General features: G+C 58.5%; 54 protein-coding genes, 1 other RNA gene and 1 riboswitch (1 of these 56 cut by a window edge). Of the genes, 34 read left to right on the forward strand and 21 right to left on the reverse strand.

Translation table 11 applies throughout. The annotated features are described in order from the left end of the window. Positions 1-237 precede the first annotated feature (237 nt). Positions 238-1,698: a MocR-like pyridoxine biosynthesis transcription factor PdxR gene (gene pdxR, locus ACR0NW_RS23250; RefSeq protein WP_170657220.1), complete on the reverse strand. Its 1,461-nt coding sequence runs from the start codon at positions 1,696-1,698 to the stop codon at positions 238-240. 138 nt (positions 1,699-1,836) lie between these two features. On the opposite strand from pdxR, the gene ACR0NW_RS23255 reads away from it, so the two are divergent. Continuing rightward, positions 1,837-2,145 carry an ArsR/SmtB family transcription factor gene (locus ACR0NW_RS23255; RefSeq protein WP_480453134.1) on the forward strand — a complete coding sequence of 103 codons (309 nt, stop codon included), beginning with the start codon at positions 1,837-1,839 and terminating at the stop codon, positions 2,143-2,145. Further along, entirely contained in the window at positions 2,138-3,169 is a 1,032-nt protein-coding gene (locus tag ACR0NW_RS23260) for a permease (protein ID WP_480453136.1), read from the forward strand. Before ACR0NW_RS23255 ends, ACR0NW_RS23260 begins: the two co-directional genes overlap by 8 nt. 60 nt (positions 3,170-3,229) lie before the next feature. On the opposite strand, the gene ACR0NW_RS23265 is transcribed toward ACR0NW_RS23260, so the two are convergent. Both ACR0NW_RS23265 and ACR0NW_RS23270 read right to left on the reverse strand, forming a co-directional pair. Continuing rightward, positions 3,230-3,619, reverse strand: coding sequence for a hypothetical protein (locus ACR0NW_RS23265; RefSeq protein ID WP_480453138.1), 390 nt, complete (start codon positions 3,617-3,619; stop codon positions 3,230-3,232). Between the two features lie 54 nt (positions 3,620-3,673). Then, entirely contained in the window at positions 3,674-4,438 is a 765-nt protein-coding gene (locus tag ACR0NW_RS23270) for a DUF1013 domain-containing protein (protein WP_480453140.1), read from the reverse strand. Positions 4,439-4,568: 130 nt separating this feature from the next. Between ACR0NW_RS23270 and ACR0NW_RS23275 the strand changes: the two genes are divergently transcribed. Next, the gene (locus ACR0NW_RS23275; protein ID WP_480453141.1) at positions 4,569-5,210 is read left to right on the forward strand and encodes a ribonuclease T2 family protein; all 642 of its coding nucleotides are present in this window, start codon (positions 4,569-4,571) and stop codon (positions 5,208-5,210) included. Here the strand turns inward: ACR0NW_RS23275 and ACR0NW_RS23280 are convergent. From ACR0NW_RS23280 to ACR0NW_RS23305, 6 genes are all read right to left on the reverse strand, one after another. Continuing rightward, the gene (locus ACR0NW_RS23280) at positions 5,207-5,695 is read right to left on the reverse strand and encodes a hypothetical protein (protein ID WP_170657208.1); all 489 of its coding nucleotides are present in this window, start codon (positions 5,693-5,695) and stop codon (positions 5,207-5,209) included. The two genes, ACR0NW_RS23275 and ACR0NW_RS23280, sit on opposite strands and share 4 nt — an antisense overlap. A gap of 127 nt (positions 5,696-5,822) precedes the next feature. Next, positions 5,823-6,386, reverse strand: a complete 564-nt coding sequence (locus tag ACR0NW_RS23285) for a histidine phosphatase family protein (protein WP_480453143.1) — start codon at positions 6,384-6,386, stop codon at positions 5,823-5,825. A gap of 70 nt (positions 6,387-6,456) precedes the next feature. Further along, positions 6,457-7,050, reverse strand: coding sequence for a recombination mediator RecR (recR, locus tag ACR0NW_RS23290; RefSeq protein ID WP_480453145.1), 594 nt, complete (start codon positions 7,048-7,050; stop codon positions 6,457-6,459). Positions 7,051-7,114: 64 nt separating this feature from the next. Then, a complete protein-coding gene (locus ACR0NW_RS23295; RefSeq protein WP_480453146.1) occupies positions 7,115-7,459 on the reverse strand; it encodes a YbaB/EbfC family nucleoid-associated protein in 345 nt (114 codons plus the stop codon). 72 nt (positions 7,460-7,531) lie between these two features. Continuing rightward, positions 7,532-8,401, reverse strand: coding sequence for a TauD/TfdA dioxygenase family protein (locus ACR0NW_RS23300; protein ID WP_480453148.1), 870 nt, complete (start codon positions 8,399-8,401; stop codon positions 7,532-7,534). Positions 8,402-8,496: 95 nt separating this feature from the next. Beyond that, positions 8,497-10,260 carry a DNA polymerase III subunit gamma/tau gene (locus tag ACR0NW_RS23305; RefSeq protein ID WP_480453149.1) on the reverse strand — a complete coding sequence of 588 codons (1,764 nt, stop codon included), beginning with the start codon at positions 10,258-10,260 and terminating at the stop codon, positions 8,497-8,499. Between the two features lie 167 nt (positions 10,261-10,427). Here ACR0NW_RS23305 and ACR0NW_RS23310 point away from each other — a divergent pair, with 167 nt between their 5' ends. Beyond that, positions 10,428-10,931 (forward strand): protein-tyrosine phosphatase family protein, encoded by a 504-nt coding sequence (locus ACR0NW_RS23310; protein ID WP_480453151.1) that lies wholly within the window; start codon positions 10,428-10,430, stop codon positions 10,929-10,931. Between the two features lie 17 nt (positions 10,932-10,948). Here ACR0NW_RS23310 and ACR0NW_RS23315 read toward each other — a convergent pair whose 3' ends face one another. Both ACR0NW_RS23315 and ACR0NW_RS23320 read right to left on the reverse strand, forming a co-directional pair. Beyond that, positions 10,949-11,356 (reverse strand): hypothetical protein, encoded by a 408-nt coding sequence (locus ACR0NW_RS23315; protein WP_480453153.1) that lies wholly within the window; start codon positions 11,354-11,356, stop codon positions 10,949-10,951. Positions 11,357-11,444: 88 nt separating this feature from the next. Next, positions 11,445-11,650, reverse strand: a riboswitch (cobalamin riboswitch). 17 nt (positions 11,651-11,667) lie between these two features. Continuing rightward, a complete protein-coding gene (locus tag ACR0NW_RS23320; protein WP_480453155.1) occupies positions 11,668-12,231 on the reverse strand; it encodes a TetR/AcrR family transcriptional regulator in 564 nt (187 codons plus the stop codon). Positions 12,232-12,316: 85 nt separating this feature from the next. On the opposite strand from ACR0NW_RS23320, the gene ACR0NW_RS23325 reads away from it, so the two are divergent. Continuing rightward, positions 12,317-13,174: an alpha/beta hydrolase family protein gene (locus tag ACR0NW_RS23325; protein ID WP_480453156.1), complete on the forward strand. Its 858-nt coding sequence runs from the start codon at positions 12,317-12,319 to the stop codon at positions 13,172-13,174. 72 nt (positions 13,175-13,246) lie between these two features. Here ACR0NW_RS23325 and ffs read toward each other — a convergent pair. Beyond that, an RNA gene (gene ffs / locus ACR0NW_RS23330) (signal recognition particle sRNA small type) lies at positions 13,247-13,345 on the reverse strand. Positions 13,346-13,511: 166 nt separating this feature from the next. Here ffs and nudC point away from each other — a divergent pair. Both nudC and ACR0NW_RS23340 read left to right on the forward strand, forming a co-directional pair. Beyond that, entirely contained in the window at positions 13,512-14,495 is a 984-nt protein-coding gene (gene nudC / locus ACR0NW_RS23335; protein ID WP_480453157.1) for an NAD(+) diphosphatase, read from the forward strand. 39 nt (positions 14,496-14,534) lie between these two features. Continuing rightward, positions 14,535-15,002, forward strand: a complete 468-nt coding sequence (locus ACR0NW_RS23340; protein WP_480453159.1) for an SRPBCC family protein — start codon at positions 14,535-14,537, stop codon at positions 15,000-15,002. A 30-nt stretch (positions 15,003-15,032) separates the two neighbouring features. Here ACR0NW_RS23340 and ACR0NW_RS23345 read toward each other — a convergent pair whose 3' ends face one another. Beyond that, complete coding sequence (locus tag ACR0NW_RS23345; RefSeq protein WP_170657183.1) at positions 15,033-15,866, reverse strand: prephenate dehydratase; 834 nt, start codon at positions 15,864-15,866, stop codon at positions 15,033-15,035. Positions 15,867-15,984: 118 nt separating this feature from the next. Between ACR0NW_RS23345 and ACR0NW_RS23350 the strand changes: the two genes are divergently transcribed. Then, entirely contained in the window at positions 15,985-16,494 is a 510-nt protein-coding gene (locus tag ACR0NW_RS23350; protein WP_170657225.1) for a c-type cytochrome, read from the forward strand. Between the two features lie 63 nt (positions 16,495-16,557). On the opposite strand, the gene ACR0NW_RS23355 is transcribed toward ACR0NW_RS23350, so the two are convergent. Then, positions 16,558-17,676, reverse strand: a complete 1,119-nt coding sequence (locus tag ACR0NW_RS23355) for a calcium:cation antiporter (RefSeq protein ID WP_480453160.1) — start codon at positions 17,674-17,676, stop codon at positions 16,558-16,560. 215 nt (positions 17,677-17,891) lie between these two features. Here ACR0NW_RS23355 and ACR0NW_RS23360 point away from each other — a divergent pair, with 215 nt between their 5' ends. Genes ACR0NW_RS23360 through ACR0NW_RS23375 form a run of 4 tightly spaced genes read left to right on the forward strand, consistent with a single transcriptional unit; the run spans position 17,892 to position 23,582 of the window. Next, complete coding sequence (locus ACR0NW_RS23360) at positions 17,892-19,808, forward strand: extracellular solute-binding protein (RefSeq protein ID WP_480453161.1); 1,917 nt, start codon at positions 17,892-17,894, stop codon at positions 19,806-19,808. Between the two features lies 1 nt (position 19,809). After that, entirely contained in the window at positions 19,810-20,901 is a 1,092-nt protein-coding gene (locus ACR0NW_RS23365; protein ID WP_170657177.1) for a microcin C ABC transporter permease YejB, read from the forward strand. Continuing rightward, positions 20,902-22,008: an ABC transporter permease gene (locus ACR0NW_RS23370; protein ID WP_480453162.1), complete on the forward strand. Its 1,107-nt coding sequence runs from the start codon at positions 20,902-20,904 to the stop codon at positions 22,006-22,008. After that, entirely contained in the window at positions 22,005-23,582 is a 1,578-nt protein-coding gene (locus tag ACR0NW_RS23375; RefSeq protein ID WP_480453163.1) for an ABC transporter ATP-binding protein, read from the forward strand. Before ACR0NW_RS23370 ends, ACR0NW_RS23375 begins: the two co-directional genes overlap by 4 nt. Before the next feature lie 130 nt (positions 23,583-23,712). On the opposite strand, the gene ACR0NW_RS23380 is transcribed toward ACR0NW_RS23375, so the two are convergent. Together ACR0NW_RS23380 and hemN are read right to left on the reverse strand one after the other, a co-directional pair. Continuing rightward, positions 23,713-25,641 (reverse strand): elongation factor G, encoded by a 1,929-nt coding sequence (locus ACR0NW_RS23380; protein WP_480453165.1) that lies wholly within the window; start codon positions 25,639-25,641, stop codon positions 23,713-23,715. Positions 25,642-25,854: 213 nt separating this feature from the next. Then, complete coding sequence (gene hemN / locus ACR0NW_RS23385; protein ID WP_480453167.1) at positions 25,855-27,210, reverse strand: oxygen-independent coproporphyrinogen III oxidase; 1,356 nt, start codon at positions 27,208-27,210, stop codon at positions 25,855-25,857. A gap of 61 nt (positions 27,211-27,271) precedes the next feature. Between hemN and fnrL the strand changes: the two genes are divergently transcribed. Further along, positions 27,272-28,015: a transcriptional regulator FnrL gene (gene fnrL, locus ACR0NW_RS23390; protein ID WP_170657167.1), complete on the forward strand. Its 744-nt coding sequence runs from the start codon at positions 27,272-27,274 to the stop codon at positions 28,013-28,015. Here fnrL and ACR0NW_RS23395 read toward each other — a convergent pair. Further along, positions 28,012-28,884, reverse strand: coding sequence for a LysR family transcriptional regulator (locus ACR0NW_RS23395; protein ID WP_480453169.1), 873 nt, complete (start codon positions 28,882-28,884; stop codon positions 28,012-28,014). The two genes, fnrL and ACR0NW_RS23395, sit on opposite strands and share 4 nt — an antisense overlap. A gap of 99 nt (positions 28,885-28,983) precedes the next feature. Here ACR0NW_RS23395 and ACR0NW_RS23400 point away from each other — a divergent pair, with 99 nt between their 5' ends. Both ACR0NW_RS23400 and ACR0NW_RS23405 read left to right on the forward strand, forming a co-directional pair. Continuing rightward, positions 28,984-30,306 carry an aminotransferase class I/II-fold pyridoxal phosphate-dependent enzyme gene (locus ACR0NW_RS23400; RefSeq protein ID WP_480453170.1) on the forward strand — a complete coding sequence of 441 codons (1,323 nt, stop codon included), beginning with the start codon at positions 28,984-28,986 and terminating at the stop codon, positions 30,304-30,306. Between the two features lie 58 nt (positions 30,307-30,364). After that, complete coding sequence (locus ACR0NW_RS23405) at positions 30,365-30,619, forward strand: GlsB/YeaQ/YmgE family stress response membrane protein (protein WP_170657161.1); 255 nt, start codon at positions 30,365-30,367, stop codon at positions 30,617-30,619. A gap of 57 nt (positions 30,620-30,676) precedes the next feature. On the opposite strand, the gene ACR0NW_RS23410 is transcribed toward ACR0NW_RS23405, so the two are convergent. Next, entirely contained in the window at positions 30,677-31,516 is an 840-nt protein-coding gene (locus ACR0NW_RS23410; protein WP_480453172.1) for a universal stress protein, read from the reverse strand. 195 nt (positions 31,517-31,711) lie between these two features. Between ACR0NW_RS23410 and ccoN the strand changes: the two genes are divergently transcribed. From ccoN to ccoP, 4 genes are read left to right on the forward strand one after another with little or no spacing between them, the layout of a single operon-like run. Continuing rightward, on the forward strand, positions 31,712-33,319 hold the full coding sequence (gene ccoN / locus ACR0NW_RS23415) for a cytochrome-c oxidase, cbb3-type subunit I (RefSeq protein WP_170657156.1): 1,608 nt from the start codon (positions 31,712-31,714) through the stop codon (positions 33,317-33,319). 14 nt (positions 33,320-33,333) lie between these two features. Continuing rightward, positions 33,334-34,062 (forward strand): cytochrome-c oxidase, cbb3-type subunit II, encoded by a 729-nt coding sequence (gene ccoO, locus ACR0NW_RS23420; protein WP_170657153.1) that lies wholly within the window; start codon positions 33,334-33,336, stop codon positions 34,060-34,062. 10 nt (positions 34,063-34,072) lie between these two features. Next, positions 34,073-34,258 (forward strand): cbb3-type cytochrome c oxidase subunit 3, encoded by a 186-nt coding sequence (locus ACR0NW_RS23425; RefSeq protein ID WP_170657151.1) that lies wholly within the window; start codon positions 34,073-34,075, stop codon positions 34,256-34,258. Next, positions 34,255-35,124 (forward strand): cytochrome-c oxidase, cbb3-type subunit III, encoded by an 870-nt coding sequence (ccoP, locus tag ACR0NW_RS23430; protein ID WP_170657148.1) that lies wholly within the window; start codon positions 34,255-34,257, stop codon positions 35,122-35,124. The genes ACR0NW_RS23425 and ccoP overlap by 4 nt, the downstream gene beginning before the upstream one ends. A gap of 153 nt (positions 35,125-35,277) precedes the next feature. Here the strand turns inward: ccoP and ACR0NW_RS23435 are convergent, their stop codons facing one another. Then, a complete protein-coding gene (locus ACR0NW_RS23435; protein ID WP_480453175.1) occupies positions 35,278-35,439 on the reverse strand; it encodes a hypothetical protein in 162 nt (53 codons plus the stop codon). Between the two features lie 102 nt (positions 35,440-35,541). On the opposite strand from ACR0NW_RS23435, the gene ACR0NW_RS23440 reads away from it, so the two are divergent. The 10 genes from ACR0NW_RS23440 (at position 35,542) to rplA (ending at position 44,058) form a co-directional block, all read left to right on the forward strand. Continuing rightward, positions 35,542-36,417, forward strand: a complete 876-nt coding sequence (locus tag ACR0NW_RS23440; protein WP_480453176.1) for a LysR family transcriptional regulator — start codon at positions 35,542-35,544, stop codon at positions 36,415-36,417. A gap of 103 nt (positions 36,418-36,520) precedes the next feature. Continuing rightward, positions 36,521-37,948: a cytochrome c oxidase accessory protein CcoG gene (ccoG, locus tag ACR0NW_RS23445; RefSeq protein ID WP_480453178.1), complete on the forward strand. Its 1,428-nt coding sequence runs from the start codon at positions 36,521-36,523 to the stop codon at positions 37,946-37,948. A gap of 2 nt (positions 37,949-37,950) precedes the next feature. Continuing rightward, entirely contained in the window at positions 37,951-38,409 is a 459-nt protein-coding gene (locus ACR0NW_RS23450; RefSeq protein ID WP_480453179.1) for a FixH family protein, read from the forward strand. 4 nt (positions 38,410-38,413) lie between these two features. After that, entirely contained in the window at positions 38,414-40,591 is a 2,178-nt protein-coding gene (locus tag ACR0NW_RS23455) for a heavy metal translocating P-type ATPase (protein WP_480453181.1), read from the forward strand. Positions 40,592-40,595: 4 nt separating this feature from the next. Further along, positions 40,596-40,754: a cbb3-type cytochrome oxidase assembly protein CcoS gene (gene ccoS, locus ACR0NW_RS23460; RefSeq protein ID WP_170657130.1), complete on the forward strand. Its 159-nt coding sequence runs from the start codon at positions 40,596-40,598 to the stop codon at positions 40,752-40,754. A 101-nt stretch (positions 40,755-40,855) separates the two neighbouring features. Continuing rightward, positions 40,856-41,053, forward strand: a complete 198-nt coding sequence (secE, locus tag ACR0NW_RS23465) for a preprotein translocase subunit SecE (protein ID WP_170657127.1) — start codon at positions 40,856-40,858, stop codon at positions 41,051-41,053. 245 nt (positions 41,054-41,298) lie between these two features. Next, positions 41,299-41,832 carry a transcription termination/antitermination protein NusG gene (nusG, locus tag ACR0NW_RS23470; protein ID WP_170657222.1) on the forward strand — a complete coding sequence of 178 codons (534 nt, stop codon included), beginning with the start codon at positions 41,299-41,301 and terminating at the stop codon, positions 41,830-41,832. A 150-nt stretch (positions 41,833-41,982) separates the two neighbouring features. Next, positions 41,983-42,693 (forward strand): hypothetical protein, encoded by a 711-nt coding sequence (locus ACR0NW_RS23475; RefSeq protein WP_480453182.1) that lies wholly within the window; start codon positions 41,983-41,985, stop codon positions 42,691-42,693. 215 nt (positions 42,694-42,908) lie between these two features. Continuing rightward, positions 42,909-43,358, forward strand: a complete 450-nt coding sequence (gene rplK, locus ACR0NW_RS23480; RefSeq protein ID WP_037314971.1) for a 50S ribosomal protein L11 — start codon at positions 42,909-42,911, stop codon at positions 43,356-43,358. Between the two features lies 1 nt (position 43,359). After that, positions 43,360-44,058, forward strand: a complete 699-nt coding sequence (gene rplA / locus ACR0NW_RS23485) for a 50S ribosomal protein L1 (RefSeq protein ID WP_170427361.1) — start codon at positions 43,360-43,362, stop codon at positions 44,056-44,058. Positions 44,059-44,250: 192 nt separating this feature from the next. Here the strand turns inward: rplA and ACR0NW_RS23490 are convergent, their stop codons facing one another. After that, positions 44,251-45,015: a class II aldolase/adducin family protein gene (locus ACR0NW_RS23490; protein WP_480453184.1), complete on the reverse strand. Its 765-nt coding sequence runs from the start codon at positions 45,013-45,015 to the stop codon at positions 44,251-44,253. Between the two features lie 454 nt (positions 45,016-45,469). Here ACR0NW_RS23490 and rplJ point away from each other — a divergent pair, with 454 nt between their 5' ends. From rplJ to rpoC, 4 genes are all read left to right on the forward strand, one after another. Further along, positions 45,470-45,988 carry a 50S ribosomal protein L10 gene (gene rplJ / locus ACR0NW_RS23495; protein WP_170657118.1) on the forward strand — a complete coding sequence of 173 codons (519 nt, stop codon included), beginning with the start codon at positions 45,470-45,472 and terminating at the stop codon, positions 45,986-45,988. A 79-nt stretch (positions 45,989-46,067) separates the two neighbouring features. After that, positions 46,068-46,442: a 50S ribosomal protein L7/L12 gene (gene rplL / locus ACR0NW_RS23500; protein ID WP_170657115.1), complete on the forward strand. Its 375-nt coding sequence runs from the start codon at positions 46,068-46,070 to the stop codon at positions 46,440-46,442. 251 nt (positions 46,443-46,693) lie between these two features. Then, positions 46,694-50,830, forward strand: coding sequence for a DNA-directed RNA polymerase subunit beta (gene rpoB, locus ACR0NW_RS23505; protein ID WP_170657112.1), 4,137 nt, complete (start codon positions 46,694-46,696; stop codon positions 50,828-50,830). Between the two features lie 50 nt (positions 50,831-50,880). After that, positions 50,881-55,122 carry a DNA-directed RNA polymerase subunit beta' gene (gene rpoC, locus ACR0NW_RS23510; RefSeq protein WP_480453186.1) on the forward strand — a complete coding sequence of 1,414 codons (4,242 nt, stop codon included), beginning with the start codon at positions 50,881-50,883 and terminating at the stop codon, positions 55,120-55,122. Between the two features lie 152 nt (positions 55,123-55,274). Here rpoC and ACR0NW_RS23515 read toward each other — a convergent pair whose 3' ends face one another. After that, positions 55,275-55,664 (reverse strand): nuclear transport factor 2 family protein, encoded by a 390-nt coding sequence (locus ACR0NW_RS23515; RefSeq protein WP_480453188.1) that lies wholly within the window; start codon positions 55,662-55,664, stop codon positions 55,275-55,277. A 206-nt stretch (positions 55,665-55,870) separates the two neighbouring features. Here ACR0NW_RS23515 and ACR0NW_RS23520 point away from each other — a divergent pair, with 206 nt between their 5' ends. Then, a protein-coding gene (locus ACR0NW_RS23520) for an alpha/beta hydrolase (RefSeq protein WP_480791957.1) crosses the window boundary here: on the forward strand, positions 55,871-56,341 show its 5' portion. The gene runs 627 nt beyond the window's last position; the window shows 471 of its 1,098 coding nt (coding positions 1-471); the start codon lies at positions 55,871-55,873; the stop codon falls past the right edge of the window.

Below are 56,341 nucleotides of genomic sequence, written 5' to 3' on the forward strand. Positions count from 1 at the left end.
CGGAAACAAATCCGAAATCGGCATCATCGCCGAGCCAATAATCCCAAACGCATGCTCAATACCATGCATCTGCAGTACCTTAACAAAGGCCTCTTCCGTCGTCATCTTCATCGGGGTGTACTCCAAGCAGCAATGATGATTGCCAAGGCGGATGCCCGGGCGTTGAATCTGGAATAGGCGGAAGGGGTGGCAGTAGGTTAGGGCCAGACTGAATGGCCGGGTATGTCCAGTAAAGACCTATGCGGATTGGATTGCCGAAGCGATGAGGTCAATCCCCGGCCGAATCCGATCCGGGGTGATCGAGGAATACCCCAACCGGAAATAGTTTCGCGGACGGTCCGCCCCGTAAAAGAACGGCTCACCGGGTTCGATATGTACGCTCTGTTTCTGCAATGTGCGCGACAGTGTTGTCGTGTTCACATGATCCGGCGCTTTCATCCAGATCGACGACCCGCCGTGAACACCGCGCCCGGCGGCTGTCAGGCCTGCATCCTCAATCGCGTCCTCAATCGCTTTTCGGCGTTCCTGCAGGGCTTTGGACATTCGCCTGATCTGCGCGTCGTAATGCCCGAGAGACAGAAAATAGGCAGCCGTACGCTGCACGTGGCCGGGCGGATGGCGAAGGACCAGAGAGCGCAAGGCCCGCGCTTCGCGGATGAAACGTTCCGATCCGACCATGTATCCGAGGCGCAGACCGGGAAACAGGGATTTCGAAAAACTGCCGACGTAGATGACCCGGCCATCGCGGTCCAGAGACTTGAGCGCCGGGGAAGGTGCGCCAAGAAAAGCCATTTCAAATTCGTAATCATCTTCGACAATCATGGCGTCGATTTCACGGGCGCGTTGCAAAAGCTCGTGCCGACGCTCAAGCGGCATGGTCGCTGTTGTCGGACATTGATGGCTGGGCGTGGTAAAGATCACATCCGTGTCGTCGGGAATGGCTTGCGGTGGCAAACCGTCCATATCGACACGCAGCGGTGCGAGTTTGCATTCCGATCGCAGCAGCAACTCGCGCAGGGCGTAATAGCAGGGATCTTCGATTGCTGCCTTGCGGCTGCGGTTCAGCAACACCCGCGAAGCAAGCCAGAGAGCGTTCTGTGCCCCAAGCGTGATCAGTATTTCTTCGGGTCGGGCAGCGATTCCCCGTCGTGGCAGGGTGTGGCGCGCGATGAACTCGACCAGCAAAGGATCATCCGCATCGACATAATCGCCGGTCAACGAGGCGAAATCCTTGTGCCCCAAGGCGCGCACCGCGCACAGGCGCCAATTGGCATGGTCAAACAGGGTCCGGTCGGCCTGTCCGTAGATGAAGGGATAGCGATAATCGCGCCAGTCCATCGGCTTTGGCAGAACGTCGCCGCCCGAGAATCGCCGCGCCAGCGCCTTGCCCCAATCCACGGTTTCCTCACCGCGCTGCATGGGTGCATAGGTTGGCGGAACAGGCGCGTTTTCAGAAACATAATAGCCGGATCGTCCCCGCGAGACGAGGTAATCATTGGCCAGAAGCTCGGTATAGGCCAGCGTGACGGTGATTCGGCTGACCCCCAGGTGACCGGCCAGTTTCCGGGATGACGGCAGCTTTTCCCCCACATGGAATCGCCCCGACAGGATGCCTTCGGCGATCATCTGCTGGATTTGCGCCTGCAGCGTGCCTTGCCCGTCAGGTTTCAGAAAGAATGTGTCGACTGCGATCCCCATTCGGGCACCTTAACGTGGACCTAAGGTGTGCACAATCTGGACTTACATCCGAAACGATCCCTCAGTTGAAAAAAATTGGTTGACTTTCACACGATTCTAAACCAAATAACTAGAAATCTAGTTTAATGGAGATAAGCAATGTGGGAAACAGCCTCCGCGGGTTTTTCTGCAATGGGATCCGAAGCCCGGCTTCAGGTGCTCAAGACACTGGTCCGCGCCGGTGAGGCCGGTCTGACCGTGGGTGAAATCCAGAACCGGACGGGCATCGCGCCGTCGACACTGGCGCATCACCTCAGGTTTCTGGCGGCCGGTGGAGTGGTTGAGCAGGAAAAGGCCGGACGCACCACGATCAACCGGGCACGGTTTGATGAACTTAAAAAACTTGCGCAATTCATTCTGAGCGAATGTTGCGCCGACGAAGAGAGAAAGGCCGCCAACAATGGCTGAACTGACGCAAAATCCCAGACCAGTTGCCAAAAGCGCGCTGGAATGGGTTAAGACTCCCTGGGCGCTGATTGTTGCCATTCTGGCGGCCGTCGCCGTGCTTGATCCCGGAAACTGGACCACTGTCGTGACCTTTGCGGGCAAGGCGCTGGCCCATACCGGGCAGTATATTCTGTTTGCGGTTCTGTTGCTGGCCTATCTCAAGGCGACAGGTGCCGAGGTGATGGTCGCGCGCGCTTTTGTCGGGCGCGAGACGCGGATGATCTTTCTGGCCGCGCTCTTTGGCGGGCTTGCCCCGTTCTGCTCGTGCGAGGTTATTCCGTTCATTGCCGGTTTGCTGGCCTTGGGCGCCCCGCTGTCTGCGGTGATGGCGTTCTGGCTAAGTTCCCCTCTGATCGACCCGCCGACCCTTTTGATTACGGCAGGGGCACTGGGCTGGCCTTTCGCGATTGGCAAGGCTGTTGCCGCTGTTGCGTTGGGGCTGTTTGGGGGCTTTGCTGTGAAACTGCTGATGAAACAGGGCGCGTTTGCTGAACCGCTGCGGGAATACAAGCCCGCTGGCTGCTGCGGCTGCGGCCCCAGCAAGGAAGAAAAGCCCCATTGGCGGTTCTGGGAAGAGGCCGAGCGCCGCAGCAAGTTCCGCACTGAATTCGTGCATAACGGCCTGTTCCTGCTGAAATGGTTGGCCTTCGCCTATGTTCTGGAGGCCTTGCTGGTCAGCTATGTCCCGGCGGATCTGATCGCGGGAGCAGTCGGGGGTGAAGGTCTTTTCCCCATCATTGTCGCCGCTCTGGTCGGGATGCCTGCCTATCTGAACTCATATGTAGCGCCTCCGCTTCTGGCAGGGCTGATGGAACAGGGCATGACCGCAGGCGCCGCGATGGCCTTTATGGTGGCGGGCGCTGTCAGCTCGATCCCTGCGATGGCGGCTGTCTGGTCTCTGGTTAAGCCGCGCGTATTCGCGACATATCTTGGGCTTGGCATCAGCGGGGCAATTGCGGCGGGCGCATTGTTCCAGCTGATCTGACAAGAGTGCCGTCCGTCAAAAAAGGGGCGGGCGGCATTCAACCTGGCAACGGGTATTCCGTTATCCGGCCTCGCAATATCGCGGAAGTTTGAAACGATATCGCGCGTCACCACTTTCGACAAAAACCCGTTTCTCAATGCAGGCAGTTGTGCCCACGGTTGTCGAAACCTCGGCCTCGGTTGATGTGATCGATGCGGCAGACCCGTCCGGCAATCGTACCGACGCGATGACGCCGTTGTTCAGGTCTCCGTTGATCGGTGTGGCGGACAGAACGGGCACAGTCATGAACGAGTCATGCTCGTGCCTGCCATCGCCGCTGAACAAAAGCAGGCCGGCCAGAATGGCGAACAAGGCTACAACGCCCAGTACGGCCAACCCCTTGGTCTGAAAAAATACATAGATCGAGACGGCCCGGTGGGGGCCAAAGACAGTTGAAAGAACGTTCAGCATTGCATCCTGCAGATACAGAAAACCCCGGCCTGATCAGGCCGGGGTCAAATTGGGTCAGGGGCGGGTTTCGCCATCCTCGTCTTCGTCGTCGCCGCCGCCTTTCGGCAGGTTGAAGAAGCTGTCCGCATCGATGATCGGATCGCTGTCCTTTTCCTCATCGCCATCATCGGACAACGAGAAGGTTTCCAGACCTTCGATCGCCGTCGGAATTTTCGGTGCGGCATCCATTTCAAGCGACTGTTCGGTCGAGACCAGCTTGCGGCGCTCATCATCGCTCATCACGCCGCCTTCGGCTGCTTTCTTGGCAGCGGCCTTTTGGACCACGGCATCCAGTTCCGACTGTTTGCACAGGCCCAGAGCGACCGGGTCGATCGGCTGCATGTTGGCGATGTTCCAGTGGGTGCGTTCGCGGATCGACTGGATCGTGGGTTTGGTGGTGCCCACCAGTTTGGCGATTTGGCCATCGCTGAGTTCCGGGTGAAACTTGACCAGCCACAGGATCGAATTCGGACGGTCCTGACGCTTGGACAGCGGTGTGTACCGCGGGCCACGGCGTTTTTCCTCGCCGGTGGCGGCGGGGTTGAACTTGAGCTTCAGCTTGTGCAGCGGGTTGTTCTGCGCCGTGTCGATCTCGTCCTGAGTCAGTTGGTTGTTGGCAATCGGGTCGAAACCTTTGACGCCAGCCGCAACATCTCCGTCCGCGATGCCCTGTACCTCAAGCTCGTGCATCCCCACGAAATCCGCGATCTGCTTGAAGCTGATCGTGGTGTTGTCCACCAGCCATACGGCTGTTGCCTTGGCCATAAGCGGTTTTGCCATCAGCCCGTCTCCTATAAATACATCTGTCCCGTCGCCGGAATTCGGCGGCCCCGTGGTGTTGGGGCAGGTTTCCGTTGTCGGGGAACTTGGGCTGTATATAGTCGCGCAAGGGCAAGAAGGGAAGAGGCGAATGCGCTGGGTGGTTCTGGGGCCGGTTTTGTGGATGTTCAGTGCGATGTCAGTGCTGGCCGATGGCGAAAAGGCGGGCGAATTCGACTATTATGTCCTGTCTCTCAGCTGGTCGCCCAACTGGTGCGCGCGCGAAGGTGATGCGCGCGGATCGGACCAATGCGACGCGCGGCACGACCACGGATGGATTTTGCACGGGCTCTGGCCGCAGTACCATCAGGGCTGGCCAGCCTTCTGCCGCACGACTGAGGCACCCCCATCGCGCGGCATGACCCGTGAAATGGAAGATATTCAGGGCAGTTCCGGTCTGGCCTGGCATCAGTGGAAGAAACACGGCACCTGTTCGGGTCTTTCCGCGCCCGACTATTTCGCCCTTTCACGGCAGGCTTACGACCGGGTCGAGCGCCCCAAGGTGTTCCGCAAGCTGGACGCATCCGTCAAACTGCCCGCCTCGGTGGTTGAGGAGGCGTTTCTGAAAGCCAATCCGGGTCTGGAAAAAGACATGGTCACGGTGACCTGCCGGGACGGCTATATCGAAGAGGTCCGCCTGTGCCTGTCTCGCGATCTTGATCCCGTGCCCTGCGGTCGGGATGTGATCCGCGACTGCACCGCCAAGGACGCCCTGTTCGATCCGATTCGTTAGAGCTTCTTGTTCTGGCAATCCCGTGCGTATTCCAGTGCCTTGGCAGTCCCTTTCAGGTCAATCGCCATCACTCGCTCACCTGCCGGGTTATAGACGGTCATGGTCTTGTTATTCGCAATGGCATTGACGAAATTTCGGTCGGTGAAAAACACCGTCCCCCCTGGCACGCGGTCCTGTCTGAATCCGATGGCGGTGGCATCAAAGCTCTTGCCGTCCAGTTCGAACCGGATCGGATAGCTCTGCCCCGGTTCTATATCACCCCAGGCCTTGTTGTAGACGGTGAAATACCCGCGATTGCCCAGCGCGTCATAACCCAGCCGAACCACCGAGAGGTCCTGATAAACCGTCTGGATCAGGCACCCGTTGCCAAGGCTGGGATCCATCATGATGTTCCAGCCTTCGACAAAGCCCTTGTCGATCAGTTCCTGAGACATAGCGGCAGTTGCTGTGAAGGCGGCAAAGGCAAGGGCGAGAAGGCGGGTCATCGAAAAGCTCCCAAAAAACGCTGAGTTTATCATTCTTTAGCGCAGTATCGCGGCCAGCCATAGAGGCTTGTCAGAAAGCAGGTGCGGCTAATGCAGCCAAATTCCACCCCAATCGCTGACAGCCGGGTCATGTCAGGATGGTTTCGGTGTTTTGGGAGAGGTGAAAAATGCACCCTTGGGTCCTTGGCAGTTGTAGAAGCTGGTCCAAATCCAGCCCTAACCAGATACCCCTGAGCACCAGTGAAGTAACACCATGTGTTACTACAATCGCCGGTGCGTCCTGCTCGTCCAGAAAGGATCGGACTCTATTGGCAATGTCCTCAAAGCTTTCACCGCCAGGACTTTGAAAGAACCAATGATGACTTTCGTACGGGGATTCGATCTGGGTCCGGATGAAATCTCTTGTGGCGCCTTCCCATTGGCCAAACGCTATCTCCATCAGCCGAGTGTCGGGTTTTGCTACCAAATGAGGCGCAATTGCCAGCCTCGCCGTGTGTTGAGCCCGCTCCTGCGGACTGACGAAAACACGTGAAGGCGCGTTCGGAACGCGGCTGAGGATCTCGTACTGCCTCACCGCCTGAGACTTGCCGGTTTCGGTCAGTGGAGAATCCTTGCGGCCCTGGAATTTACCCAGCTTATTCCACTCGGTTTCACCGTGCCTCAGGACAAAAAGATCGGGGTATTTGTTCAAGAGAATACCTGTGAGAATTTGATGTGTTCCGGTAAAATTCGGTCAACTGGAGCTGAAAAGTGCTACTAGTCTAAATTTCCTTCCGCGCCCGGAGCGCCGCCGTAATTGTCCCGTCATCAAGATAATCCAGCTCTCCGCCAATCGGCACACCTTGCGCCAGTGAAGTCAGGCGCACCTGTCCCTCTAGCTGATCCGCGATGTAGTGGGCCGTGGTCTGGCCGTCGACAGTGGCGTTCAGCGCCAAAATGACCTCGGATATCCCCTCGGCCGTCACCCGATCCTTGAGGCGCGGAATGCGCAATTCGTCCGGGCCGACCCCGTCCAGCGCCGACAGAGTGCCGCCCAGAACGTGATAGCGGCCTTTGAATACCCCTGCGCGCTCCATCGCCCAGAGGTCGGCCACATCCTCGACCACGCACAACTCTCCGGTTGCGCGGGCTTCGTTGTCGCAGATATCGCAGATATCGGTGGTACCTACATTGCCGCAGTTCAGGCATTCGCGGGCGGTGGCGGCCACCTGCTGCATAGCGTCAGACAGAGGTGTCAGCAGCAGGGCGCGTTTGCGGATCAGGTGCAATACCGCGCGGCGGGCCGAGCGCGGCCCGAGGCCCGGCAGCTTGGCCATCAGGTCGATCAGGTTGTCGATATCGCTGTTCGAACTCACCACGCGTTCTCCTGCAAATGGGCCGGGCACCGATGCCCGGCCATTGATCCGTCAGGAGGGTGTATCAGAACGGCAGCTTGATGTCTTTCGGCAGACCCATGCTTTCGGTGAGTTTTGCCATTTCTTCCTGCGAACGCTCGGCCGCCTTGACCTGCGCGTCCTTGATGGCGGCAAGGATCAGATCCTCGACCACTTCCTTTTCGTCGCCATTGAAGATCGACGGATCAATATCGAGGCCCTTCAGATCGCCTTTGGCGGATGCGGTTGCCTTGACAAGGCCCGCGCCGGATTCGCCTGTGACCACGATGTTGTTCAGCTCTTCCTGCATCTCGGTCATCTTGGTCTGCAGTTCCTGTGCGGATTTCATCATCTTGGCCATATCGCCCAATCCGCCGAGTCCTTTGAGCATTGGTTTTCTCCTGTATGCCGGTTTGACGCCTAGATACGGGGGGTGCGTGCGCGGCACAAGGGGCAGGGTGGCTCAGATGACGCGCACGGAATTCAGACCATCCGCTTCGGTCACCGAGCAGCAGATCGAGCGCAAAATGCGGGGATGATCATAATCCCATGGGCGACCCCGATGCAGGGTTGCGCGCTCATCCCAGATCAGAACATCGCCGACCTTCCACTCATGAGAATAAACATATTCAGGGCGCGTGCAGAATTCGATTGCCTCTTCAAGGGTTTGCTGGCTTTCGGAATGACCCATGCCTTCTATGGCAAAGGCGTGCGAGGCGATAAACAGCGCCTCATCCTTGGTTACCGGATTGGTCCAGATCGCGCGCCATGGCCTGTCGGGCCAGCGGGTCATGCGCGGCAAAGCGGCAAGGTCGGCCGAGATCTTCGACCGGGAATGTGAAAGCCTGTGCCAGATTATTGCATCGCGCAAGGCATCTTTCAGGTGGTCCGGCATATCTGCCCATGCCGCACGCGTTGAGGCGATTTCGGTTTCGCCGCCGCTTGGCGGAACGACATGCGCCGTCAGGATGTTGATCAATGCAGGGATCGGCAGAAATGTGCTGTCGGTGTGCCACAACATGTTGGCCTGCAGATCAAGTAGCCGCAGATCGTCCCGGGCCCGCATTCCTTTGTCGGTCTGGTTGGACAGTTCCGAGACCTGAAACTCCATATCCCGTCCCGCGGCCATGGCTTCGCGATTTTCCAGTGGGCCAAACAATGCGCCAAGGCGCGTGTGATCCGAATCGGAGATGGACTGGCCGGGGAACAGTAGTAGGGAATGCGCCTCGAACGCTGCGCGGATTTCGGGATAGAGGTGACTTTCCGTCACTTCGCGCAAATCCACGTCGTGGATAGTCAGTCCAAACCTTTGATGCAGCGGTGTCGTTCTCATGTCACTCAAACTCGCAGGGTTTTAGTCAGAGTGAGAGGCGCAGGCCCGGGTTTCAAGCCGGTTTGCGACATCGCTGCAGATGTGTGCAAGACGCGTCAGTCTTCTTCGAAGGGATCCCACTCATCCTCGACCTCGGGCAGGGCTTCGGTCTCGACCTTGGCGGCCAGTTGCTCAACCGTCTGGATTTTGGTGATGCGTGCCTTAGGGAACTGTGCCAGCACGGCCTGTACCATCGGATGTTCTCCGGCTTCGGCCCTCAGGGCGAGTTCTGCGGCGTCGCGCAATTCGGCAATCGTTGGCGCATCGCCGTTCGAGGCGACGGACACCGTCCATCTGTTCCCTGTCCAGCGCTGCAGGGATGAACCCAACCGTTGCGCCAGATCCGTCGGGGCCTGTTCGGTTGGCGTGAATTCGATCCGGCCCGGTTGGTATGATACCAGTCGCACACCACTTTCAACCTCGACCAGCAGTTTTACATCGCGGTTCGAGCGGATCAGTTCGACCACATGTTCAAAGGTCGGATAACGCGCAAGGGCTGCCTGCAGTTCCTGCGCCAGCGCGGCAGTTGGTGCACCTCCGCTTCCACGTGGTGGCGGCACGTGTGCAGGTGCTGCAACGACACCCGCATTTGTGACGGCGGCACTATTGCCGTTTACCGGGACGCCACCGCCCGGGCCGCCCGAAGGTGGAGGGGGCGTGTCCTGAAGACGCCGGATCAGTTCCTCGGGGCTGGGCAGGTCGGCCACATGCGTCAGACGGATAACCGCCATTTCCGCCGCCATCATCGCGTTAGGTGCGGCTGCCACCTCTTCCAGCGCCTTCAGCAGCATTTGCCACATCCGGGTCAGTACGCGCATCGGCAGAGCCTGCGCCATCTGCTGGCCACGGGCGCGCTCGTCCGGTGAAACGGTCGGGTCCTCGGCTGCGTCCGGCGTGATTTTGACCACTGATATCCAATGGGTGATTTCGGCCAGATCGCGCAGCACCGCCAGCGGGTCGGCCCCTTCGGCATATTGCGCGCCCAGTTCGGTCAGTGCCCCTGCCGCGTCGCCGCGCAGGATCATGTCTGTCAGGTCCAGTACGCGCCCTCTATCCGCCAGCCCCAGCATCGCGCGCACCTGATCGGCCGAGGTTTCCCCCGCCCCATGAGAAATCGCCTGATCCAGCAGCGATGTCGCGTCACGGGCGGAACCTTCCGCAGCACGGGTGATCAGGGCCAGCGCGTCTTCGGCGATCTCCGCGCTTTCGGCGCTGGCGATCTTGCGTAGCAGGCCAAGCATGTCCTCAGGCTCGATCCTGCGCAGATCAAAGCGCTGGCAGCGGGACAGCACCGTCACCGGAACCTTGCGAATCTCGGTGGTGGCGAAGATGAACTTTACATGCTCGGGTGGTTCCTCCAGCGTCTTGAGCAGCGCGTTGAAGGCGCTGGTCGACAGCATGTGCACTTCGTCGATGATGTAGATTTTATAGCGCGCGCTGGCGGCGCGGTAGCGGACAGAATCGATGATCTCGCGAATATCGTTGACGCCGGTGCGGCTGGCCGCGTCCATCTCCATGACATCGACATGGCGGCCTTCCATGATGGCGGTGCAATGTTCACATTTGCCACAGGGTTCTGTCGTTGGACCGCCTTCACCATCCGGGCCGATGCAGTTCATCCCCTTTGCGATGATCCGCGCGGTGGTGGTTTTGCCGGTGCCCCGAATACCGGTCATGATAAAAGCCTGCGCAATCCGGTCGGCTTCGAAGGCGTTTTTCAGTGTCCGCACCATCGCGTCTTGACCGACAAGATCGGCAAAGGTTTCGGGGCGGTATTTTCGGGCAAGGACCTGATAGGCCGTGGATGCGGTGTCGGTCATGTCTGCTCTGGCGGATTCGTACTGAAGCCGCAGCGTAGAGCCCCCCGCCGCCCGCGTCCACAGCAGGTCGTTGCGAAATTAATTTGGATAATGCCCGATGCGGGGTAAATTACAGCTGTGGGTAACCGGACGGCCATGACTGGCAGGGCCTGTTTGGGGGGAGTTAAATGTCTGAACTGGTGATATACGCCTTGCAGGTCGGCGGCGGAACGCTGGCCATTTCCCCGCTGCCGGGGCGTGGCGGAAGATATTCCGAAGATCTGAACACGATTGCCGACTGGCAGCCGGGTCTTGTGATCTCGATGACCACCGAAGTTGAGATGATTCAGGAGGGCGCGCGGCATTTTGGCACTGACATTCAAAGCCGCGCCAGCCGCTGGGTGCATCTCCCGGTCGAGGATTTCGGGGCGCCGCCTGCCGAAATTCGCGCGCGATGGCGTGACGTCAGCGCCTCTGCCCGGCAGGCGTTGTCGGGTGGCGGGCGCGTGCTGGTGCATTGCAAGGGCGGGTGCGGCCGCTCGGGCATGGTTGCCCTGCGATTGATGGTAGAGTGCGGCGAAACACCGGCAAAGGCGCTGAGCCGCCTGCGCGCCGTGCGCCCTTGTGCGGTCGAGACCGAAGGGCAGTTGGACTGGGCTACAAAGCCCGCGCAGGCGCACGCGCAGCACTGACAGTAACTTGCGGTAACCTAAGCCGAAGCGTGGGTCGGACCGCAGGTGACGGCGCTGGTTGTTCGGGGCGTCGCCTCAAGAATCGCGCAAGGTGGATTGGTGATCCAACCGGATGGCAGGGACGTTGATGCCGGGTTCAATAGGACATCCGCATAGCGGTCCAGCTGAGCGGTTTCTGTTGCTTCATCCACATCGCAGTACACGCGAATCCGGCTCCCATATGCGTGAAACCGCGCCGTACAGCCGCCAAGGCAATGTGCAAGTTCAGTGTTACCCTCGATCTCGAAGCCGTCCGAAGTCGCCCGGCGAGCCTGTGTGACGGCCCTGGTAAGAGTGTTTGCCATGTGCAACAGCGCCGGACAGGGTTCGCCGGTACGTTGGCAGACCGTGGCTGAAAGCACGTGTGTCTCGGTTTTCAAAATCATGATGCGCCCTCCGCGCTACGGATGGGGCGTTGATCAGGGGAAAGACGGCGCTGTGCGTCAAACCCATTACGGACACCCCGCCCGAATTCGAGTTACAGTTTCGATGGCAGGTCTCCTGACTTGCGGGTCATTGCTTTGCCGACCTTCCCGGCCATTCGGCCAGTGGCATTTCGGCATTGCTCTCCGCCTACAGTTGCGGGGGCAGTCGCGGCATTGGTTCAATTGAACCGCACCGTGTTCCCTTTTCATCCCGTCCGAAGATTCGGCACGGAAACCATCACGCAAGTGCTACCCGCACGGAAGCGCCCGGGTCAACGGAATTCGTCGAACCGCATCATCTTTGGAAGTCCGCGCAGTACGTCCGAATTCTGCCGGGCGCGCGCCAGTTGCCATCCCCCCTGCAGCAGGATGAACAGGGCATCTGCCTGAAGGTCGGGGTCTGGTACGTTCAGGCGCCTTGCGTGGTCTTTCACTTCGGTCATCCAGCCTTCGTACAGATGATAGGCGTGCTCGCGAAATTCAGTGTTCTCAGGCCCTTCGAACAGCGTTGCCGAGATGGGGCAGGTGTCCCAATGCCCTGATTTGTCGAAAAGTTTCGCGATCTTGTGGCACAGGGTCTCAACGCCCTCTCGAAAGTTCCCGGCGGGCTCAAACGAGGCTGCGATCAGGCGCAGCATGCCATCCGACGCCCATGTCGCGGCAGCAAGCGCCAGATCGGATTTTCCGTTCGGAAAGTGATGATAAAGCGAACCCTTGGGCGCATTCGCAGCCATAAGCAATTCGGACAAACCAACGCCGTGATAACCCGAACGCTGGAACAACTCGGCAGCGGTGCGGATCAGGCGATCTTTGGTCGGAAGCGGACGTTCGGTCATTTGAATTGCATATTGACGAGATTAGACCGATTGGTCCAGAACGAACTGAATGGACCGATTGGTCCAGTGATTGGCGGGGTTTGTGATGTTGGACAGCCAGAATTCGGTAATAGTCGAAGATTTCAGGTTTCCATCGGGCGGCGCGGAGCTGTCGGCCCGCCTGTATTCACCGGCTGCCGAACCTTCGGTGGTGGTCGTTCTTAACGGCGCGACGGGTGTACCCAGAGACTATTACAAGCATTTTGCCCGATGGCTGGCAGCGGAAAAGGGAATGGCCTGCCTGACCTATGACTACCGCGATTTCGGCCATTCGCAGACCGGCCCACTAAAGGCGTCCACGGTGACCATGGCAGACTGGGCCCTGATCGATATGCCCGCTGCACGAAACGAGATGCGGCGCAGGTTCCCGGACGCGAAACTGTGGGTCATAGGGCATTCTGTCGGCGGGATGCTTGGGCCGGTTCAACCCGGTATTGAAGAGATCGACCGGATGATCTGCGTCTGCTCGGGTCTGGTGCATCACAGTGATCATCCGTGGCCCTATCAGGGGCTGGCGAGGCTGTTTTGGTTTGGTCACGCTCCCCTGCTGGTTCGCTTGATGGGTTATCTTCCCGGGCGGATGATCGGGTTTGGCGCGGACTTGCCGCCGCTGGTCTATTGGCAGTGGCGGAAATGGTGCACCTCGCGGAAAAGCTATTTGCCCGAAGCGGGGCAGGGCCTGCCAGCAGCGGACTGGGGCCGTTCGGACGCTCAGGTAGATATGTTTGCCTTTACCGACGATCAGGTGATTCCGCCGAAATGTGTCTGGCGTCTGGCCGATGTCTATGGCCCCGCAGCGCAAAGGCACGAATTGAATCCGGGCGACTTCGGGCTTAAGGACGTTGGGCATCTGGGGGCATTCGCCCGCCGGAATGCAGCTGTCTGGCCAAAGTTGATGGCGTGAATCGTCGGCCACTGTTACGGGCACAAACCGACAGACCCGCGCGGTTCTTGCGATCACGATTTCAGCGGGAAAAGGTGAGAGGCTGGACATCGACCCAAGCGGGACTCGTTGTGGCTGCTTCCTTCCGGACCTGACCAGGTTGGCGAGGCGCTCGCCCGCGCCAACCTCTCGCAGCCGATATAGGCAACAGATCGGAAAATGGCAACCCGCCAACATCAAACCTAATTAGCTTATGAAACCGCGCCAAGGCGTATATGAGGTCTTTTGACATAAGAACGGGCATTGCGCCGCCGGGCCAGCCGTGGCAGCCATTTGCCCGTAACACATGAGGGCGGGCATGAAACGCGCAGAGCAGGTAACATTCGGCGGATCGGGTCTGGATCGGGCGGCGCATATTCGTAATGATCCACAGGCGATGGCCAATGCCGTTGCGCATCCGGATGCGCAATGCCTGCTGCTGTGGCGCGGCAAGGTTCTGGTGAAGGGCGAGCGCCTCGATCATCTTGCTTATGTGCGGATGTCTCATCCGCTTGTGACGGCAGGTCCGGGCGGTGCTATGGAAGAGCCGGTCTTACTGGGTGTTGGGAGTGGCGGAGCACCCATTTTTGCCGCTGACATTTCAAACTGGGCAGCCGAAGGGCTTGATCTTTCGGGCGTCGGAAACTTTGTCGACCGAACCGAACAGCAGCACCCGGATTTGCCGGAAGGCCATGTATTTGCGGAACTGCGCCGGATCATGACCCGTCTGAATACGCGGGATGCCGAACTGGCGGCCACGGCAAAGGCCGTGATCGGCTGGCATGAAACGCACCGGTTCTGTGCCAGATGCGGCGCGCCGAGCCAGATAACACAGGCTGGGTGGCAGCGAAGCTGTCCAGCTTGCAACGGGCAGCACTTTCCCCGCACTGATCCGGTTGTGATCATGCTGATCACACACGGCGATTCGGTGCTGATGGGGCGGTCGCCCGGCTGGCCTGAGGGGATGTACTCACTGCTTGCGGGATTTGTTGAACCGGGTGAGACGCTGGAGGCTGCAGTGCGGCGCGAGGTCATGGAAGAGGCGGGCGTGCCCGTCGGGCGGGTCGGTTATCTGGCCAGTCAGCCCTGGCCTTTCCCGGCATCCCTGATGTTCGGATGCCATGGTGAGGCCCTTTCCCGCGAGATCAGGATCGATCCTGTTGAGATCGAGGATGCGCTATGGGTCAGCAAAAGCGAAATGATGCAGGCTTTTGCCGGGGATCATCCCAAGCTATTGCCTGCCCGAAAAGGTGCGATTGCGCATTACCTGCTGCAAAACTGGCTTGCGGATACGCTGGACTGAGGAAAGACTGCACTTCAAAAACGAGTTGTCAGAAGCACGATGCAATTTTCAGCCAGAGAAGATATCGAAGCCCCGATCCACGCCGTTTTCGACATGGTTGCTGATTTCGACCGTTTTGAGCGTATGGCCATCCGGCGCGGGCTCGAAATCCGGCGTATCGGTACTCCGGATCAGGATATGGCCGGTACGAGTTGGGAAACGGTGGTCACCATTCGCGGGAAACCGCGCCATGTTAATGTGGTCCTGACCAATTGTGAGGCACCGTCCCTGATGCGTTTCGAGGCCCTGAGCAAAGGCATGAGCGGAGAAACCGTGATCGAACTGATGGCGTTGTCACAACGAAGAACACGATTGAGCATCAATACTTCCATTGCCGCAAAAACGCTGCCGGCACGTTTGTTGCTGCAATCACTGAAACTCGGGCGGTCCCGCATAAAACGTCAGTTTCAGGTTCGCTTTTCCGAGTTCGCGCGGAATCTCGAAGAGCGGAATGCGCACAGGACCTGAAACCGGTCCTGATACCGCTGCCTGCAAAACTCAGTTTCGGGGGCGTGCTGCCGGGTAAACACCCAGAATTTCGACATTTGTGGTGAAGTGCTCCAATTCGTCCATGGCCAGTTTCACGTTCTCGTCATCGGGATGCCCGACGATGTCCGCATAAAACTGGGTGGCCGTGAACGATCCGTCGACCATATAGCTTTCAAGTTTTGTCATGTTGACGCCATTGGTGGCGAAACCGCCCATCGCCTTGTACAGCGCTGCCGGAATGTTGCGGACCTGAAAGACGAAACTGGTCAGCATACCGTGTGCGCCGCGGCGCGATTCGTCGGCTTGCCGTGACATGACCAGAAATCGGGTGGTGTTGTCGCCACGATCTTCGATATGGCGGGCCAGAACGTTTAGCCCGTAAATTTCACCTGCCAGCTCGCTTGCCAATGCTGCCGAGTGCTTTTCGGCTTGTTCCGCCACTTCGCGGGCGGCGCGTGCATTGTCCGGGCTGACACGCCCGCGAATGTTGTGCTGACGCAGAAACCCTTCGCACTGGGGCAACAGGACCAGATGGGAATGCGCTTCGGTTATGTCGCTCAGCGTTGCTCCCGGAACGCCCAGCAGGTTGATGTGAACACGAACGAAAGCCTCGTCGATGATGTGCAGTCCGCTGTGGGGCAGCAGCCGGTGAATGTCGGCAACCCTGCCATAGGTCGAGTTTTCAACCGGCAGCATTGCCAGCTCCGCTTCGCCTGACCGGACCGATTCGATCACATCTTCGAAGGTGCGGCAGGGTAGTGCGTCCATGTCGGGCGCTGCGTTCCTGCAGGCCTCGTGACTATAGGCGCCGGGCTCTCCCTGAAAGGCGATGCGATTTGTCATTGGACGATTCCCTGCAACAGGTTATTGATTGGGCGTTTAGTCGCGGTGTCTATACCTTGCCTCTTGCAAGTGGAAGCCTTAGACACCCGCGCAGACAGCTGAAATGGACTCGCGATCAATGTTCGACACGATGACAGTTACCAAGGCCGCTGCCGGCCTGTTTGGCGCCTTTTTGGCGCTGCTCCTGGCCAAATGGGGCGCCGACGTTCTCTATAGTGTTGGGGGGCACGACGCCGAAGCCGCCTATATCATCGAGACCGAAAGCTCGGGTGAAAGCGCTGACGGCGAAGAGGTGGTATTCGAGGAACTGCTGGCCGCAGCCGATCCCGAAAAAGGTGCGCGGGTATTCCGCAAGTGCACTGCCTGTCACAAGCTGGAAAAAGGCGCCAATGGTACCGGTCCGTACCTTTACGGTGTCGTAGACCGCCCGCTGGCCTCGGCCGAAGGCTTCACCGGCTATTCCGCAGGCATGCAGTCGCATGGTGGCAACTGGACGCCGGAAGCACTGGATGCATTCCTGCTTAAGCCGAGCTCGTATATTTCGGGAACATCCATGAGCTTCGCCGGTCTGAGAAAGGCCGAGGATCGGGTCAACCTGATTGCATATCTGCAAACCATTGGCGACTGATCCGGTCACCGGGATTTGAATTGAAAGGCCGCTGCCCCGTGCAGCGGCTTTTTTTGTGTGCGATCAGGGAAAAAAGATCAGCATCAGGTAGACAAGAAACAGGACCAGATGCACGGCGCCCTGCAGGATACTGGTGCGGGTACCGCCAAACGTCAGGTTGCAGGTCAGCAGCGTCAGCAACAGCATGATGATCGACGCGTCATCCAGACCCAATGGCACCGAGAGCCCCATGATCAGCCCGACCGAAAGCACGGCCGGAACGGTCATGCCGATCGATGCAAGGGCCGAACCCAGCAGCAGGTTGATCGAACGCTGCAGACGGTTTGCCCGCGCTGCGTTGATTGCGGCCATGCTTTCAGGGGTCAGGATCAGCAGCGCGATCAGCACACCGCCCAACGCCGCAGGGGCGCCAACACCGACAATTCCGAAATCCACCAGTTTTGCCACCCGTTTGGACAACAGGATGATCGGCAGCAACGTCAGGATCAGGAACACGGCGTGATACGTTCCGGACCTGATCGGGCCATGATGCTCGTGCACGTCATCAGTTGCTGAACTGCGGCTGGGGTTGTCATCCGGAAAGTAGGGCTGTTCGAAAAAGGTTCGGTGCCGGACCGTCTGAATACCCAGAAATACCAGATAAAGAAGGGTCGTCGCGCAGGCCAGGATCATGGCTTGCAGCGGTGCATAGCTGGGATCAGGTGTCGAGGTGGTGAACCGCGGCAGAACCAGCGCCAGAATGGACAGAGGGAACAGAACGGCAAAAAATGCCCGCGCGCCCTGCAGATTGTAGTTTTGCGTCGAATGGCGCAGGCCACCGAACAAGAGGGCCGCTCCGACCAGACCGTTCAGAACGATCATCAGAACCGCGAACATCGTGTCCCGTGCCAGCGTCGGGGCCGAGTCGCCTGACAGCATTACCGCAACGATCAGCGACACTTCGATACCGATGACCGAAACCGTCAGGATCAACGTCCCATAGGGTTCGCCCAGCAACTCTGCCAGAGCGTCCGCGTGGCGAACAACGCCGAACGATGCCCAGAGAACCGCAATGAACAGACCAAGAAACAGAACCGCCGCGAACAGGGGATTTTGCAAATCCTTCAGCCACAGATCGCCGCCGAACTGAAAGAGAGCGACGGTCAGAACACCAACGATCAGAGGCGCTTCTTGGCGCAGCATTGTTATCCCTGTTATCGGGTGATGTGAAAGTTTGTTGTCCATGCTTTCGCTTTGACACAGATTTGAACGTCAGGAAATTGCGTTAATCCGCCCAAATTAGCTTATAAATCAAACTTCACAAAGCGTTCACGCATTCTAAACTTGCAACTGCCAGTGCTGGACCTTTAGCTAGCGCAAACGAGATAAAGAACGATATCGACCAGAGGAAGAGCCAGATGAAATCCCCCCAAGTGCCGACCGTCGCGCTGAAACCGAAACATCGGGCATGGGCGGCTGTGCTTGGAGTTTCACTTGCGCTGACACTTGCGGCCTCGGGGGGCGTCCGCGCCGGGGATGACGGTATCACACGCAGTCATGGGTATTCTTATTTCGGCAATCTGGATTATCCGGCCGACTATCCGCATCTTGAATACGTCAATCCCGATGCCCCCAAGGGCGGGGAACTGGCGTTGTCGGCATCCGGGACATTCGACTCTCTTAACCCCTATTCCCGCAAGGGGCGCGCCGGGGCGCTGACCACACTTCAGTATGACCGCCTGATCGAAGGCACGGTAGACAGTGTCGGGCAATATTACGGGGTGCTGGCGGAAAGTCTGGAATACGACGAGGGCCGCAATTACGTCATTTTCCATCTCCGCCCCGAGGCCACATTCTGGGATGGCTCTCCGGTCACCGCCGATGATGTCGTGTACAGCCACAGGCTGTTTATCGAACAGGGTTTGCCATCTTATGCGCAGGCCGTGGGCCGGATGGTGACAAACGCCGAGGCGCTGGATGATCACACCGTCAAATTCACCTTCGATCCCGAGGTCACTCGCCGTAGCCTGATCGAGACCGTTGGTTCAACGCCCGTGTTCTCGAAGGCATGGTTCGAGGCTGACGAGTCCCGCCGCCTGGACGAGCCGCGCCTCGAAGTGGCCGTCGGATCTGGCCCGTACAAGCTGGACAGCTATGACATCAACCGGCGCATTCTGTACAAACGCCGCGATGATTACTGGGGCAAGGACCTGCCGATCAATCGTGGGCGGCACAACTATGACACCATCCGGGTGGAGTATTTCGCCGATCAGACCGCCGCGTTCGAGGCGTTCAAGGCCGGTGAATACACGATGCGGATCGAAAGCGATCCCAAGCTCTGGGCGTCCAGCTATGATTTCCCAAAGCTGACCGAAGGCTCGGTGGTTCAGGACGAAATCCCGGATGGCAGCCCCCCGACACCGTCGGGTTTCGTGTTCAATCTGGGCAAGCCGCAATTTGCAGACAAGAACGTTCGCAAGGCGCTGGCGCTGGCCTTCAACTTTGAATGGGCCAACGAATCCCTGTTGTTCGGCCTGAACTCTCCGCGCAGTTCTTTCGTGGAAGGTACACATCTTGAGGCGACAGGCACCCCCGAAGGTGCAGAGCTGACATTCCTGCAGTCTCTGGGGGATGTGGTGCCATCGGAATTTCTGACCGAGCCGGCTGTCGTCACGCATGAATCCCGGTCCGGCCGTCTGAATGACAGACGCAACCTGCGTCAGGCTTCGAACCTGCTGGACGAGGCAGGTTGGCAGGTGAGCGACGGAAATCTGCGCCGCAACGCACAGGGGCAGACCCTGAAGGTCAACATCCCCTATCCGTCCAATATCCCAACCTCGACCGCGACGATGATCGAGACATTTGTGCAGAACCTGCAGGCAATCGGTGTGGACGCCAGCGCGGAAAAGGTGGACCCCGCCCAGTACACTCTGCGTAGTCGCGAGCGGGATTATGACATGGTGTATTCCACGCGCTATGGTTCTTTCCTGTCGACTGGTGGTGGGTTGAGCCAGATGTACGGCTCGGATGAGGCCGCGTTCAGCCTGTTCAACCCCGCCGGTCTGGCCAGTCCTCTGGTCGATGCGATTATCGAAGCATCGTTCGAAACGGAAAATCAGGAAACCCAGGATGCAGCCCTGATGGCGCTTGACCGGGCATTGCGGTATGAGTTCTTCGTCATCCCCGATGGCTATATAGCGGACTACTGGACGGCCTATTACGATATGTACGAATACCCTGAAAAACTGCCCCCGTTCGGTCTTGGCTATCTTGATCTGTGGTGGGTAAACCCCGAGAAACAGGCCGCGCTGAAGGCAAAGGGCGCGCTGCGGTAAAATGGGCGCATATATTCTCCGCCGCCTGTTGCTGGTCATTCCGACCCTTCTGGGCATCATGATCGTCAACTTCACGCTGGTTCAGTTCGTGCCGGGAGGCCCGGTCGAGCAGATCATCGCCCAGATCGAAGGGCAGGGTGATGTGTTTGCCGGTTTTGCCGGCTCGGGCGAAGCCGGGGCCAGCGCCGAACCTGCTGGCGGGTTCGATGACAAATATGTCGGCGCACGAGGTCTGCCGCCTGAATTCATTGCCCAGCTTGAAAAAGAATTCGGGTTCGACAAGCCGCCGCTTGAGCGGTTCCTGTCCATGATGGGCAATTACTTGACGCTGGATTTCGGTGAAAGCTACTTCCGGTCGATCAGCGTGATCGACCTTGTGCTGGAAAAGATGCCGGTATCGATCTCGCTTGGCCTGTGGTCGACCCTGATCGCCTATCTGGTTTCCATTCCGCTGGGTATCCGCAAGGCGGTCCGGGATGGATCAACCTTTGATACCTGGACCAGCGGCGCGATAATCGTGGCTTACGCCATCCCCGGCTTTCTGTTCGCCATCCTTCTGCTTGTCCTGTTTGCCGGTGGTTCGTACTGGCAGATCTTCCCGCTGCGAGGGCTGACGTCGGACAATTGGGACAGCCTCAGTCTGGTTGGCAAGGTTCTGGATTACTTCTGGCACATCACGCTGCCGGTTGTGGCTTCGACCATCGCCGCGTTCGCGACACTGACGCTTCTGACCAAGAACTCGTTTCTGGACGAGATCAAAAAGCACTATGTCATGACAGCGCGCGCCAAGGGGCTGAGTGAGAGCAAGGTTCTGTATGGTCACGTTTTCCGCAACGCCATGCTGATTGTGATTGCAGGCTTTCCGGCGGTGTTTATCGGGGTCTTCTTCTCGGGCTCGATCATCATCGAAACGATCTTTTCGCTCGACGGCCTCGGTCGTTTGGGGTTCGAGGCTGCCGTCGCGCGGGACTATCCGGTGATCTTCGGGACGCTGTTCATCTTTGGCCTGCTCAGCCTTGTCATCGGTATCATCAGCGACCTGATGTATGTGCTGGTCGATCCGCGCATCGATTTCGAAAAGCGGGAGGGGTAAATGGCTCTGTCACCTCTCAACCAGCGCCGCTGGCGCAACTTCCGGCGCAATGGCCGGGCCTTCTGGTCGCTGATCATATTCTCTGTGCTGTTCGGTGTGTCGCTCTTTGCCGAGTTCATCGCCAATGACAAACCGATCCTGGTGAAGTACCGGGGTGAGTTCTTTACTCCGATTTTCAGGTTCTACCCGGAAACCGATTTCGGCGGCGACTTCAAGACCGAGGCGATCTATCGCGACCCCGAGGTCCAGTGCCTGATCGACAGTGGTGGGCTGGAAGACTGCTTTGACGACCCCGAAGGTATCATCGATGAAATTCAGGCGGGGACGTTCGAAGGAGAAGGCTTTGAACGGGGCTGGGCCATTTGGCCGCCTATCCCGTATTCATTCAACACGTCGGTTGATCGTCCGGGGGCCGCACCGCTGCCACCGAACGGACAGAACCTGTTGGGCACGGATGATACAAAACGCGACGTTCTTGCGCGTGTGATCTATGGCTTCCGGCTTTCGATTCTGTTTACCCTGCTGGTCACGGGCGTTGCCAGTCTGATCGGTGTGTTCGCCGGTGCCATACAGGGCTTTTTCGGGGGCTGGCTGGATTTGATTTTCCAGCGGATCATCGAAATCTGGTCCGCCACCCCGTCGCTTTACGTCATCATCATCATGTTCGCCATTCTGGGACGAAGTTTCTGGCTGCTGGTCGCGCTGATGATCCTGTTTTCTTGGACCGGTCTGGTGGGCGTTGTGCGGGCAGAATTCCTGCGGGCGCGAAATTTGGAATACGTGCGCGCGGCCAAGGCGCTGGGCGTCGGCAACATGACCATCATGTTCCGACACATGTTGCCCAATGCGATGGTGGCGACGCTGACTTTCATGCCCTTCATCGTCACCGGCACGATTGGTGGTCTGGCCTCGTTGGACTTTCTGGGTTTCGGTCTGCCTTCCTCGGCCCCGTCTTTGGGTGAGCTGACATTGCAGGCGAAACAGAACCTGCAGGCGCCTTGGCTGGCCTTCACCGCCTTTTTCACTTTTGCCATCATGCTGTCGCTTCTGGTCTTCATTTTCGAAGGCGTCCGCGATGCGTTCGACCCGAGAAAGACATTCTCATGAGCCTTCTTGCCGTGAACAACCTCAGGGTTTCATTTCAGCAGGACGGGCGCGTTTCGGCCGCAGTCAAAGGGGTCTCGTTCACCGTCGATCGTGGCGAAACCGTTGCTTTGGTGGGCGAGTCCGGATCAGGTAAATCGGTCACTGCGCTGTCTACGGTTTCCCTGCTTGGGGAAAGTGCAACGGTCGAAGGTTCTGTCCTTTATGACGGGCAGGAGATGATCGGCGCATCCGAGCAGCATCTTATGGACGTGCGCGGCAACGATATCAGCTTTATCTTTCAGGAGCCGATGACCTCGCTCAACCCGCTGCACACGATCCAGAAGCAGATGGCAGAATCTCTGGCGCTGCATCAGGGGCTTGTCGGAGATCAGGCGCGTGACCGGATTCTGGAACTGTTGAACAAGGTCGGTATCCGCGATCCCGAAGAGCGTCTGGACAGCTATCCGCATCAGTTGTCCGGCGGTCAGCGCCAGCGCGTGATGATTGCGATGGCATTGGCGAACAAGCCCGACATTCTGATCGCGGATGAGCCGACAACAGCTCTGGACGTAACAATTCAGGCCCAGATTTTGGAACTTTTGGCGGAATTGCAACGATCTGAAAACATGGGGATGCTGTTCATCACCCACGATCTGGGCATCGTGCGGCGGATTGCCGATCGCGTCTGCGTCATGAAAGATGGCGAAATCGTCGAGACCGGTGAAACCACCGAAATCTTCGACAATCCGCAACATCCCTATACCAGAAAGCTGCTGGCGGCCGAGCCGTCGGGCTCACCTGATCCACTGCCCGCTGATGCGGAAGAAATTGCGCGCACGGATCACCTCAAGGTCTGGTTTCCGATCCAACGCGGGTTTTTCAAGCGCACGGTTGGCTACGTAAAGGCGGTGAACGACGCCTCGATTTCCGTTCGGGCAGGCGAAACGCTGGGCATCGTTGGCGAAAGCGGTTCGGGCAAAACAACGCTGGCTCTTGCGATCATGCGGCTGATCTCGTCCGAAGGTGGGATCACCTTTCGCGACCGGGATGTGCGGCGATGGTCCACGCGGCAGTTGCGGCGTCTGCGCAAGGATATGCAGATCGTGTTTCAGGACCCGTTCGGTTCGCTGAGCCCGCGCATGACGTGCCAGCAGATCATCGCAGAAGGGTTGGCCATTCACAACGTGGACCCGCATCGTGAGCCGCGCGAACTGGTTGCCGAAGTGATGGACGAAGTCGGCCTCGACCCGGAGGCGATGGACCGCTATCCGCACGAGTTCTCGGGCGGTCAGCGGCAGCGTATCGCGATTGCGCGGGCGATGGTCCTGCGGCCCAAACTGCTGGTTCTGGACGAGCCGACCAGCGCACTGGACATGACGGTGCAGGTGCAGATCGTCGATTTGCTTCGGAACCTGCAGCGCAAATACGGTCTGGCCTATCTGTTCATATCTCACGACCTAAAGGTTGTGCGGGCGATGTCCCACAACGTGCTGGTGATGAAACAGGGCGACATTGTCGAGATGGGCACTGCCGATGCGCTGTTTGAAAATGCCCAAACCGCATATACCCGCGAACTGATCGCGGCGGCGGGATAGGGCGGGCTTTGTGCCCGCCCGCCTGCGCAAAATCGCCGGTCCTTTTTTCAACTTCTGAACAGGCGCCTTTGCGTGTCGACCGTTACCTGCCTCCGCCCGAAAGACGGGCAGAGTCTCCTTGGCGAACCCGTTAGTGGGCGTTGGCTTTTTCGCGGGATACCTTTGGTGCCTGACCGCGAAGCTCTTCATAGTGATCAAAGCGGAGTTTTACCCAGCCGGTTCCGCGCGTCGCGCTTGCCAGGGTGCGATGCAACTCGTCTTCGGCAACCGCCGGTAGCATTGCGTTGAAGATCTCCCAGCCGGGTGCGTTCGGGTTGCCTTCAAAGCCCAGAACTTGCCCCTGCAACGAGCTGATCGTCGGAACCAGATCGCCAACATATAGCGACGGCAGATGAATTTCAGCATGCAGGATCGGCTGTAGAACCACTGGTTTTGCCTCCGGCAGTGCTTCGCGCACGGCATTCTTTCCAGCCATGCGGAAGGCATAGTCCGAACTGTCGACGCTGTGGTGCTTGCCGTCCTTCAGGGTGACTTTCAGGTCGACCACGGGAAACCCTTGGGGACCTTGCGCAAGCGCATCTTCGGCACCGTGCTGAACCGACGGGATATAGTTCTTTGGAACGGCACCGCCCTTGACCACATCGTCAAACTCAAACCCCGATCCGCGTGGCATGGGCGTGATCGAGATCACCACATCGGCAAATTGCCCCGCTCCGCCCGATTGCTTGCGATGACGATGCCGATGCTCGACCGGGGACTGGATTGTCTCTCTGTAGGCGGTTTCGACTGGCTCGGCCTCGATCTCGATGCCAAAGTCCTCGGCCAGTTTGGCGGTGATGCGACGCATGTGCTGCGGCCCCTGAGTGCCGATAACCGCATGTCCGCTGTGCTCGTCCTGACTGAGGTGCAGGCCCGGGTCGATTTCGTCCAGCCGGGTTAAAGCATTGGACAATCGCACATCGTCACGTTCATGAGTGGGTGAGACAACCTGACGGAATCCGGACGGGTGTGAACTGGCCCATTCCGGCAAAGGCGTCGCGTCAGCGCTGTCATATAGGCTGCCGGGGTTGAGGTGATCGGATTTCACCGCCAGACCAATCTGCCCCGCCTCAAGCGAGCCGATCTGAGTTTTGGCGTCGAGCGTCGTCAGATTGCCCACGGTTTCTCCGCCAAGGTTTTCGTGTGCCTTGACCCCTTGCCCAAGCCCGCGCAGGACGATGATCTTGCCGATATGTTTTTTCACATCGGCAAAACCAGCGATGGCACGGGCGTTGTCGGCGGCTTCGTCCCGGCCTGCGGCAATGTCAAATTCGGGTGCCTCGTGCCGCAACGCCTTCATAAGGCGGGTCAGGCCGTTGCCATGGCTGGCCGCTCCCAAACAGGCAGGTATCAGTTGGTGATTCTGCAGAACCTGCGCGGCAAGATCGTAAATTTCTGCGCTCGGCGGCTGCTTGTCCTCGATCAGTTGCTCCAGAAGGTTGTCATCGAAATCCGAAAGCGTCTCCAGCAGTTCTGTCCGGGCCTCCTGTTCCCGGTCTTCTGCGTTCTGAGGCAATTCGATCAGGGCCGAGGGCTGCCCTTCCTGATATTTCCACGCCCGTTCCGAGATCAGGTCGACGGCCCCGATCACCTGATCGCCGTCACGGATAGGAACCTGTCGAAGCGTGATGTGATGCGTGCAATAGGTCTGGAGCGACGAAATGATGTCGCGGACCCGCCCGTTGGGGCTGTCCATTCGGTTTATGAACAGGAAGCAGGGAATACCCGCCTCTTCCACCATCCGCAGATAAGGTGCGCACAAGACTGCTGCGTCAGGGTCTGGCGGTACCACCACCACCGCAGCATCGGAAATTGCCATGGCAGGCCCGACATAGGCTAGCGCATCGCCGCCCCCGTCCACGTCGATGGCGCACCACGGCTCGCCCAAATAAGAAAAACCGTGCAAGTGCACGGTTCCGGATACGTCAAATGTGGTTGGCCGGCCGTCGAGGCGGCTGATGGCCTCGACCAGTGTGGATTTTCCAGACTGGCTGGGGCCGAGGACGGTAAAGACGCGCATGGGTGCTGTCCCTCTCTCTGGTTGCAGTTCCGCTGCACGAAAGGGGCGTCGAACGCGATTGCGTCGGCTCAATCTGTCTGTAACTCGGCCTGCCTCGGGTAAGGGAAAAACTATGCCCCCGTGTCCTGAGTGTGGGAAATACCCAAGGCACGCGTCAAGCCCCCCTGCCAATTTTGGAGAAGTTGGCGGTGCTGGCCGCCAATCCCGTTGGTTTCAGATCGCCGAACTGTGACCCGCCTTGCTGAGGTCATAGGCGTCAAAGCTTCCGGCGATCATTCGGGTCAGCGGTCGCGCTTCGGGCGGAATGGAAAGCCCGTTTTCCGTGACGCGCAGCAACCCCTCAAAGTCGCGGTTGGCTGTTTCATACATTGCGTTCAGTTCTGCCGCAGAAATCCGGTGGTCGCGCAGAATTTCCGCCGAGTCGATCCGGAAATCGCACATCAAAGCCTCGATCAGCCTTGCACGCAGGACGTCCTGCCCTTTGAAAAGGTGCCCACGGGATGTTGAAAAACGCCCCTCCCGGATCGCCTTGGTATGGACAGATGTTGCCGGCGCGTTCTGCGCATAACCTTGCGGGAAACGCGATATGGAACTGGCGCCGACACCAATCAGTATGTCGGCCTGATCATCAGTGTAGCCCTGAAAGTTCCGTTTCAGGCGACCGGCCCGCAATGCGCGGGTCAACCCGTCCTCCTGCGTGGCAAAGTGGTCAATACCGATCTCGGCGTAGTTATCCCACATGAACAGGCGGCGTGCGGTGTCGAACAGGTCCAGTCGCTGTTCGGGGGTTGGCAGGGCGTCCGACGGAATCAACTGCTGGCGTTTTGCCATCCACGGAACGTGAGCATATCCATACAGCGCCACCCGGTCCGGGTTGAGCGACAATAGCTTTTGCACGCTTTCCGTCATGCGCGCTTTGGTTTGATGCGGCAGACCATACAGAATGTCGGCGTTCAGACTGGAAATGCCGCGCGCGCGAATCATATCAGCGGCCTTGCGCGTGGTGTCATAGCTTTGGATGCGGCCGATGGTCTTTTGAATTTCATCGTCGAAATCCTGCACCCCGATCGAGGCACGGTTCATCCCCGCCTCGGCAAGGGCGTCCAGACGTCCTTCGTCGATTTCGTTCGGATCGATCTCAACCGAGAATTCCGCATCTGGTCCTAGCGGAACAATATCCAGAATGCGGCCTGCAAGATCGCGCATCAGGTCGGGATTCAGCAACGTCGGTGTACCGCCGCCCCAGTGCAGGCGCGACAGCGTCACCCCTTCTGGCAAGCGTTCAGCAAGCATGTCCAGTTCCGCTTTCAACACATCCACATAAGCGATCACGGGATTGTCGGTTTGCGTACCTTGTGTCCGGCAAGCGCAGAACCAGCACAGCCGACGGCAGAACGGAACATGGATATAAAGCGATATGGCGCTGCCGGGTTTGATGCCGGAAATCCAGTCGCCAAACATCTCTGGCCCCACGTCGTTGTTAAAGTGGGGGGCGGTCGGGTAGCTCGTGTAGCGCGGAACTTTCGCGTCAAAAAGTCCGAGCTTGGCCAATTGTGGTTTCGCTATCATGTCGATACCGTTATGTGATGGCTGGTTCAGGTACCTTGACCGAGATCAAGTGGAAACGCGCATGACCCTACAAGTCCAGTTTGACCATTCGAATTGCGGCGACTGTCCGATCCGACATCGGGCGGTCTGTGCCCATTGCGACCGCGATGAACTCGAAGATCTTGAGGAAATCAAGTATTACCGCAGTTTCGAAGCGGGCCAGACGATCATCTGGTCCGGGGATCAGATGAACTTTGTGGGCTCGATGGTGCAGGGAATCGCCTCACTGACGCAGACCATGGAGGACGGACGCACTCAGATGGTGGGTCTGTTGCTGCCCAGTGACTTTGTCGGCCGCCCCGGGCGCGAAGCGGCACCTTATGACGTGCAGGCTACGACCGACGTTGTGATGTGCTGTTTCCGAAAGAAACCGTTCGAAGAACTGATGGGGCGTACGCCGCATATTGCCCATCGGTTGCTGCAGATGACGCTGGACGAGCTTGACGCCGCGCGCGAGTGGATGCTGGTGCTGGGCCGCAAGACAGCGCGGGAAAAGATTGCAAGCCTCTTGTCCATCATCGCCCGCCGGGATGCATCGATCGGAAAAGGCGGCATGACTGGCCCGATCGTGTTCGATCTGCCCCTGACCCGCGAGGCGATGGCCGATTACCTGGGGCTGACACTGGAAACCGTAAGCCGCCAGATTTCGGCCCTCAGGAAAGAAGGCGTTATCAGCCTTGAGGGTAAGCGTCACGTCACCGTCCCGGACATGGGCCGCCTGATGGAAGAGGCCGGTGACGATACGGATGGCGGCTTTCTGGTCTAGTCAAAGCCTTTCAGCCAATTGACCACGCGATCAGCCGGAGATTTCGGCCTGATTCGACGTGGGCTCCACAGTTTCAGGCTATCGGGCAACTCAACACGCGTATTGAACGGGGCAACCAGTTGGCCGCTGTGCAAATAAGGCGCGATCAGCGCCTCGTGCCCAATCAGAACGCCCGCGCCGTTGACGGCCTCCTCCACGGCCAGCGCGTATAACGAGAAAACCGGCCCACGCGGAACGAAACTGTGCCCGGGCATTGCTGCGTCTGCCCAGATTCGCCAGTCCTCCGACCAGGTCGTGTCCGACAGGCACGTTAACTCGCGCAGATCCTCGGGTGTGTTCAGGCGTTTGGCCAGCGATGGCGTGCAAACCGGGTAGATGATGTTTTTTGCGACGGTTTCACCATGGTCACCGCCGAAGAACAGAAACAGATCGTAGGGCGCGCGTTTTTGGTTCGGTGGTGCTTCTTCCGCTGTCAGCGATACTTCGATCTCCGGTGCGGCCTGACGCAATTCGGGCAGTCGCGGGGACAACCAAAGCTGAGCGACCGATGGCAGTGTCACGATATGCACGACATTCGGTTTGGCTTCCGCCCTCAGGGTTTGGGTTGCCTGACCCAGCGTGTCGAAGGCTTGTGTAAGGTCCGGCAACACGCGTTGCCCAAGTGCGGTCAGTTCGACGCCCTTGGCATTGCGGTCGAACAGGGCGGCGCCCAGTTCCGATTCAAGGGCCTTGATGTGGGCCGAGATTGCGCCCGCGCTGACGCCAAGCTCTTCTGCTGCTGCCGAGAACCCGCCAAGGCGCGCAGAGGCCTCGAAAGCACGCAATGCATTCAGTGGCAGGGGCTTGGGTCGAGGTGGCGAAACGCTCATAGGCAAAGGCTCAGATTTTCTGACCCTAATTTTTCGGAAATCTGATTTGTATGCAAGCCGGGAGTTTCGCATTCTGACCGCAACAAAACGGAGGTTCAGATGCCACAGCTTGCCCACCGCCCTTGGGTGCCGTCCCATTGTGAAGACTATATCCAGACAATCGCTGCGAATACCGCCGGCGCCGATCCGGCATCCGTCCAGAACCGGCTGGATGAACTGGTCCGGCGCAACACCGAAATTCATGATGCGGAATGCTTTAACCTCAACCCGGCGACGAATGTAATGAACCCGCGGGCCGAGGCGATACTGGCCAAGGGTCTGGGCAGCCGCCCATCGCTTGGCTATCCCGGCGACAAATACGAGATGGGTCTGGAAGCCATCGAAGAGATCGAGGTTATAGCAGCCGAACTTGCGGCGCGGGTTTTCAACGCGCGTTACGCGGAAATTCGGGTGGGTTCCGGGGCCTTGGCCAACCTTTATGGCTTTATGGCGCTTTCCAAACGGGGTGACACAATCATCGCGCCGCCCGCATCCATCGGTGGGCACGTTACACACCACTCCGGTGGTTGTGCCGGGCTGTACGGCCTCAACACGCTGAATGCACCGGTGGACGCAGATGGCTACAGCCTTGATCTGGACGGGTTGCGCGCGCTGGTCCGAGACCGCCAGCCACGGCTTATCACGGTCGGGGGGTCGCTGAACCTGTTTCCGCATCCCGTTGCCGCCGTGCGCGAGATTGCAGATGAAGTTGGCGCAAAGGTCTTGTTCGACGCCGCTCATCAGTGTGGCGTCATCGCCAGCGGGGCCTGGGCAAATCCGCTGGACGAGGGGGCGCATCTTATGACGATGAGTACCTACAAAAGCCTTGGCGGCCCAGCCGGTGGCCTGATCGTGACCAATGAAGCCGACATTGCCGAACATCTGGACGCAATCGCCTTTCCCGGCATGACCGCCAATTTCGATGCGGCAAAATCGGCAGCTTTGGCTGTCTCGATGCTGGACTGGATAGAATTCGGCGCAGATTACGGCCAGGCGATGATTGAACTGGCGCAGGCGTTGGCCGGGGAACTGGCAGCACAGGGTCTGCCGGTGTTCCAGGGCAAGGGCGGTGCCACCGCGTCGCACCAGTTTGCGATTGAGGCAGAAGGCTTCGGGGGCGGTCAGGCCGCGTCAAAGACGCTGCGGCAAGTTGGCTTTCTTGCCTGCGGGATCGGGTTGCCCATCGCTCCCGTCGCGGGTGACATGAACGGCCTGCGCATCGGAACGCCCGAATTGGTTCGGCGCGGCGTGACCCCAAAGCACGCCAACGAGCTTGCGGTGTTGATCTCGCGCGGGCTGACCAGCGATGATCCTGCCTCGGTCGCGGTACAAACGCGGGAGTTGCGGGGACAGTTTCAGGGAATGCACTACGTTCGGGCGTGACCTGCGCGCATTCCCGTGATCTGATAGGTCCGAGTTTGCAGGATATTGGGAGGCGAGAATGGAATTTGGAAGCCTGTTGGCAATGCTCTTTGTCGGGGCCATCGCAGGATGGTTGTCAGGCAAGATCATGGAGGGGCGCGGTTTCGGCCTGATCGGCAATGTCATCGTCGGGATTGTTGGCGCGTTTCTGGCGGGAACCCTGTTTCCGGCGCTAGGGTTCTCGGTCGGGGGCGGAATGATCTCCTCGATAATCTATGCGACGATCGGAGCGGTGATCCTGCTTTTCCTCATCGGGTTGATCCGCAAGGCCTGAGAACAGAAAAACCGCCCGGCTTGGGCGGTTTTCTTGTTTGCAAAGCGCCTGTCACCGTCAGTGCGCGAGGAACACCGGCACGGTGCATTGTTCTAGCATATTCCGGGTCGCTCCGCCTAATATCGCCTCCCGGAACCTTGAATGGCCATAGGCGCCCATGACGATCATGTCGGCCTCAGTGTCCAAGGCATGGCGGTTCAGGATATCCGACACCCGCGTCATCGTCTTGCTTAGAACATCGATTTCGCATTTCACACCGTGCCGCGCCAGCATCTGGGACAGCATCCCGCCCGGGTCCGAGCGATCGGGCCCGTGGCGTGGTGGGTCGATGACAACGATACGCGCCAGCTCGGCCTGTTTCAGGAATGGCATCGCGCAGCGGATGGCACGCATCGCCTCGACGCTTTCGTTCCAGCCGATCAGAATTGTTCGGGGCGTCGAAATCGGTTCGAAATCGTCCGGCACGACCAGAACCGGCGCGTGCCCTTCGAACATGGCGGCTTCGACGATGGGTTCCGCCTCGGCGCCGTGGCCTTCCCCATAAGGGCGGGGCAGGACGACAAGATCGGAAAACCGCGCCCGGTGCGCCACGTGGCGACCGATATCCGCAATTTGCGCGACACCGCTTTCCGCTGACCAGCGCACGCCGGATTTGCCCAGATAATCCTGCGCAAACGCCAGTATCTCGTCGGCCTCTGCATTGGCGCGGCTGAGCGTTTCCTGCAGGATCAGTGCGTTCGCGCCGGCATAGTAATACCCTGTCTGACTGCGATCGACCCCAAGGCAAAGTGCCTCGGCGTGGCCTTCCTGCGACGCCGCCAAAGCCGTCAACTGCGCAAGCGCGGGTTTGGCCAGGGTTGTTTCCGTCATGACGGTGAGAAGGGATTTGTAAGACATCTCTACCTCGTGGTTCGGGTGCTTTGTCACATGCGACCAGTTTTCCCATTCATGGGATTATGCGTGTCACAGAATTCAGGTTATTGTTTTGATACAGATCAAAGCAACAGTTGCCCCTATTCTACAATACAGCAGCCAGTCTAATAAGTCTGGCGCGACGCGAGAATCGCGCGGGGCATGGCAAAGGGACGCAATATGTCGAATTATATCAAGCTGATCGCGCTTGGTCTGGTCGCGCTATTCGCAGCGATCGGAACCAACTATGCGCGGGATTTGGCGTATCAGGTGCATGCGATACTGGTGATGCTGATCGCCGGTGGGTTGTTCATCTGGACGCTGCGCAACACTGAAGAGCCAGATATTCTTGTTGATCGCTCGGCGGAATACATGGATGACGTTATCCGCTATGGCGTGATTGCCACCGCGTTCTGGGGTGTTGTCGGTTTCATCGCCGGTACTTTCATTGCATTTCAGCTAGCATTCCCGTCGCTCAATTTCGAATGGGCACAAGGGTATCTGAACTTTGGACGGCTGCGCCCGCTGCACACTTCAGCGGTGATCTTTGCCTTTGGCGGCAACGCTCTGATTGCGACTTCGTTCTACGTGGTGCAACGCACCAGCGCGGCACGCCTTTGGGGCGGCAATCTGGCGTGGTTCGTGTTCTGGGGCTATCAGCTTTTCATCGTGCTGGCCGCGACCGGCTACGTTCTGGGTGGTACCCAGTCCAAGGAATATGCCGAGCCGGAATGGTATGTTGACCTGTGGCTGACCATTGTCTGGGTTGCTTATCTGGCCGTGTTCCTCGGTACGATCATCAAACGGAAAGAACCGCACATCTATGTGGCCAACTGGTTCTATCTTGCGTTTATCGTCACCGTCGCCATGCTGCACCTGGTAAACAACATGACCATCCCGGTCAGCATCTGGGGTTCGAAGTCGGTCATCGTCTGGTCCGGTGTTCAGGACGCCATGATCCAGTGGTGGTACGGCCACAACGCTGTGGGCTTCTTCCTGACCGCCGGCTTCCTGGGCATGATGTACTACTTCATCCCGAAGCAGGCCGAGCGTCCGGTGTTTTCGTACAAGCTGTCGATCATCCACTTCTGGGCGCTGATCTTCCTGTATATCTGGGCTGGCCCGCACCACCTGCATTATACCGCGTTGCCTGACTGGGCTTCGACGCTGGGTATGGTGTTCTCGGTCGTGCTGTGGATGCCTTCGTGGGGTGGTATGATCAACGGTCTGATGACCCTGTCGGGTGCATGGGACAAGCTGCGCACCGATCCCGTGATCCGCATGATGGTGATCTCGGTCGGGTTCTACGGCATGTCCACCTTTGAAGGTCCGATGATGTCGATCCGCGCCGTGAACAGCCTGTCTCACTATACCGACTGGACCATTGGTCACGTGCACTCGGGCGCGCTGGGCTGGAACGGCATGATCACCTTTGGTGCGCTGTACTTCTTGGTGCCTGTCCTGTGGAAGCGTGAGCGTTTGTACTCGCTGCAGTTGGTCAGCTGGCACTTCTGGCTCGCCACCATCGGCATCGTGCTCTACGCCGCGTCGATGTGGGTGACCGGCATCATGGAAGGCCTGATGTGGCGCGAAGTGGATGCCAACGGTTTCCTTGTGAACTCGTTCGCCGACACCGTTGCCGCCAAATTCCCGATGTATGTGGTGCGCGCGCTGGGTGGTGTTCTGTTCGTCGCCGGTGCCGTGATCATGTGCTACAACCTGTGGATGACTGTGCGGAAAGCGCCGGCCAAAGAGGCCAGCCTGACCGTCGCAGTCCCGGCTGAATAAGGAGGGCCGGAGCAATGGCAATTCTCGACAAACACAAGATCCTCGAGACCAACGCGACCCTCCTGCTGGTGTTCAGCTTTCTGGTTGTGACCATCGGTGGCATCGTTCAGATCGCACCGCTGTTCTATCTGGAAAACACCATCGAGAAGGTGGAGGGCATGCGCCCCTACACCCCTCTCGAAATGGCGGGGCGCGAGATTTATCTGCGTGAAGGCTGCTATGTCTGCCACAGCCAGATGATCCGCCCGATGCGGGATGAGGTGGAACGCTATGGCCACTACTCGCTGGCGGCTGAATCGATGTATGATCATCCGTTCCAGTGGGGTTCCAAACGGACAGGGCCTGATCTGGCGCGCGTTGGTGGCCGCTATTCGGACGAATGGCATGCAGACCACCTGCGCGATCCCGAAGCGGTGGTGCCCGAGTCGGTGATGCCGAAATACGGCTTCCTTGAAAGAACCAAGCTGAACGGCAAATATATCGGCGACATCATGGCGGCGAACGCTCTGGTCGGTACCCCGTATACCGATGAGATGATCGAAAACGCCGTCGCCGACTTCCGGGCGCAGGCGGATCCGGACAGCGACTATGACGGTCTGCTTGAACGCTATGGCGACAAGGTGAACGTGCGTAACTTTGATGGCCGTCCCGAGCTGACCGAAGCCGATGCGCTGATTGCTTATCTCCAGATGCTGGGAACGCTGGTCGATTTTTCGACCTTCGTCCCGGACGCGAACCGCTGAGGGGGGTGTAATGGAAGAATATACAATCCTCAGACAGTTCGCGGACAGCTGGATGTTGCTGGTGCTGTTCGTCTTTTTCATTGGCATCGTGATCTGGGTTTTCCGCCCCGGTGCCAGCAAGGAATACAAGGACACAGCCAACATCCCGTTCCGGCATCAAGATAAACCCGCCACATCCAAGGAGGCGCGGCAATGAGCAAGACACCTGAAAAACAGCCGGGTGACCCCAACACGACCGGCCACAGCTGGGATGGGATCGAGGAATTTGACAACCCGATGCCGCGCTGGTGGCTGTGGACCTTTTACGTCACGATCATCTGGGGCGTGATCTATACCATCCTCTATCCGGCCTGGCCGTTGGTGAACCACGCCACAGCCGGTGTTCTGGGCTGGTCCTCGCGGGCCGACGTGAATGCCGAAATCACCGCTGTGGAAGAGGCGAACGCCTCGATCAATGACCGGCTGGCGTCGGTGGAACTGGCCGCAATTCAGAACGATCCCGAACTGAACAACTATGCCATTTCATCAGGCGCCGCCGTTTTCCGGACCTGGTGTGCGCAATGTCACGGGTCAGGCGCGGCCGGGGCGAAAGGCTATCCGAACCTGCTGGATGACAGCTGGCTTTGGGGCGGCGATATCGACAGTATCTACTTCACTGTCGCCCACGGCATCCGCAACGAAGAAAGCGATGATGCACGGTATTCGCAGATGCCCGCATTCGGTCGGGACGAGTTGCTGGGCAGTGAAGAAATCGATCAGGTCGTGAACTATGTCATGTCCCTGTCCGGTGAACCAAAGGACGCGGGCGCGGTTGAGGCCGGTTCGGTGGTCTTTGCCGACAACTGTGCATCCTGCCACGGCGAGGATGGGACAGGTGATCGTGAACAAGGCGCGCCAAACCTGACGGATGCGATCTGGCTCTATGGCGGGGATTACGACACGCTGACTGACAGTGTCTATAACAGCCGCTTTGGTGTGATGCCTGCCTGGAACAATCGTCTGACCGAGGCGCAGGTTCGCGCCGTATCCACCTATGTCCATCAGCTGGGCGGCGGTGAATAAGAGATAAGAACACCTTCGGGCGGCTTGCGCCCGAAGGCTGAGGCACCGGCTGTTCCATCTGTTCGCGCGTTTCCTGAACAGCCGGTGCCGATTTTTCCAGACTACTGACCAATGTCCATCCGGTCCAGACACCAGTCGCACCGGGGATTCCTGTCAGAGATTGTTCAAGCCCACGTTCCACCTGATGCGGAAATTGCGGCGCGCCCCGGACCACCAGCGGCGCGGTTTCGCCGTCTTTTTGCTGGGTGCGTCCGTTACCCGGGGGCGATCAAAGCCGGTTGCGGTCATATAAGATTTTGCATAGATCGATAGCATGTCCACTCTCCGATTTGCAGTGTTGCCGTTGCTAAAAGGATTGATCTTCGGCGCCCGAAATGCGACTCAATTCGCATTGCTATATGTAAGCAGGAGTTACATATGGACTGGATGAAGCTTCCACCGCTGGCGTCACTCAGGGCGTTTTCGGCCTTTGCGGAAAAGGGAAATGTCGTGCAGGCCGGACAGGCATTGAATGTCAGTCACGCTGCCATCAGCCAACAACTCAGGGCGCTTGAAAGACATCTTGGCACGACCTTGCTGGACCGGTCCGGCAAAACACTGAAAATGACCGAAGAAGGACGGCGGCTTGCCAACGCTCTGGAGCTCGGTTTCGGGGCCATCTGGTCCGTAGTCGGTGACCTGATTCAATCGGGCAAGGATCGTCCGGTCCATGTGTCCCTTACTGCGGCCTTTGCAGCCTCGTGGTTGATGCCGCGTCTGTCGACATTTCAGGTCGCGCACCCCGAGATTGACCTGATACTCGACCCGAGCCCGGCGCTGGTGGAATTGCGCCCGGGGGGTGTGGATCTGGCAATCAGGCATGGCGCAGGTGGATGGCCGGGGGTCGAGGCGCAGATGCTTTTGAAAACGCCCATGGTCATCGTCGCCGCCCCTTCTTTGCTTGATGGCAGGACTTCGGTGTCCGCATCCGAACTGGCTGAGCTACCATGGCTGGAGGAGGTCGGCACCACCGAAGCCACCACCTGGCTGGCCTCGCACGGCGTTCAGCATGGGCCAAAAGCAGGGCGGATCGCCTTGCCGGGCAACTTGCTGCTTGAGGGTGTGCGGGCAGGTCAGGGCGTAACTGTCACCGTGCGACATTTCGTCGAACCAGAGATCGAATCCGGCCAGCTTGTCGAGCTGTATTCCCAGTCGGATCAGCGCGGCTATCACATCATTACAGGGCTTTCGCCACTGCGGCCGCCGGTCAGGACCTTCATCGCGTGGCTAAAACGTCAGGCCCTTGAACCATAATAAAAGGTGTCCACACGATGCGCTTTTTGACCCATGTCAAAGTTGCGTCATGTATGATCTGGAAGAAGACGCTTTCATATAAGCCAGTTCTGGAGCCTGCCCCGTGAGCGATTCCGACCCCGCCCCCAGCCTATACGCCGCCAGGGAGCCCATCTTTCCAAGGCGTGTGTCCGGACAGTTCCGCAATCTCAAATGGATCATCATGGCGGTGACCCTGGGTATCTATTATCTGACACCCTGGATTCGCTGGGATCGCGGTCCCAGCCTGCCGGATCAGGCGGTGCTGCTGGATATGGCCAATCGACGGTTCTACTTCTTCTGGATCGAAATCTGGCCACATGAATTCTATTTCGTGGCCGGTTTGCTGATCATGGCCGGGCTTGGCCTGTTTCTGTTTACGTCTGCCCTTGGGCGTGTCTGGTGCGGGTACGCCTGCCCTCAGACCGTCTGGACCGACCTGTTCATCCTGGTCGAGCGTTGGATCGAAGGTGACCGGAACGCGCGCCTGCGGCTGCACAGGCAGAAAAAGCTGGATGCGCGAAAGGTCCGGCTGCGGCTGACGAAATGGGCGGCATGGTTCCTGATCGGCCTCGCCACCGGCGGGGCGTGGGTGTTCTATTTTGCCGATGCGCCAACACTGGCGCGCGATCTGGTGACCGGCAACGCACATCCGATCGCTTACACCACGATGTTGGTATTGACCGGCACGACCTTTTTCTTTGGCGGTTTCGCCCGCGAGCAGATCTGTATCTACGCCTGCCCGTGGCCGCGAATTCAAGCGGCGATGATGGATGAGGATACGCTGGTTGTCGGATATCGCGAATGGCGGGGCGAACCGCGCGGAAAAGGTAAGCGCACGGCGGATTCCGAACTGGGCGACTGCATCGACTGCATGGCCTGCGTCAATGTCTGTCCGGTCGGCATCGACATTCGCGATGGGCAACAGCTTGAGTGCATCACCTGTGCGCTGTGTATCGATGCCTGCGATGACATGATGGCCAAGGTCGGCAAACCTCGTGGTCTGATCGACTATATGGCGCTCAGCGATGAAGAGAGGGAGCGTTCGGGTCAAAAGCCCAAGAACGTGTGGAAACACATCCTGCGTCCCCGCACGATCATGTATACCGTGCTTTGGTCTCTGATCGGGTTTGCCTTGCTGTTTGCCCTGTTCATTCGCTCGGATATCGATCTTACGGTCGCACCGGTTCGCAATCCAACCTTCGTGACCCTGTCCGACGGTTCGATTCGAAATACGTATGATGTGCGTCTGCGCAACAAACACGGAGAAGAGCGGCCCTTCCAGCTATCTCTCAGCGGTGATCCCTCGATGCAGCTTCAGATCGAGGGTGTGGAGGGCGATACCGTCACAGTTGCCGCTGACACGGCACAGCTGACCCGTGTATATATCGTGACACCCAAAGAGGCTTTGCCCTCCAGTGCGGCCAATACGCCCGTGCGGATTTGGGTTGAGGATCTGAACAGCGGAGAACGGGCTTCCAAGGACACTACGTTCAACGGGAAAGGCAATTGAAGGTGACAGAACGCCGTTTCACAGGAAAGCACGCGTTGGCCCTTTTTGTCGGGGCCTTCGGCGTCATCATCGCGGTCAACCTCGTGCTTGCCTACAGCGCGGTAAAGACGTTTCCCGGACTTGTGGTCAAAAACTCGTATGTTGCCAGTCAGGATTTCAATGAACGCCTGAGCGAGCAGAGAGCTCTTGGCTGGTCCGTGAGCGCCGACCTGACAGGTGGGTTGGTCATTCTGAAGTTCACCGACGAACTTGGCGCCCCGGTTGAGGTCGCCGATTTGCAGGTTGTGATCGGCCGCGCCACCCATGTGCGCGACGATTTCACCCCCGAATTTACCTTTGACGGCGTGGCCTATGTCGCCAAAGCGGCATTGGGCAAGGGAAACTGGAACATCCGGCTGGCGGCAAAGTCGTGGGACGGTGCCGATTTCACTCAGCGCATTCCGCTATACGTGAAAGGGTGATGTGATGGCTGCGGATGTCAGTTCTGGCACAGCGGCTTGCCCCGGATGCCTTGCGGCACCGACCGAACCCGCAAGGCCAATCCCGGAAGACGTGCAAATTGCGCTGTCGCTGCCCGGGATTCACTGCTCGGCCTGTATCGCCACCGTCGAGCGGGTGCTGAACGCCTGTCCGGGCGTCGGGAACGCAAGGGTCAACCTGACCCTGAAGCGTGCGATGATTCAGGCAGAGCCCGGTATTCAGGCATCTGATCTGATCCCCGTGCTGGAAGGTGCCGGGTACGAGGCGCATGAACTGGACCCCGGAGCATTGTCGGCCACACAAACGGACCGGGCCGGGCGTGATCTGCTGATGCGGTTGGCGGTTGCCGGTTTCGCGTCGATGAATGTCATGCTGCTGTCCGTCTCGGTCTGGTCCGGCGCGACGGATGCGACCCGAGACATGTTCCACTGGATTTCGGCAGCCATAGCACTGCCCGCAATCGCGTTTTCGGCAAAACCGTTCTTTTCTAATGCATGGTCGGCGCTGCGGGTCAGGCGGTTGAACATGGATGTGCCGATTGTTCTGGCGATCCTGCTGGCTCTGGTCACGTCTCTGTGGGAAACGGCGCTGAGCGGCGAGCATGCCTATTTCGACGCGGCACTGACGCTGACGTTTTTCCTGCTGGCGGGGCGCTATCTGGATTATCGCACCCGTGCTGCGGCCCGGTCTGCCGCCGAAGAGCTGACCGCGCTGGAGGTTCCCCGGGCAACGAGGCTTGTGAATAGCGTTGAGGAAGAGGTTGCCGTTGCCTCGCTGAACGTAGGCGATCTGATTTTGGTGCGCCCAGGCGGCCGGATGCCGGTGGATGGCGAGATCGTGTCAGGTCAGTCGGAACTCGACCGTTCGCTTCTGACAGGTGAGACGCTGCCGGTTTTCGCCGAGGCCGGGCTGAAGGTCAGCGCGGGCGAGGTCAACCTGACAGGCCCGCTGACGATCCGTGCAACAGCAGTTGGTGAAGACACGTCGTTGCACCGGATGGCCGATCTGGTTGCCATCGCGGAATCGGGCCGTTCGCGGTACACGTCGCTGGCGGACAAGGCGGCCAAACTGTACGCGCCGGGTGTGCACATCCTGTCCGCGCTGAGCTTTGTTGGCTGGTACATCTATTCCGGTGACATCCGCACGGCACTGAACATTGCGGCGGCCGTTCTGATCATTACATGCCCCTGTGCTTTGGGTCTGGCGGTTCCGGCCGTCACAACCGCAGCCTCGGGGCGTCTGTTTCGGCGCGGCATGCTGATCAAGCACGCGACGGCCCTTGAGCGGCTGGCCGAGGTGGATACCGTTGTTTTCGACAAGACCGGCACTCTGACCGCAGGCACACCGGAACTGACCAACCTTGGGGATCACGCGCGTGGTGATCTTGAGGTTGCGCTTGCATTGGCCGACGCGTCCTCGCATCCGCTGTCAGTGGCCCTTTCCAAGGCGGCCCGCGAGGCCGGCATTAAGCCAGCAAATGTTCAGGAAATCGCTGAAGTCCCCGGTTTCGGCACCGAAGGGATGTTTCGGGGCCAGCGTGTGAGATTGGGCCGGGCCGCCTGGACCGGAGGAGAACAGGGGGCCCAGACGGCGGCATGGCTGGCCGTTGGGACGCAGGCGCCGGTCGCATTTCTCTACTCGGACGCGTTGCGGCCGGGCGCAGAGAGCGCTGTCAATGCGTTCAGGACTGCTGGCAAGACCGTTCTTCTGGTCTCAGGCGATTCTCGGGGCGCAGTTCAGGCTCTGGCTGATCGTCTGGGGATTGCGGACTGGGTTGCCGAGGCGCTTCCACAGGACAAAGCCCGGTATGTTCAGGAACTGGGGGATCAGGGGCAGAAGGTTCTCATGGTCGGGGATGGCCTGAACGATACCGCCGCGCTGGCGGCGGCGCATGTGTCGATCTCGCCCGCTTCGGCGCTGGATGCAGCAAGGGTTGCTTCGGATATCGTTCTGTTGGGCAACGACCTATCACCGATTTCTGATGCGTGTGACACGGCCGTCAGGGCAACCCGGCGGATCAGAGAGAACTTTCGGATTGCCACTGTTTACAACGTAATTGCGGTCCCTCTGGCGGTCGCGGGGCTGGCAACGCCACTGATTGCCGCATTGGCGATGTCGACCTCATCGATTACAGTATCGCTGAACGCTTTGCGCTTAAGGTGACGTGATGGAAGTGCTGGCTTATCTGATCCCCATTTCGCTGTTGTTGGGCGGCGTCGGTCTGGTTGCGTTCATCTATACCGTGCGGACAAATCAGTATGAGGACCCCGAAGGGGATGCCCGGCGTATACTCAGCGATGAATGGGATGATCGCCCGAAACCCTGATCTGCAGTAGAAATCACAATCGCAACACGCGATAGCCACCCTTGAAATTGCCGCAATGCCCGGCTATGTCCGGCCCATCCGCTAGCAGAGAGTTATGCCAAATGGCCACCATCAACCCGATCCAGTTCATTCAGCAGGTCCGCGCCGAAGTTGCAAAGGTCGTCTGGCCTACCCGTCGCGAGGTGCTGTTGACTACGGTCATGGTGTTCATCATGGCGGCGCTGACGGCTGTTTTCTTTGCTTTGGTCGATCTTGGTATCCGCGGCGGTCTGCAACTGATTCTCGGCGCCTTCGGCTAAGCCCGGATAAAAGGCTGTGGCCCGAGCCTGACTCCATGGTGCGTTCACCTTTGTGATACCCATTGCCCCTTGCGCAATGCGCCATGTGAGAGTAGTTGACGCGGTAACTTTCGGGACAGGCGTGCGGCGATTCGGGTTGCGCGCCGCTTTTTGTTCCGGACAGCGCGGCGGGGCCGCGAATGGATTTCAATAACGGGTGCGTTCGCAATGTGAATGCGCCAAAGGTAAACAAGGACGGCAAGTTCATGGCGAAACGGTGGTACTCGGTCAGCGTTCTTTCCAACTTTGAAAAGAAGATCGCAGAACAGATCCGCACGTCCGTGGCCGAGCAGGGCCTTGAGGACGATATCGACGAAGTACTGGTGCCCACCGAAGAGGTGATCGAGGTGCGCCGGGGCAAGAAAGTCACGACCGAACGCCGTTTCATGCCCGGCTATGTTCTGGTGCATATGGAAATGTCCGACCAAGGATATCACCTGGTCAATTCGATCAACCGCGTCACCGGTTTTCTCGGCCCGCAGGGTCGCCCGATGCCGATGCGCGACGCCGAGGTGAACCAGATCCTCAACCGCGTTCAGGAAGGTGAGGAAGCGCCCAAGCTGATGATCAGCTTCGAGGTGGGCGAGAAGGTCAAGGTCAACGACGGCCCGTTCGAGGATTTCGACGGCATGGTCGAAGGCGTGGACGACGAGAACCAGAAATTGAAAGTTTCCGTTTCGATCTTTGGCCGGGAAACACCGGTCGAGCTGGATTTCATGCAGGTTACCAAGCAGAGCTAAATGGGGTTCTCAGTGAGTTTCAAAACGCCGTGTTGCTTTTGCAGCACGGCGTTTTTTGTTGGCCTTGGCCAGTTCTCGCTTGAAAATTTCTAGGCCTAAGACAGAGTGCGCTCAATAGTTAAAAAAACCAAGTGATTTTGGAGAAATATATTGCAAGATCAAGACTATCGCTTTGACCCTAGCGCTTCGTTTACTGATATCGGCTCTTACTTCGTCAAACTCGACAAGCGTTGGAAGTTGGATGAACTGAGCGAATTTTCCAAGAACTTTGAGCAGTCGTACTATGCTGCTCTGGCATTGGAGGCAGTAAAAGCTGAAAGCAGCTTGAGTCGAGACACACAGGCAAGGTTGATTTCGCAAATGGCCCGTTATCCTTGGAAGGGGGGGTATTCTACGGTCCATTTCTACTTTGGTGTAAAGCGTATCGTTGGTAGAAAGCGGCAGCCAGAAATTCAGAAAATTCAATATGCTTCGCCGGGTTTTATTGAGCTTAGTACGATGGTTGAGGTGGCTACTAATCTCGGCATTATTGTTGGTAGTTTGTGCGGCTCGATTACGGCTATTAACGCGACTTACAACCGTATTTACAAGGGCTTGCGGGAGCGTCAGCTAAACGAACTCAAAGTCGAAAAAGCTACCCTAGATTTAGCGAAAGAGCACCGTGAGTTCTTGCTTCAATCAATCGACGAAATCGGTCAGCCCTTGAGGTTGCATGACAGTGTCCAACTGGTCGCGGCGGCTGGCAACGAATTTCGGGCTCTAAAAATCTTGTTGTCGATGTATCGGCGCATGCGGATTGTCGCTGGATACCAAGAGGAAAGAAAGGTCTACCTCCCTCGCGACTCCAGCGAGAACCATTGATTGTAGCTATTGCCCGGAAACTCAACTATTGTTCCGTCTTTATTTTGTTGAGTTTCCAACCCACTTGCCAACCCCACCATTCCCCTATAAACGCCGCCTCTATCGTCTTCGGGCGAGATTCTCTCGTGGGAGGTTGCCGGGATCGCGATCCCGGACCGAACCACGCAACATAATCTGGGTGGAACGCGTTTCACCTAAGTTGAAAGGATAACCAAATGGCCAAGAAGCTTGCTGGTACAATGAAGCTGCAGGTTCCTGCAGGTCAGGCGAACCCGTCGCCGCCAGTTGGTCCGGCGCTGGGTCAGCGCGGCATCAACATCATGGAATTCTGCAAGGCGTTCAACGCCAAGACCGCAGACATGGAGCAAGGCGCGCCTTGCCCGACCGTGATCACCTACTATCAGGACAAGTCCTTCACCATGGACATCAAGACGCCGCCCGCGTCTTATTACCTGAAAAAAGCTGCTGGCCTGAAGCCGGTCGGCAAGCGTAACCGCCCCCGCGGCGCGGAAAACCCCGGTCGTGAAACCGTGGCAACCGTGACCTCCAAGCAGGTTCGCGAAATCGCCGAAGCCAAGATGAAAGATCTGAACGCCAACGACGTCGAAGGCGCAATGCAGATCATCCTGGGCTCGGCCCGCTCCATGGGCATCGAGGTGAAGTAAGATGGCAAAACTCGGTAAACGTACCCGCGCTGCGCGCGAAGCTGTCGCCGGCAAGGAAAACCTGTCGGTTGAAGAAGCGGTCGCTCTGGTCAAGGCCAACGCAACCTCGAAATTCGACGAAACCATCGAAATCGCACTGAACCTGGGCGTTGACACCCGTCACGCAGACCAGATGGTTCGTGGCGTTGTCGGCCTGCCGAACGGCACCGGCAAAGCGATGCGCGTTGCTGTTTTTGCCCGCGGCCCCAAGGCGGACGAAGCAAAAGAAGCAGGCGCGGATATCGTTGGCGCAGAAGACCTGATGGAAACCATCCAGGGCGGCACCATCGAATTCGATCGCTGCATCGCCACCCCGGACATGATGCCGATCGTCGGTCGTCTGGGTAAGGTCCTGGGCCCCCGCAACCTGATGCCGAACCCCAAGGTCGGCACCGTGACCATGGACGTGAAAGCGGCCGTGGAAGCAGCCAAGGGCGGTGAAGTTCAGTTTAAGGCGGAAAAAGGCGGCGTTGTGCACGCCGGTGTTGGCAAAGCGTCCTTTGACGAAGCCAAGCTGGCAGAAAACGTCCGTGCGTTCGTCTCGGCTGTTGCCAAGGCCAAGCCATCGGGCGCCAAAGGCACCTACATGAAGAAAATCGCGCTGAGCTCGACCATGGGCCCAGGCGTGACTCTGGATGTGGCTGCCGCTTCGGGCGAATAAGCCCAGGCGTTCAGGTTTGAAGATTTAGATCCCGGGTGGTGCGAACTGCCCGGGATTTTCTTTGAGAAATACGCGTGCCCCTTCGGTCTTCGTGAGCAGTCCGGTTCGAGACCCGCGCGACGTGGCGCGGGCTTGCGCATTTCCCGCAAGGGCCAGCCCCCGAGGAAGCTCTGCCGTTTTGCTGCGGTTGTTCTAGCTTGCGTAATCCGGGCTTCGCTTGTCCAGCATCCGGAGCAGACCGGGCCATTCAGTTTTGCCGTTGTAGTTGTAGTGTTCGGATGCCGCCATCTGGTCCTGGTAGCGGGCCACTTTCTGCGGGTCGATCAGGTGCAGGTCCCGCCCCATGGACAGCGTCCTGATCTGGGTAGAGCAGGTCTGACGCAGGAAATAGGCGCGGAAAAAGGCCGCTGCCGCCGTTTCACCCAACGCGTAATATCCGTGGTTGCGGCTGATCAGTATCTGATTTTGCCCCAACTTCCGGACGAAATGCGCTCCGAAGGCGTCATCTTCCTCGAACTCGTATTCGATATAGCCGGTGATGTGCCCCAGATACACGGCGGGCTGGTTCAGGGGCAGCAGGCCGTCCTTGATCGACCCGACGGCCATCACCTCTTCCTCATGACCGTGTACGAAAAAGTTGGTCTCGGGGCGCGAACCCAGAATCCATTGGCAGAGGTTTTGCACGCCGTCGTTCAGCCAGGGGGAATCTGCCGCCACAGGCTGGCCGTTGGCAGTGATTTTGACCATGTCGGATGCGCGCGCTTCCTCCCAGAACATTCCATACGGATGTACGAGGTAGTGATCGGGCTGGTCCGGCACCCGCGCGCAGACCGCGCCGTTGGCAAGGTCCGACATGCCGTAATGCGCGATGATGCGGAAGAGGGCCGCAAGTTCGACGCGTGCCTGCCATTCGGCTTCGGAACACTCTTGCGGCTTCAACTGATATGCGGCGGTCATGGGCGTTCCTTTCCTGTGGCCCGGTGTTCCAATGAGCCTGGCGCTCTGAATTTTTCGGATCATGGGCCTTGCGTCTGCATCAAAACCGACATTCGGCACAATTATCCGGATGGCGCCTTTGTCGTCAGGCCGACATGCGGGCCGCGGTTTACCCCTGCGTTATCTTTGGTCGGCCTGAATTTACCCCTTGGAAACCCCCGCTATCTGGCCTAAGTAGGGCTGCGGAATAAAGCGTGCGATTCGTCGTGCGCTTTATTTCGTTTCGTCCAAGACGGTGGGTGGGTCCGTTCGGTCCCTTAATTCCCTGCCTGAGACGGGAAAGACCAAAGAATTCGAGGGTCCATCCCTCGGGCGAATTTTGGCTCAACCCCGTAACAACGGACCTGAACGCCGGGGCGTAAGCCGCGGCAAATATGAGCCGGGGTGAGATATCATCCCTAACTTGGAGAGAACTGTGGATAGAGCCCAGAAAGAGAAAGTGGTCGAGGAACTCGGCCAGATCTTCGAAAGCTCTGGCGTCGTTGTGGTTGCCCACTACGTCGGTCTGACAGTTGCCGAGATGCAGGACCTGCGCGCGCGTGCACGCGAAGCGGGTGGGTCTGTGCGTGTTGCCAAGAACAGGCTCGCCAAAATCGCCCTCGAGGGTAAGCCGTGTGCAAGCATGGCCGACCTGCTGACGGGTATGACCGTTCTGACCTATTCCGAGGACCCCGTGGCAGCAGCCAAGGTGGCCGAGGACTTCGCCAAGGAGAACAAGAAGTTCGAAATCCTTGGCGGTGCAATGGGCGAGAACGCTCTGGACCGTGCCGGCGTCGAAGCCGTGTCGAAAATGCCGTCGCGCGAGGAGCTTATTGCTACCATCGCGGGCATGATCGGCGCACCTGCTTCGAACATCGCTGGCGCAATTGGCGCACCTGCAAGCAACATCGCAAGCATCCTGTCCACCATCGAAGAGAAGGCGGAAGCTGCGTAAGCGGTTGGCACTGAATGATCTGCGTGGGGTGAACACCCTGACGTTGGAACACACACTGTAAACGGAAAGAGCTGATACAATGGCTGATCTGAAAGCACTCGCTGAAAGCATCGTGGGTCTGACCCTGCTGGAAGCACAAGAACTGAAAACCATCCTCAAAGACGAGTACGGCATCGAGCCCGCAGCAGGCGGCGCAGTTGTCATGGCTGCTGCTGGCGACGCCGGTGGCGCTGCTGAGGAAGAAAAAACCGAATTCGACGTCGTTCTGAAGAACGCCGGCGCTTCGAAAATCAACGTGATCAAAGAAGTTCGCGGCATCACCGGTCTGGGCCTGAAAGAAGCCAAGGAACTGGTCGAAGCCGGCGGCAAGATCAAAGAAGGCGTGTCGAAAGACGAAGCCGAAGAAGTCAAAGGCAAGCTGGAAGCAGCTGGCGCAGAGGTCGAACTGGCCTAAGCCCTTTGTCTGGTGCGTCGCTGATGCACCGCAGAATTTGGCTGGGTCCGGAGAAATCCGGGTCCAGCCGAACCTGTCTTAGAAAGGGCCTCATGATCTGGGGCATTTTCTAAGACGCGGTTCGCGGATCGGGAGGCCGCCACTCGGGACGGTGGCCATGAATTGATCCGGACGTGTCGTCTCTAATGTGCAAGGCGCCGGGGCCCGACGGTGTCTTTGCCCGCTGAGAACATCGAAAGGTGACATCTGACATGGCTCAAACGTTCCTTGGCCAGAAACGTCTTCGTAAATATTACGGCAAAATCCGCGAAGTGCTGGAGATGCCGAACCTCATTGAGGTCCAGAAATCTTCTTATGATCTTTTCCTGCGCTCCGGCGATGCAGAGCAGCCCACTGACGGCGAAGGCATCAAAGGCGTGTTCCAGTCGGTTTTCCCGATCAAGGATTTCAACGAAACCTCCGTTCTGGAGTTCGTGAAATACGATCTTGAAAAACCCAAATATGACGTCGAAGAGTGCATGCAGCGCGACATGACCTACAGCGCGCCGCTCAAGGTCACTCTGCGTCTGATCGTGTTTGATGTCGACGAAGATACTGGCGCCAAGTCGGTCAAGGACATCAAGGAACAGGACGTATTCATGGGCGACATGCCCCTGATGACGCCGAACGGGACGTTCATCGTGAACGGCACCGAGCGTGTGATCGTGTCCCAGATGCACCGTTCTCCTGGCGTGTTCTTCGACCACGACAAGGGCAAGACCCATTCCTCGGGCAAACTGCTGTTTGCCTGCCGCATCATCCCGTATCGCGGCAGCTGGCTGGACTTTGAGTTCGACGCCAAGGACATCGTATTCGCTCGTATCGACCGTCGCCGCAAACTGCCTGTGACGACCCTGCTGTATGCGCTGGGTCTGGATCAGGAAGCGATCATGGACGCCTATTACAACACCGTGTCCTACAAGCTGGACAAGAAGAAGGGCTGGGTCACGCCGTTCTTCCCCGAGCGTGTGCGCGGTACCCGTCCTACCTATGATCTGATCGACGCGAAATCCGGTGAAGTGATTGCCGAAGCAGGCAAGAAGGTCACTCCGCGCGCGGTCAAGAAACTGATCGACGAAGGCAGCGTCACTGACCTGCTGGTTCCGTTCGATCACATCGTTGGCAAATACGTCGCCAAGGACATCATCAATGAAGAAAACGGCGCGATCTATGTCGAAGCCGGTGATGAACTGACGCTGGAATATGACAAGGACGGCGATCTGATCGGCGGCACCGTCAAAGAGCTGATGGATGCGGGCATCACTGACATTCCGGTTCTGGACATCGACAACGTCAACGTTGGCCCCTACATGCGCAACACCATGGCTCAGGACAAGAACCTGAACCGTGAAAGCGCGCTGATGGACATCTACCGCGTCATGCGCCCAGGCGAGCCGCCCACCGTCGAGGCTGCGTCGGCCCTGTTCGACACCCTGTTCTTCGACAGCGAGCGTTATGACCTGTCCGCCGTTGGCCGGGTAAAGATGAACATGCGTCTGGCTCTGGACGCGCCGGATACCCTGCGCACCCTGCGCCGCGAAGACATCGTGGCCTGCATCAAGGCGCTGGTGGAACTGCGTGACGGCAAGGGCGACATCGACGATATCGACCACCTCGGCAACCGTCGTGTGCGTTCGGTCGGTGAACTGATGGAAAACCAGTACCGGGTCGGCCTGCTGCGCATGGAGCGCGCGATCAAAGAGCGTATGTCGTCGGTCGAAATCGACACCGTCATGCCGCAGGATCTGATCAACGCGAAACCGGCTGCGGCTGCTGTTCGTGAATTCTTCGGCTCGTCGCAGCTGTCGCAGTTCATGGACCAGACCAACCCGCTGTCCGAGGTTACCCACAAACGCCGTCTCTCGGCGCTTGGCCCGGGTGGTCTGACACGTGAGCGTGCGGGCTTTGAGGTTCGCGACGTGCACCCGACCCACTATGGCCGGATGTGCCCGATTGAAACGCCGGAAGGTCCGAACATCGGTCTGATCAACTCGCTGGCCACCTTCGCCCGCGTGAACAAGTATGGCTTCATCGAAACACCGTATCGCGTCGTCAAGGACGCCGAGGTGACCGATGAGGTCCACTACATGTCCGCGACCGAGGAAATGCGTCACACCGTGGCGCAGGCGAACGCGACGCTGGATGCAGATGGCAAGTTCATCAACGATCTGGTTTCGACCCGTCAGGCCGGTGACTACACCCTCGCCCCGCGCGAGAATGTGGACCTGATCGACGTGTCGCCGAAACAGCTGGTTTCGGTCGCCGCATCGCTGATCCCGTTCCTTGAAAATGACGACGCTAACCGCGCTCTGATGGGCTCGAACATGCAACGTCAGGCGGTTCCGCTGCTGCGGGCCGAGGCGCCGCTGGTCGGTACCGGGATCGAGGAAAAGGTTGCGATCGACTCGGGCGCTGCAATTCAGGCGAAACGCGCAGGTATCATCGACCAGGTCGATGCCCAGCGTATCGTTATCCGCGCCACCGAGGATCTGGAACTGGGCGACGCTGGCGTTGACATCTATCGTCTGCGCAAATTCCAGCGTTCGAACCAGAACACCTGCATCAACCAGCGTCCGCTGATCAAGGTGGGTGACACCGTCCAGAAGGGCGAGGTCATTGCCGACGGTCCGTCGACCGATATGGGTGAACTGGCCCTGGGTAAGAACGTGGTCGTCGCGTTCATGCCGTGGAACGGTTACAACTACGAAGACTCGATCCTGATCTCGGAGCGTATCGCGCGTGACGACGTCTTTACCTCGGTTCATATCGAGGAATTCGAAGTCGCCGCCCGTGACACCAAGCTGGGTCCGGAAGAGATCACCCGCGACATCCCGAACGTCGGTGAAGAAGCGCTGCGCAACCTCGACGAGGCGGGCATCGTTTACATCGGTGCGGATGTTGAACCGGGTGATATTCTGGTCGGCAAGATCACACCGAAGGGCGAAAGCCCGATGACCCCGGAAGAAAAGCTGCTGCGCGCCATCTTTGGTGAGAAAGCATCTGACGTGCGCGACACCTCGCTGCGCGTGAAGCCGGGCGATTACGGTACGGTCGTTGAAGTCCGCGTCTTCAACCGTCACGGCGTCGAGAAAGACGAACGTGCGCTGCAGATCGAGCGTGAGGAAGTCGAACGTCTGGCCCGTGACCGGGACGACGAATTGGCGATCCTTGACCGCAACATCTATGCGCGTCTGCAGGGCATGATCCTGGGTAAAACCGCTGTCAAAGGCCCGAAAGGCGTCAAGGCAGGGTCGGTGATCACCGAGGAGCTGCTGGAAACCCTGACCCGCGGTCAGTGGTGGCAGCTGGCACTGGAAGACGAGCAGGACGCGCAGGTTGTCGAGGCTCTGAACGAACAGTACGAAGTACTCAAGCGTGCTCTGGACGCTCGTTTCGAAGACAAAGTCGAAAAGGTCCGCCGCGGCGACGACCTGCCGCCGGGTGTGATGAAGATGGTCAAAGTCTTCATCGCTGTTAAGCGCAAGCTGCAGCCGGGCGACAAGATGGCCGGTCGTCACGGGAACAAGGGTGTGATCTCCAAGGTTGTTCCGATGGAAGACATGCCGTTCCTGGCCGATGGTACGCCGGTCGACTTCTGTCTGAACCCGCTGGGTGTGCCTTCGCGTATGAACGTGGGCCAGATCCTTGAAACCCACATGGGTTGGGCCGCACGCGGTCTGGGTCTGAACATCGACGAGGCACTGGGTGAATATCGCCGTTCCGGCGACCTGACCCCGGTCCGCGAGGCGATGAAGCTGGCCTATGGCGAGGATGTCTACGAAGAAGGCATCAGCGGCATGGACGAAGGGCACCTGATCGAGGCGGCGGGCAACGTGGCCCGTGGTGTTCCGATTGCGACCCCGGTCTTTGACGGCGCGAAAGAGGCGGATGTCAACGACGCGCTGGTACGTGCGGGCTTCTCGGAAAGCGGTCAGTCGGTTCTGTTCGACGGTCGCACCGGTGAGCAGTTTGCACGTCCGGTGACCGTGGGCATCAAATACCTGCTGAAACTGCACCACCTGGTGGACGACAAGATCCACGCGCGTTCGACCGGGCCGTACAGCCTGGTTACCCAGCAGCCGCTGGGCGGTAAGGCGCAGTTCGGTGGTCAGCGCTTTGGTGAGATGGAGGTCTGGGCTCTGGAAGCTTACGGCGCCGCCTACACCCTGCAGGAGATGCTGACGGTGAAATCGGATGACGTCGCCGGCCGGACCAAGGTCTATGAGTCGATCGTCAAGGGCGAGGATAACTTTGAAGCGGGCGTACCGGAATCGTTCAACGTTCTGGTGAAAGAAGTCCGTGGCCTCGGCCTGAATATGGAACTCCTGGATGCGGAGGTTGAGGAGTAAGGGCGCTGCCCTTTCTCCCGTCCCCCCTTCCGCAAGATTTGAGGTAACAAATGAACCAGGAAATCACCAACAACCCGTTCAACCCGCTGACGCCGCCGAAAGTTTTCGACGAGATCAAGGTCTCGCTGGCGTCGCCTGAGCGGATCCTGTCTTGGTCCTATGGCGAGATCAAGAAACCCGAAACCATCAACTACCGGACGTTCAAGCCCGAGCGTGACGGCCTGTTCTGCGCGCGTATCTTTGGCCCGATCAAAGATTACGAATGTCTGTGCGGTAAATATAAGCGGATGAAGTATCGCGGCGTTGTCTGCGAGAAATGCGGTGTGGAAGTCACCCTGCAGAAAGTTCGCCGCGAGCGTATGGGCCACATCGAACTGGCCGCGCCCGTCGCACATATCTGGTTCCTGAAGTCGCTGCCGTCCCGCATCGGTCTGATGCTGGACATGACGCTGCGCGATCTGGAACGCGTTCTGTACTTTGAAAACTACGTCGTCATCGAGCCCGGTCTGACCGACCTGACCTACGGCCAGATGCTGACTGAAGAAGAGTATATGGATGCGCAGGATGCCTATGGCATGGACGCGTTCACCGCGAATATCGGTGCCGAAGCCATTCGTGAGATGCTGGCCCAGATCGATCTGGAAGCCGAAGCCGAGCAGCTGCGCGCTGATCTGGCCGAAGCAACCGGCGAATTGAAGCCCAAGAAGATCATCAAACGTCTGAAGGTTGTTGAATCCTTCCTCGAGTCGGGCAACCGCCCCGAGTGGATGGTCATGACCGTGATCCCGGTCATCCCGCCGGAACTGCGTCCGCTGGTTCCGTTGGATGGTGGCCGCTTTGCGACTTCGGATCTGAACGATCTGTATCGCCGCGTCATCAACCGGAACAACCGTCTGAAGCGTCTGATCGAACTGCGCGCGCCTGACATCATCGTCCGCAACGAAAAGCGGATGCTGCAGGAATCCGTGGACGCTCTGTTCGACAACGGCCGTCGTGGCCGCGTGATCACCGGCGCCAACAAGCGTCCGCTGAAATCGCTATCGGACATGCTGAAGGGTAAGCAAGGCCGCTTCCGTCAGAACCTTCTGGGTAAGCGCGTCGACTTCTCGGGCCGTTCGGTCATTGTGACCGGTCCGGAACTCAAGCTGCACCAGTGTGGTCTGCCCAAGAAGATGGCGCTGGAGCTGTTCAAGCCGTTCATCTACTCGCGCCTTGAAGCCAAGGGTCTGTCTTCGACTGTTAAGCAGGCGAAGAAACTGGTCGAGAAAGAGCGTCCCGAAGTGTGGGATATCCTCGACGAGGTGATCCGCGAGCACCCTGTCATGCTGAACCGTGCGCCTACGCTGCACCGTCTTGGCATTCAGGCGTTCGAGCCGGTTCTGATCGAAGGTAAAGCCATCCAGCTACACCCGCTGGTCTGTTCGGCCTTTAACGCCGACTTCGACGGTGACCAGATGGCTGTTCACGTTCCGCTGAGCCTTGAAGCACAGCTGGAAGCCCGTGTTCTGATGATGTCGACGAACAACGTTCTGTCGCCTGCAAACGGCGCGCCGATCATCGTTCCCTCGCAGGACATGATCCTGGGTCTCTACTATGTGACCCTGGAGCGCGAAGGCATGCCGGGTGAAGGCAAGGTCTTTGGTTCGATCGACGAAGTTCAGCATGCGCTGGACGCGGGCGAGGTGCATCTGCACACAAAAATCACCGCGCGGATTACGCAGATCGACGACGAAGGCAACGAAGTTCAGAAGCGTTATGAAACCACTCCGGGCCGTCTGCGTCTGGGTGCGTTGCTGCCGATGAACAACAAGGCGCCTTTCGATCTGGTCAACCGCCTGCTGCGGAAGAAAGAAGTGCAGCAGGTGATCGACACCGTCTACCGCTACTGCGGTCAGAAAGAGTCGGTCATCTTCTGTGACCAGATCATGTCGATGGGCTTCAAAGAGGCGTTCAAGGCCGGTATTTCGTTCGGCAAGGACGACATGGTGATCCCCGATGGCAAATGGGGCATCGTGGACGATACCCGTGGTCAGGTTAAGGACTTTGAACAGCAGTACATGGACGGCCTGATCACTCAGGGCGAAAAGTACAACAAAGTCGTCGACGCCTGGTCCAAGTGTAACGACCGCGTCACCGAAGCGATGATGAGCACGATCTCATCCTCCGAACGTGACGCCGCGGGTGCCGAACAGGAACCGAACTCGGTCTACATGATGGCCCACTCGGGTGCGCGTGGCTCGGTCACGCAGATGAAGCAGCTGGGCGGCATGCGCGGCCTGATGGCCAAGCCGAACGGCGACATCATCGAAACGCCGATCATCTCGAACTTTAAGGAAGGTCTGACCGTTCTTGAATACTTCAACTCGACCCACGGTGCCCGTAAGGGTCTGTCGGATACCGCTCTGAAGACGGCGAACTCGGGTTACCTGACCCGTCGTCTGGTGGACGTGGCGCAGGACTGCATCGTTCGTGAGATCGACTGCGGAACCGAGCGCGCGATCACTGCGGAAGCAGCGGTTAACGACGGTGAGGTTGTCGCTTCGCTGGCCGAACGTGTGCTGGGCCGTGTCTCGGCCGACGATGTTCTGCGTCCGGGTACGGACGAGGTGATCGTGGCCGCTGGTCAGCTGATCGACGAACGCATGGCCGACACCATCGATGAAGCCGGTGTTGCGTCGATGCGCATCCGTTCGCCTCTGACCTGTGAGTCTGAGGAAGGCGTTTGTGCAACCTGCTACGGTCGTGACCTTGCACGCGGTACCATGGTGAACACGGGTGAGGCTGTCGGCATCATCGCCGCCCAGTCCATCGGTGAACCCGGTACGCAGCTGACGATGCGGACCTTCCACATCGGCGGTGTTGCACAAGGTGGTCAGCAGTCGTTCCAGGAAGCCAGTCAGGACGGTGTGGTTGTCTTTGAGAACCCGCAGATTCTGGTCAATTCCGCAGGCGAAAGCCTGGTCATGGGCCGGAACATGAAGCTGGTGATCAACGACGAACACGGCGAAGAGCGTGCCAGCCACAAGCTGGGCTACGGCTCCAAGCTGTTCGTCAAGGACGGCACCAAGGTTGCGCGTGGCGACAAGCTGTTCGAGTGGGATCCCTACACCCTGCCGATCATCGCCGAAAAAGCCGGTACCGCGAAATACGTTGATCTGGTTTCGGGCCTTGCTGTCCGTGACGAGACCGACGAAGCAACCGGTATGACCCAGAAGATCGTGATCGACTGGCGCGCGGCCCCCAAAGGCAGCGACCTCAAGCCCGAGATCATTCTGGTCGGTGAAGATGGCGAGCCGGTCCGCAACGATGCGGGCAACCCGGTTCACTATCCGATGTCGGTGGATGCGATCCTGTCGGTCGAAGATGGTCAGACCATCGAAGCCGGTGACGTTGTTGCGCGTATCCCGCGTGAAGGCGCCAAGACCAAGGACATCACCGGTGGTCTGCCGCGTGTGGCCGAACTGTTCGAAGCCCGCCGTCCGAAAGATCACGCGATCATCGCAGAAGCCGACGGTTACGTGCGCTTTGGCCGCGACTACAAGAACAAGCGCCGCATCAGCATCGAACCGGCAGACGATTCGCTGGAGCCGATCGAGTACATGGTGCCCAAGGGCAAGCATATCCCGGTCGCGGAAGGTGACTTCATCCAGAAGGGTGAATACCTGATGGACGGTAACCCGGCTCCGCATGACATCCTGTCCATCATGGGTGTCGAAGCGCTGGCGGATTACATGATCGACGAGGTGCAGGACGTTTATCGTCTGCAGGGCGTGAAGATCAACGACAAGCACATCGAAGTCATCGTGCGCCAGATGCTGCAGAAGTGGGAGATCCTGGATTCAGGCGACACCACCCTGCTGAAAGGCGAGCATGTCGACAAGCAGGAGTTTGACGCAGCCAACGAGAAGACACTCTCGCGTGGTGGACGTCCGGCTCAGGGCGAACCGATCCTCTTGGGGATCACCAAAGCCTCGCTGCAGACACGTTCGTTCATCTCGGCGGCGTCGTTCCAGGAAACCACCCGCGTGCTGACCGAAGCTTCGGTTCAGGGCAAGAAGGACAAGCTGGTTGGCCTGAAAGAGAACGTCATCGTTGGACGTCTGATCCCCGCCGGTACCGGTGGTGCGACACAGCGTGTCCGCCACATCGCCCAGCAGCGCGACAATGTGGTGATCGAGGCACGTCAGGAAGAGGCAGAGGCCGCAGCGGCTCTTGCAGCACCTATCATGGAAGACGACATCATCGGGGATGAGCTGGACGTACTGGTTGAAACTCCGGAAAGCCGCGAGTAACTAACGGCAGATACTTACCGGAAAGGCCCCGCAGTTTGCGGGGCCTTTTCTATTGGGTCAGATGCTCTCAAGCGTGGAAGCTCATATTCGAAAGGCGCCGCAAAGCAGTCTTTCACAGTTATGGTCGCAAGGCCCGGTTGGTTTGGGTGCCTCTAGCTACTTCCCGCTTGTTCCGCATAAGATTTGGCGTCAAACCAACCCTGCGAAGACTGAACCTTCAAATCGGCATTCAAGTCCCATTCTTCCCAACCATGGATCTTTAGTGGCCGGTCAGTAGCAGCATCGTGCCCTGTAAACGTCCACAAAAATAGAACATGATCTTCCGAGATGCGTACATCATCGCATGTCAGCGACAAGTCAGGCACATCCCGGAAAAAACCAGCCGCCATGTCACGCACGCGGGAATTTCCAGACCAGGGTTCACCTCGGTTGATCACGATTTCACCGTCCTGTGTATAGAACGACGCGACAGCATCCGGGGACTTCGAGTTCCACGCCTTTGTATAGCTCTGCGCCATCTGCATTATTGTCGTCGGGTTCATCTTGTACTCCTCTTGGTTTTTCATGCGACTCAATCATCGAAAATTCGGAGTAATTGCGCTTGAGGAGGGCATGTGGAAACGCTTAGGATTTTATTGTGGTTTACACTGCTTCAACACGAGGCTCTGGCCGAGGCGCTGAGAGGTACACGTTTGGTGAGTTCACGCTGGACGTAAATCGGCACACGCTGACAAAGTCTCGCGAAGCAGTGCCAATTGAGCCAAAAGTCTTCGATCTTCTCAGACTCCTTCTTGAAAACGCGGGCGAGCTGATTACACGCGACAGATTGATTGCCGAGATTTGGAAGGGCCGCGTGGTCTCGGACTCCGCGATTAGTGCATGCGTCGCATCGGCGCGGCGCGCAGTGGACGACGACGGGCAGAAGCAAGCTGTTATCAGAACGGTCGCGCGGCGCGGTTTCACCTGTTGCGCAGTTGTTGAAGCTGAGGTCGTGGACGCTCCACACCCCCAAAGAACACTGGCGCCAAGACTGCAATTCACCAAGAGCCGAGAGCAAAAGTCGCTTGCTTATGCGATAGCGGGCGATGGTCCGCCAATCATCTACACAACCTTCGGCGGGACCAGTATCGAAGCGAACTGGTCCTCTCCGTTTTTTCGCCCGCTATTTGATGCGATCTGCGCGCAAAACACATTGGTCGTCTTTGACGAAGTTGGCAGT

This window comes from Ruegeria sp. CF5 (genome assembly GCF_056537325.1).

Bases quoted from the DNA above. Each gene is read 5' to 3' on its own strand.
- ACR0NW_RS23315 (WP_480453153.1), bottom strand. From the start codon at position 11,356: ATGATTTTGAAAACCGAGACACACGTGCTTTCAGCCACGGTCTGCCAA.
- rplK (WP_037314971.1), top strand. From the start codon at position 42,909: ATGGCCAAGAAGCTTGCTGGTACAATGAAGCTGCAGGTTCCTGCAGGT.
- ACR0NW_RS23410 (WP_480453172.1), bottom strand. From the start codon at position 31,516: ATGTCTTACAAATCCCTTCTCACCGTCATGACGGAAACAACCCTGGCC.
- ACR0NW_RS23340 (WP_480453159.1), top strand. From the start codon at position 14,535: ATGCAATTTTCAGCCAGAGAAGATATCGAAGCCCCGATCCACGCCGTT.
- ccoN (WP_170657156.1), top strand. From the start codon at position 31,712: ATGTCGAATTATATCAAGCTGATCGCGCTTGGTCTGGTCGCGCTATTC.
- ACR0NW_RS23370 (WP_480453162.1), top strand. From the start codon at position 20,902: ATGGCTCTGTCACCTCTCAACCAGCGCCGCTGGCGCAACTTCCGGCGC.
- ccoO (WP_170657153.1), top strand. From the start codon at position 33,334: ATGGCAATTCTCGACAAACACAAGATCCTCGAGACCAACGCGACCCTC.
- rplA (WP_170427361.1), top strand. From the start codon at position 43,360: ATGGCAAAACTCGGTAAACGTACCCGCGCTGCGCGCGAAGCTGTCGCC.
- ACR0NW_RS23275 (WP_480453141.1), top strand. From the start codon at position 4,569: ATGCGCTGGGTGGTTCTGGGGCCGGTTTTGTGGATGTTCAGTGCGATG.
- hemN (WP_480453167.1), bottom strand. From the start codon at position 27,210: ATGATAGCGAAACCACAATTGGCCAAGCTCGGACTTTTTGACGCGAAA.
- ACR0NW_RS23260 (WP_480453136.1), top strand. From the start codon at position 2,138: ATGGCTGAACTGACGCAAAATCCCAGACCAGTTGCCAAAAGCGCGCTG.
- ACR0NW_RS23325 (WP_480453156.1), top strand. From the start codon at position 12,317: ATGTTGGACAGCCAGAATTCGGTAATAGTCGAAGATTTCAGGTTTCCA.
- ACR0NW_RS23405 (WP_170657161.1), top strand. From the start codon at position 30,365: ATGGAATTTGGAAGCCTGTTGGCAATGCTCTTTGTCGGGGCCATCGCA.
- ACR0NW_RS23320 (WP_480453155.1), bottom strand. From the start codon at position 12,231: ATGACCGAACGTCCGCTTCCGACCAAAGATCGCCTGATCCGCACCGCT.
- ACR0NW_RS23350 (WP_170657225.1), top strand. From the start codon at position 15,985: ATGTTCGACACGATGACAGTTACCAAGGCCGCTGCCGGCCTGTTTGGC.
- ccoP (WP_170657148.1), top strand. From the start codon at position 34,255: ATGAGCAAGACACCTGAAAAACAGCCGGGTGACCCCAACACGACCGGC.
- ACR0NW_RS23515 (WP_480453188.1), bottom strand. From the start codon at position 55,664: ATGAACCCGACGACAATAATGCAGATGGCGCAGAGCTATACAAAGGCG.
- ACR0NW_RS23270 (WP_480453140.1), bottom strand. From the start codon at position 4,438: ATGGCAAAACCGCTTATGGCCAAGGCAACAGCCGTATGGCTGGTGGAC.
- ACR0NW_RS23455 (WP_480453181.1), top strand. From the start codon at position 38,414: ATGGCTGCGGATGTCAGTTCTGGCACAGCGGCTTGCCCCGGATGCCTT.
- rpoC (WP_480453186.1), top strand. From the start codon at position 50,881: ATGAACCAGGAAATCACCAACAACCCGTTCAACCCGCTGACGCCGCCG.
- ACR0NW_RS23425 (WP_170657151.1), top strand. From the start codon at position 34,073: ATGGAAGAATATACAATCCTCAGACAGTTCGCGGACAGCTGGATGTTG.
- ccoS (WP_170657130.1), top strand. From the start codon at position 40,596: ATGGAAGTGCTGGCTTATCTGATCCCCATTTCGCTGTTGTTGGGCGGC.
- ACR0NW_RS23255 (WP_480453134.1), top strand. From the start codon at position 1,837: ATGTGGGAAACAGCCTCCGCGGGTTTTTCTGCAATGGGATCCGAAGCC.
- rpoB (WP_170657112.1), top strand. From the start codon at position 46,694: ATGGCTCAAACGTTCCTTGGCCAGAAACGTCTTCGTAAATATTACGGC.
- ACR0NW_RS23300 (WP_480453148.1), bottom strand. From the start codon at position 8,401: ATGAGAACGACACCGCTGCATCAAAGGTTTGGACTGACTATCCACGAC.
- ACR0NW_RS23440 (WP_480453176.1), top strand. From the start codon at position 35,542: ATGGACTGGATGAAGCTTCCACCGCTGGCGTCACTCAGGGCGTTTTCG.
- ACR0NW_RS23400 (WP_480453170.1), top strand. From the start codon at position 28,984: ATGCCACAGCTTGCCCACCGCCCTTGGGTGCCGTCCCATTGTGAAGAC.
- ACR0NW_RS23435 (WP_480453175.1), bottom strand. From the start codon at position 35,439: ATGCTATCGATCTATGCAAAATCTTATATGACCGCAACCGGCTTTGAT.
- ACR0NW_RS23360 (WP_480453161.1), top strand. From the start codon at position 17,892: ATGAAATCCCCCCAAGTGCCGACCGTCGCGCTGAAACCGAAACATCGG.
- ACR0NW_RS23380 (WP_480453165.1), bottom strand. From the start codon at position 25,641: ATGCGCGTCTTTACCGTCCTCGGCCCCAGCCAGTCTGGAAAATCCACA.
- secE (WP_170657127.1), top strand. From the start codon at position 40,856: ATGGCCACCATCAACCCGATCCAGTTCATTCAGCAGGTCCGCGCCGAA.
- pdxR (WP_170657220.1), bottom strand. From the start codon at position 1,698: ATGGGGATCGCAGTCGACACATTCTTTCTGAAACCTGACGGGCAAGGC.
- ACR0NW_RS23355 (WP_480453160.1), bottom strand. From the start codon at position 17,676: ATGCTGCGCCAAGAAGCGCCTCTGATCGTTGGTGTTCTGACCGTCGCT.
- ACR0NW_RS23280 (WP_170657208.1), bottom strand. From the start codon at position 5,695: ATGACCCGCCTTCTCGCCCTTGCCTTTGCCGCCTTCACAGCAACTGCC.
- ACR0NW_RS23265 (WP_480453138.1), bottom strand. From the start codon at position 3,619: ATGCTGAACGTTCTTTCAACTGTCTTTGGCCCCCACCGGGCCGTCTCG.
- ACR0NW_RS23305 (WP_480453149.1), bottom strand. From the start codon at position 10,260: ATGACCGACACCGCATCCACGGCCTATCAGGTCCTTGCCCGAAAATAC.
- ACR0NW_RS23395 (WP_480453169.1), bottom strand. From the start codon at position 28,884: ATGAGCGTTTCGCCACCTCGACCCAAGCCCCTGCCACTGAATGCATTG.
- ACR0NW_RS23490 (WP_480453184.1), bottom strand. From the start codon at position 45,015: ATGACCGCCGCATATCAGTTGAAGCCGCAAGAGTGTTCCGAAGCCGAA.
- nusG (WP_170657222.1), top strand. From the start codon at position 41,299: ATGGCGAAACGGTGGTACTCGGTCAGCGTTCTTTCCAACTTTGAAAAG.
- fnrL (WP_170657167.1), top strand. From the start codon at position 27,272: ATGACCCTACAAGTCCAGTTTGACCATTCGAATTGCGGCGACTGTCCG.
- rplL (WP_170657115.1), top strand. From the start codon at position 46,068: ATGGCTGATCTGAAAGCACTCGCTGAAAGCATCGTGGGTCTGACCCTG.
- ACR0NW_RS23365 (WP_170657177.1), top strand. From the start codon at position 19,810: ATGGGCGCATATATTCTCCGCCGCCTGTTGCTGGTCATTCCGACCCTT.
- ACR0NW_RS23295 (WP_480453146.1), bottom strand. From the start codon at position 7,459: ATGCTCAAAGGACTCGGCGGATTGGGCGATATGGCCAAGATGATGAAA.
- ACR0NW_RS23345 (WP_170657183.1), bottom strand. From the start codon at position 15,866: ATGACAAATCGCATCGCCTTTCAGGGAGAGCCCGGCGCCTATAGTCAC.
- ACR0NW_RS23310 (WP_480453151.1), top strand. From the start codon at position 10,428: ATGTCTGAACTGGTGATATACGCCTTGCAGGTCGGCGGCGGAACGCTG.
- nudC (WP_480453157.1), top strand. From the start codon at position 13,512: ATGAAACGCGCAGAGCAGGTAACATTCGGCGGATCGGGTCTGGATCGG.
- ACR0NW_RS23375 (WP_480453163.1), top strand. From the start codon at position 22,005: ATGAGCCTTCTTGCCGTGAACAACCTCAGGGTTTCATTTCAGCAGGAC.